Genomic DNA, 56,214 nt, shown 5'->3' with positions numbered 1-56,214 from the left:
GCGCTCAACATCACCGAGGCGACCGGCCTGCCGCACGCCTCGCGCAACGCGGGGAAGATGCATGCCTGCGGGCATGACGGGCACACGGCGATGCTGCTCGGCGCCGCCCGCCAGCTCGCCGCGGACCCGGACTTCGCCGGCACCGTCCATTTCGTGTTCCAGCCCGCCGAGGAGGGTCTCGGCGGCGGGCGCGAGATGCTGGAGGACGGGCTGTTCGAGCAGTTCCCCTGCGAGGCGGTGTACGGGCTGCACAACATGCCCGGCATCCCGGCCGGGCGGTTCGCGATGCGTCCCGGCCCCTTCATGGCGGCCTCGGACCGCTGGGTGGCGCGCTTCCACGGCACCGGCGGCCACGGCGCCGAGCCGCATCGCGGCACCGACCCCACCCTGCCCATGGCGCAGTTCGTGCTCGGCCTGCAGGGCATCGTCGGCCGCAACGTGTCGGCGCTGGAGAGCGCGGTGCTGAGCGTCGGCCATGTCGGCGGCGGCGACCTGCGCTCGACCAACGTGATCCCGGCCGATGTCCGCGTCGCCGGCACGGCGCGCTCCTACACCGAGCCGGTGCGGTCGCTGCTGGAGCACCGGCTGCGCGCGCTGGCCCTCGGGGTCTCGATGGCCGCCGGCTGCACCGCCGAGGTGGAATACGAGCGCCGCTATCCGCCCCTGGTGAACGACCCCGCGGCGACCGCCGCCGCCGCCGCGGCCGCCACGGAGACGGTCGGCGCCGGCGCCGTGGACGCGGCGTCGGTGCCGATCATGGCCTCCGAGGACTTCGCCTTCATGCTCCAGCGCCGCCCCGGCGCGATGGTGTTCCTGGGCAACGGCGCCGGCCCCGAGTCGCACGGCCTGCACACGCCGCGCTACGACTTCAACGACGCGATCCTGACCACCGGCGTCGCCTACTGGGTGAACCTGGTGCGGCAGGAACTGGGCTGAACCGGCGCTCTGCTCCCCGGATCCGCCTTGCCACCGGGGAGGGCGCCGCCCTCCCTGGGGATCCATCCGCCGGGGCCCGGATCCGGACGGGGTTGCCGAAGGGGCCTCGCCCTCCGGCGGGGCTGCAAGGGGCACGGCCCCTTGCCGGGGCCCGGAGCGGCGCCCCGGCCCTGGTCAGCCCGTCGTGCAGCACCCCCAGCTCGCATGCGAGACGCCCGGCAGGGCGCGCAGCCCGGCGATCACGCCTTCCAGCTCGCGCGGCTGCACCGCCGTGTTGACCAGCGTCGCGACGATCTCCGACTCGTCCCCGCCGCGCTCCTCCACCTCGACGTCGCTGGCCTGGTACCGGGCGCGCCTGAGCAGCGCCACCATCCGGTCGCGCGTCTCCTCCAGCCGCTCCTCCGTCACGGTGGCGCGCACCTCGTAGTTCACCTCGGCGTAGCGCTCGTCGAGCGGGATGCGGTTGATCGCGTTCACCAGCGGCCGCAGCGCCGTGTTGCCGGCCAGCACGAAGACGGTGAGCAGCACGCCCTCGGCCACCATGTCGGCGCCCGCGCAGGCGCCGACGGCGGCCGAGCACCAGAGGGTCGCGGCGGTGTTGAGGCCGCGCACGTTCATCCCCTCCTTCATGATGACGCCGGCGCCGAGGAAGCCGATGCCGGACACCACGTAGGAGATCACCCGCGTCGCCTCGACCGCGCCCGCGACGCGCACGGCGAGGTCGACGAAGGCCGCGGCGCCGAGCGCCACCAGCGCGTTGGTGCGCAGCCCCGCCGTGCGCTGCCGGTACTGCCGCTCCGCGCCGATCAGCGTGCCGCAGAGGAAGGCGGCGAGCAGGCTGACCGCGCTGTCGAGGTAGGACCAGAGGGAGAAGGTCTCGATGAAGCGCATGTCGTTCCCGGGCGCGGCGGCGTGGAGGGGGCGGCCCCGCATCGCCCGCGAATCCGCGGGGCCGGCGCAGGATAGCGCCCCGCGCGGAGCCCGGCCCGGGCGGCGTCGGGCAGGGGACCGGAGCAGGGGCTGGCGCACGCGGCCGTCACGGCGGCCCGGCCGTCCCGCCAGCGGCCGCGGGCCGGCCCGGCCTCGCGCGGCTTTCCGGGGTGACGGCGAGGCGGCGCGGCGCGAGGCTGCTGTAGCGGGCGCGGACCGGGCGCGCATGTGATGATTCCGCGACAGCCGGCCGGCGCGGCCGGACGGGGGGGCAGATGGCCGACGACGCAACGATCATGCCGGCCAAGGACGCGCAGGCGGGATCGGCGGCATCGGGATCGGCGGCATCGGGATCGGCGGCACCGGGATCGGTCGCGGCCGGCGACGCGCCGCCCGACCTGCCGCGCATCGTGCCGCCCGTCCGCCCGCCGGACGGGCCGCGCCTGCTGCGGACCCTGGTGCGCAACCCGATCGAGGCCTGGCCCGCCGAGGTCTACGAGAAGGAGCTGGTCCGCATCGCCACGCTGGGGCGGGAGCGGGTCTTCGTGCTCTCGCCGCCGCTGGTGCAGCAGGTGCTGCTGGACGAGGCGGACGCCTTCGTGAAGTCCGAGGCGATGCTGCGCGCGCTGCGCCCGGCGCTGGGCGAGGCGCTGCTGACCGCCGACGGCGAGCGCTGGCGCTGGCAGCGGCGCGCCGTGGCGCCGGTGTTCCGCCCCGACCGGCTGCGCGGCTTCGTGCCCGCCATGCTGGCCGCGGCCGGGGCCGCCGCCGCGCGCTGGCGCGCCCTGCCGGATGGCACCGAGGTCGAGCTGACCGAGGAGATGGCACGGCTGACCTTCGCCATCATCGTCGAGACCATGCTCTCCGGCGAGGGGCTGGACGGCGCCGACCGGATCGACCCGGCGCGCGTCGCGGCGGGGCTGAAGGCGAGCCTCGATCCGGTGGGCTGGGTGGTGGCGCTCTCGCTGCTCGGCGCGCCGGAATGGACGCCCTATCCCGGCCGACTCCGCGCGCGCCGGGCGCGGCGGTACCTGCGCGGCGTGCTGGGGCGGCTGGTCGCGGCGCGCCGGGCGCGGGCCGAGGCAGGCGCGGGGGCGGGGCGGGACGACCTGCTCGGCCTGCTGCTGCGCGCGCGCGACCCGGAGACCGGGCGGGCGCTGGCCGACCGCGACGTGGTGGACAACCTCGTCACCTTCGTCACGGCCGGGCACGAGACCACGGCGCTGGCGCTGTGCTGGACGCTGTTCCTGCTCGCCCGCCATCCCGGGGCGGAGGCGCGCGTGCTGGCCGAGATCGCCGCCGTCACCGGCGGCGGCGCCCTGCTGCCGGAGCACCTCGACCGGCTGGCCTACACGCGGCAGGTGCTGCAGGAATCCATGCGCCTCTATCCGCCGGCGGCGGTGCTGACGCGCACGGCCGACCGGCCGGTGCGGATCGGCGGGGAGGCGGTCGCCCCCGGCACGCCGGTGTTCGTGCCGATCTACGCGCTGCACCGGCACCGCGCCCTCTGGGACGACCCCGACCGCTTCGACCCGGACCGTTTCGCGGCCGCGGCGGCGGCCGCGCGGCACCGCTTCGCCTACCTGCCCTTCGGCGGCGGGCCGCGCCTCTGCATCGGCGCCGGCTTCGCCATGCTGGAGGCCGTGGCGATCCTGGCGACGCTGCTGCCGGCGGCGCGCCTCTCGCCGCCGCCGGGGTTCTCGCCCGCGCTGCGCTTGCGCGTGACGCTGCGGCCGGCGCCGGGCCTGCCGATGCGCCTCTCCCGGCGGGAGGGGTGAGCAAGGCCGCCGCCCAGACGGGCACCATGACAACGAGCACCATGACAACTGGCACCATGACGACGGGCACCGCGACGACCGGCGCCGTGCCGGGGACGGGCCGCCATGCCGGCGGGCCGCGCGGGGACGGGGCCATCGCCGGGGGGCGTCCGCCCCGGCGTCAGCCGTCGCGCAGCCGGCCGAGCATGCCGGCGGCCGCCTCGCGCGGCAGGAAGGCGAAGGTGAAGACGTAGGGGTCGGACGCCGCGAAGGCCGAGGGGTCCGGCGAGGCGCGATGCATCGTCGCGCGGTCGAGCCCGGCCATGGGGCGCCAGGCACCGTGCAGCTCGAAGAAGCCGTCATAGCCCAGCGCGTCGAGATAGGCCGGCACCGCCCAGGTGCTGCCGGGGCGGTGGCGCTCCTCGATCTCCACGGAAAGCACGGGGCGGCAGCGCAGCAGCGTCTCGCGGGCGCCGCGCAGCACCTCGTACTCGGCACCCTCGGCATCGAGCTTGACCGCCGAGAGGTCGTCGAGGCCGAGCCCGTCCACGCGGCGCAGCGGCACCGTCTCGCGCGCCGTGCCGACGCCCGGCCAGCCCGCGTAGTCCTTCACGATCGAGGCCCACTGCTCCTGCGGCGCCGCGCCCAGCAGCGGCACGGCCAGCACCGCCTCGCCCTCGCGGTCGCCGAGCGCCGCGCGGTGCAGCGACACATGCGCCGGCACCGTGCCGAAGCGCGCGATCACCGCCGCGCGCAGGCGCGCATGGGCGGCGGCCAGCGGCTCGCAGGCCAGGACGCGCGTGCCGGGCAGCTCGGCGAAGGGCAGGGTGAAGGCGCCGTCATGGGCGCCGACATCGAGGATCGTGCCCGGCCGGTGCAGCGCGCGGTGGAAGCGGAGCTCGTCCAGGCGGCGCTACTTCCCGCCGACGCGGGCGATGAATTCGGCGAAGGCCTTGAGCTGCGTGCCGATGAACTCGCGCGTGCCGGCCTCGGTCAGCCGGCCGTCGGTCACCTTGGTCTGCGCCGCGCCCACGAACACCTCGGGCTTGTTCAGCGCCAGCGCGTCGAGGAAGACCAGCGTCTGGCGCAGGTGGTACTGCGCGCGCGAGCCGCCGAGCACGCCCATCGAGGCGGACTGGATCGCCACCGGCTTGCCCGCGAAGGGCGGCGGGGAGAGGCGCGAGAGCCAGTCGATGCCGTTCTTCAGCACGCCGGGGACGGAGTAGTTGTACTCGGGCGTGACGAAGATGACGCCGTCCGCCGCGCGCACCGCCTCGCCCATCGCGGTGACGGCGGCGGGGAAGCCCTCGGCCTGGAGGTCGGCATCGTAGAGCGGGAACTCGCCCAGCCCCTCCAGCGCGGTGATGCGCATCCCTTCGGGCGCCAGCTCCGGCAGGGTGCGGGCGATGGCGGCGTTGTAGGAGCCGCGGCGCAGGCTGCCGCAGAGGGTGACGACGTTCAGGGGCGTGGCCATGGCGGTGCTCCGGGCTGTGCCGGGAGAGTCTGGCGGTTCCGGGATGGGATGCAAGGTGCGCTGCCAGGACCGGGGCTTCGCCCCGGACTGCGCCCAAGGGATCCTTGGGGGCGCCGCCCCTTGTGATCCCCGCCGGGGGCGAAGCCCCCCGGCTCCTCCCGTTCGATGTTCGATCAGGATGGTTGAACCCGCGAGGCCCAACGCCGGCGGAGGTCCAGGAAGCTGAGGTTCCTGGTGGGTGGGGTCCGGGGAGGGCAACGCCCTCCCCGCCCCGCCTGCCTGCCGGTCAGTCCCCCTCCGGCGCCGGCGCCTTGCGGGTGACGAGGAGCTGGTTCACCCGGAAGCCCTCCACGTCCACCACCTCGAAGGTGAAGCCCGCCGCCTCCACCCTGTCCGCCTTGCGCGGCACGCGGCGAAGGCGGTGCATCACGAAGCCGCCGGCCGTCTCGTAGGGGCCGGCATCCTCGGCGAGGTCGATGCCCAGCACCTGCGCCACCTCGCCCATCGGCGCGATGCCGTCCACCAGCCAGGAATTGGCGTCGCGCTGGAGGATGGCGGGCTCCTCGAACGGGTCGGCGAGGCCGCCCACCAGCACCGCCATCACGTCCTTGTAGGTGATGACGCCGACCACCACGGCGTACTCGCTGACCACCACGGCGAAGCCGGCCTTCTGCGCCTCGAACTGGGCCAGCACCTCCCACAGGTCGAGCGAATCCGGCACCACCGGCGCGTCGCGGCGCAGCTTCGCCGGGTCGATGGCGCCGGGGCCGTCGTTCAGCACGGCGGCCAGCACGTCCTCGGCGCGGGCGAGGCCGAGCACGTGGTCGAGCCCGCCGTCGCAGACCGGGTAGCGGGAATAGGGATGGCGGCGGACCTTGTCCTGCCAGACCTCGGGCGGCTCCTTGAGGTCTAGGTAGACCACCTCGTCGCGCGGCGTCATCGCGGAACTGGCGCGCCGCTCGCGCAGCGCCAGCACGTTCTCGATCAGCCGGTGCTCGCCCTCGTCCAGCGCGCCGGAGGAGAGGCTGGCGGCCAGGGTGGCGCGCAGTTCCTCGGCCGTCACCAGCTCGGCCGGCGAGGTGGTGGGCTGGCCGAGGGCGCGCATCAGCCCGTCCGCCATCCAGCCGAAGACGCGCACCAGCGGCCGCAGCAGCCGTACCGCCAGCGCCGGGAACCAGCTCACCGCCAGCACCACCCGCTCGGGCGACTGCAGGGCGATGCGCTTCGGCACGAGGTCGGCCAGCAGCACGAACAGCACGGTGACGAGCAGGAAGGAGAGGACGGAACCGGCGGTGCCGGCGGTGCGCTCGCCGAGGCCGATCGCCATCAGCGCGGCGGTGAGGGGCGGGGCGAGCATGCCCTCGCCCACCACGCCGCCGAGCACGCCGACGGCGTTGAGGCAGATCTGGATCGCCGTCACCACGTCGGCGGACTGCCGCCGCAGCGCGATGACGCGGCCGACCCGCCCGTCGCCCTGCTCGGCCAGCGCCCGCAGGCGCGGCTCGCGCGCCGCCGCGAAGGAGATCTCGGTGAGCGAGATGACCACGCTGGCCACCACCAGCAGGAAGGTCAGGAACAGTCCGAAGGCGATGTCCACGCTGTCACCCTTCGCCGCGATGGCGGCGGCGTCAGCCCGGCCGCGCCGCCGCGATCGCCGCGTTCATGGCGCGGACGCCGGCCGCCGGCCCGTCCGGGTGGTTCCATACCGCGCCCACCACGGCGAGGAAATCGGCGCCGGCCTGCACCAGCGGCGCGCAATTGGCGGCCGTGATGCCGCCGATCGCGACGCAGGGCAGCTCGAACAGCGCCGACCACCAGCGCAGCAGCTCGGGGTCGGCGCGGAAGGCCGCCTCCTTGGTGGCGGTGGGGAAGAAGGCGCCGAAGGCGACGTAGTCGGCGCCCAGCTCGCCGGCTTCCATGGCGAGGTGGCGGCTGTCGTGGCAGGTGATGCCGAGGGTGCGTTCCGGCCCGAGCAGCCGGCGCGCCGCGGCATGGTCGCCGTCGCCCTGGCCGAGATGCGCACCGTCGCAGCCCAGCTCGGCGGCGAGGTCGGCGCGGTCGTTGAGCAGGAAGGCGACGCCGCGCGACTGCGCGACCGGCAGCAGCGAATCGACGGCGCGCCGGATCGCGTCGTCCGGCGCGTCCTTCAGCCGCAATTGCAGCGCGGCGACGTCGCCCGCGTCCAGCGCCGACGCGAGCAGCGGCGCGAAGGCGGCTGGGTCGAGCGCCGGCGGGGTGACGAGGTAGAGGCGGCAGCCCCCCTCCTCCTCCCGCCCGGCCTCGGGGCGCGCGCCCCCGGAACGACCGGCCATGCGCGCGCCGCCCCTTCCCGGACCCTGCCGGCTCAGGCCTTGTAGACGCCGATGATGCTCTCGAGCAGCGCCAGCGCCTCGGCCTTGGGGCGCTGGAAGGTGTTGCGGCCGATGATCGAGCCGTTGCCGCCGCCCTCGTGGATGCCCTTGGCCATGTCGATCATGCTCTCGGTGGTGCCGGCCTCGCCGCCCGAGAAGACGACGAGGCGGCGGCCGCCGAAGCAGGCCTGCACCACGTGCTTGATGCGGCCCGACAGCGTGTCGATGCCCGGCACCGGGTACTTCTCGTAGGTCTTCTTCGCGGCGTCGAGCGAGATCGCGGCGGTCGGCGGCTTCACCTTGATGATGTGGGCGCCGAGCAGCGCCGCCATGTGCGCGGCGTAGGCGCAGATGTCGAGCGCGGTCTCGCCGGTCTTGTCCAGCATCGGGCCGCGCGGGTAGCTCCACACCACCACGGCGAGGCCGGCCGCCTTGGCCTCCTCGGCGAGGTCGCGCAGCTCCTCCATCAGCTCGAAGCCGTACTCGGAGGCCGGGTAGATGGTGAAGCCGATCGCCGAGCAGCCGAGCCGCAGCGCGTCCTGGACCGAGCCGGTGACGGCCTGGTCCTTGGTGGTGGCGAGGCTGTTCGAGCTGTTGACCTTGAGGATGGTCGGGATGGCGCCGGCGAAGGTCGCGGCGCCCGCCTCGATCATGCCGAGCGGCGCGGCGTAGGCGGAAAGCCCGGCCTCGATCGCCAGCTCGAAGTGGTAGCGCGGGTCATAGGCGGCGGGGTTCGGCGCGAAGGAGCGGGCCGGGCCGTGCTCGAAGCCCTGGTCCACGGGCAGGATCACCAGCCGGCCGGTGCCGCCGAGCTTGCCCTCCATCAGGATGCGGGCGAGATTCGCCTTGGTGCCGGGATTGTCGCTTTCGTACCAGGAGAGGATCTCCTTCACGCGCGGCGTCAACTGCATGGATCGGCACCTCTGATGTCGGTGGGCGTTACTGGTCCGACGTCTTAGCCGAGAGTGACGTTGCTGTCACTCTTCGCTGCTGCGAAGGATCGTTTCGGTTTCGCTGCGAAATGGCGCCGGGCCACGCGGCGTCCGCCCAGGCCGCGAGCCGAGCCTGCCCGCCCGGCCGCGCCAGGTCCAGCCCGCCGAGGTCGAGCGCCGGCGGCGGCGCCGTCCAGAGCACGGCCCCCGCCGCCCGCGCCGCCGCCGCCACCGCCGGGAATGCCGCGCAGGCCGGGTCCAGCACCAGCGCGTCGGCCCCGGCCGCCAGCGCCGCCAGCGCGTCGCCGGGGGCATCGCCGCAATCGAGCACCGGGCGCACCGTCACGCGGCCCGGGTCCGCCGAGGGCCAGAGGCAGGCATGCCGCTCCGCCGCTGCCGCCAGCGCCGCGAGGCGCAGGAACCAGCGGCCACCGGCGTAGCCGGCGGCACCCGGCGCGGAAAGCAGGACCAGCATCGCCGGCGGCGGCACGGCGTTCGCCCCGGCCCCCCCTGCGCCGGCCTCCCCTGCGCCGGCCTTCTCTCCGCCGGCCTCCCCGCCAGCCGGCGCCGCGCCGGTCCCTGCCCGGGCATGCATCCCCGCCGCCATGCCGGCCGCCGGCCGGCGCGCCAGCAGCGCCGCGAGCGCCGCGCGCGCCTGGCCGAGCCCGTGCACCCTGATGGCAGGCGTGCGCACCGTTGACCCTTCCACCCCTTGCGTGCAAAGGGTTCCAGCACGCCCGGGCAGGGTTACGCAATGCGCCTTGCAGCGCGCGCCGCTGCCCGGGCCGCCAGGCCGCGAAGGGTGTTCGACGGGACGATGAGTGAGAGCGGTACGGACCCCCTCAGCCTGGCGGCGGCGAGGCTGGAAGCGGCCGTGGAGCGCCTCGCCCGGCTGGCCTCGGACCGGCTGCGGGAGCTCTCGGAAGCGCGCCAGGATGCCGCCATGGGCGCGGTCTCCTCGCATGCCGCGATCACGGCCCTAGCCGAGCGGCTGGACGCCACCATCGGCAAGCTGCGCAACGTGCTGGGCGAGGCGGCGCTGACCGACGAGGCCGCCATGGCGCGGCCGGCCGGCGGCGCGCCGGACGACATGGCGTCCCCGGTGGCGCCCCCGGTGGCGGAGCCGGAAGGACCGGGCCCCGGCGAGGCGCCGCACGCCGCGCTGCCGCGCTTCGACACGGGCGATGAGCCGTCGCCGTCCGATCCGCCGCCAGCGGGACCAGGACCGGACGATGCGCCGCAGCAGCCCGGCAGCTGGCCGGTGCAGGGATACCCGCCCTACCGCTCGTCCGACGGCGGGCCGGACGGCGGCGCTTCCGGCGGCGGGGCGCCCGACACCGCCTATGGCGGCAGCGGCTTCCACGACGAGAGGCGATAGGGGGGCCGCATGGGTCAGGTCACGGTCCGCGTCAACGGCTACAGCCATCCGGTGAGCTGCGAGGACGGGCAGGAGCAGCACCTGCTCCAGCTCGCCGCCGAGGTCGAGATCAAGGTCGGCAAGGTCAAGGCGATGGGCGGGCAGTTCGGCGAGGCGCGGCTGCTGCTGCTCGCCGCCCTGCTGCTGGCCGACGACGTGCACGACCTGCGCGTGGACGTGGAGCGCGCCCGTGCCGGCCAGCCGCCGCTGCCGCGCCCGGCCGCCGATGCCGGCCTCGCCGACCGGCTGTCGCGAATCGCCGAACGCATCGAGGGCATTGCCCAGACGCTCGAGCATCCCTAGCTTTGCAGGGCGGAGCTGCCAGGTGCGTCAGGCATCGTATCCCCAGGGCCAATAAGCGTCCTCCGGGAGCTGGCGCTGCCCGGATCGTGGTCCGGGTATCCGGCGCCCACCTGCGTTAGCAGGCCTTGGGAGGATAGAACGCCAACGGCCATGGCGGCTCCGCACCCCTTTCCCGGCAGCGCCGCCGGCCCGCCGGCCGACGCGCCCAGTATCCCGGATCCCGGCATTCCGGATCCCGGCATTCCGGATCTCCACTCGCTGAAGGCCGGGGCGCGCCGCGCCGCGCTCGCCGCCCGTGCCGCCGCGGCGGACCCGGCGCACGGCGCGCGCCTCGCCGCCCACGTGCTGCGCGAGGCCCCGCCACCGGCCGGCGCCGTGATCGGCGGCTTCTGGCCGATGGGCGACGAGATCGACCCGCGGCCCCTGCTGGAGGTGCTGGCGGCGCGCGGCTACGCGATCGCCCTGCCGGTGACGCCGCCGCGCGGCCAGCCGCTCGGCTTCCGCCGCTGGCGCCCCGGCGAGGCGCTGGCGCGCGGCCCGCTCGGCACGCGCCAGCCGGCGGCGGGCGAGGCGATGCGGCCGGACTGGCTGCTGGTGCCGCTGCTGGCCTTCGACCGCGCGGGCCGGCGGCTCGGCTACGGCGGCGGCTACTACGACCGCACGCTGCCGCTGCTGCCCGGCGCCGTGCCGCTCGGCGTCGCGCATGCGGGGCAGGAGATGGCGGAGGTGCCGGCGGGGCCGGAGGATTTCCGCCTGCCGCGCATCGCCACCGAGCGTGGCATCGTGACCTGCGGGGAAATCGGGTGAAGCTGCTGTTCCTGGGCGACGTGGTGGGCCGTTCCGGCCGTGACGCGGTGATGGCGCGGCTGCCGGCGCTGCGCGCGGCGCTGGCGCCGGACCTCGTGGTGGTGAACGCCGAGAACGCCAGCCACGGCTTCGGCCTCGCGCCCGACATGGCGCGCGGCTTCCTGGCGGCGGGCGCCGACGCGCTGACGCTCGGCAACCATGCCTGGGACCGCCGGGAGATCATCCCCTACCTGGACCAGGAGCCGCGCCTGCTGCGGCCGATCAACTTCCCGCCCGGCACGCCGGGGCGCGGCGCCACGGTGCTCGACCTGCCGGGCGGCCGGCGCGCCCTGGTGGTCAACGCCATGGGGCGGCTGTTCATGGATCCGCTCGACGATCCGTTCCGCGCCGTCCAGGCCGAGCTGGCGCGCCACCGCATGGGCGCGGGCGGCACCATCCACGCCGCGCTGGTGGATTTCCATGCCGAGGCCAGCAGCGAGAAGATGGCCTTCGGCCACAGCTTCGACGGCAAGGTGAGCCTGGTGGTGGGCACCCATACCCACACCCCCTCGGCCGACCACCAGATCCTGCCCGACGGCACCGCCTACATGACCGATGCCGGCATGTGCGGCGACTACGACAGCGTGATCGGCATGCAGAAGGGCGGGGCCGCGCTGCGCTTCTGGCGCAAGATGCCGGGCGAGCGGCTCGCCCCCGCCGAGGGCGAGGCCACGGTGTGCGGCGTGCTGGTGGAGACGGACGACGCCACCGGCCTCGCCCGCCGCATCGAGCCGCTGCGGGTGGGCGGGCGGCTGTCCCAGGCGATGCCGGCGGCCTGACGGGCCGCCGTTGCGGGAGGGCGGCGGGGGCCGGCCTTTGGGGGCGGCCTTCGCGGTCGCCCGCGCCGGCCCCGCCCTCAGGCGGCCTGCCAGCCGGACGCCGCGGACCCCGCCGACGACACCTGCAGGGGCCGGCGCAGCGCCTCGACGTAGAAGTCGTCCCAGAAGCGGCTGGCCGCATCCGCGTCGAACAGGCGGGTGGAGGTCTCGCGCGCCGCGCGCCGCATGGCGTGCAGGCGTGGCTGGTCCTCCCAGAGCGGCAGCAGCCTGGCCAGCGAAGCCTCGGCCAGCCGCGTCACCTCGTCGCGGAACATGCGCTCGAAGGCGGCGGTGCCGCGCTCGCGCGAGGAGGAGTGGACCCATTCGTCGAGGTGGTCGAGCGGCAGGTCGAGCAGCAGGCCGTTCTCGCCGTCGGTGATGAATTCCGGCAGCGCGCCCTGCCGCGTCCCGAGCACGGGGGCGAAGTTCATCATCGCCTCGATCGCGCTGAAGCCGAAGGTGTCGCTGAAGGTCGGCAGCAGCGAGAAGTGCGAGCGCTGCAGCGCCTGCAGCACCGCCGCGTTGGGCAGCCCCTGGTGGAAGACGACGTTGGGCGCCTTCAGCAGTTCGAAGTAGGGCTTGTAGAAGTCCTGGTTCGTGGGGTCGGTCCAGCTGCAGGCGCCGACCTCGAGCTTCGAGATCACCGTCACCTCGATCGGCAGCCCGCGCTCCCGCGCCATCTCGGCGATCCGGACGGCGACGCAGCCGCCCTTGCGCGCGAAGTGGCTGCCGACGAAGAGCAGCCGCATCGTCTCCGGCTGCTCTCCTGGTCGCTCCCCTGGCTGCTCCCCGGCCAGCCGGTCCTCGATGGCCGGGACGGGCATGTTCGGATAGCGGACGATCAGCTTCGCGCGCAGCGCCTCCAGGCGCGGATCGTCGCGGTGCTGGTCGAGGAAGACCCGGCGTGCGCGTTCCGAGATCGCGACGATGGCGCGGCACTGCGGCGAGGCGAGGCGGTCCACCAGCCGGTTCCAGTAGCCGCTTCCCTCCATCCCGAAGGCGCGGGGCAGGTGGGATTCGAAGCCGAGGATGAAGGGCAGGCGGGTGAGGGGGATGCGGTTGAAGCCGTGCAGCAGGTCGAAGCGCCGCGGCGGCCACGGGTTCAGCATCGTCACGCCCTCGTAGCGAGTCGAGAGCTTGTTCACCGGCACGAACAGGCGGTTGTCGATCCGGTGCCGGGAGCGGCGCGGCCCGTTGAACTGCCAGGGGTAGCCGACCGGGGCCAGCACGGAGAGGACCGGCGACGCCGCGTCCCGCCCCGACCCCGGCGCGCCCATGCCGTTCGCGGCGCCGGCGGCCGGCGCGTGGCCCGAGGGATCAGCCACGGAAGCGTTCGCCGCCGGTACCGGTTCGCGTCCGGGACGGGTGGTGGCCTGGGCCAGCCGGCATCGGATCTTCTCCTGCGCGCAGGTTTCTGGACGTCGGGGCCATGCGGCAATGGCACCGGGGGCGAGGGGGGCGGACATCGACCCGGCTGTCGGTGGCCGGGGTCGCGGGCGGGAGCGGGGAGGGCAATCCGGGATCGAGCCCCTCTCTCGAATGCCCCGGGTCCGAGGGCGCGGCGCTGCCCCGGTCCGCGGATCGGCCGTGGCGGGTCGCGGCGGCGGTTCCGGCCGGGACCGCCGGAGCCCCGGCACCGGCGTGCCCGCGACGCGGACCCTTCTATCACGCAGTTGCGAGGAATGGCCATCACGCAACTGCGAAACGGAGCGGCGCCAGCCCGGCGTGGCAAACCGGGCCTCCCCTGCCGGACCGCGAGGCGTTCTCCGCCTCCGCTTCCGCCACGGCCCGGATCTCGGCCCCGGTCGCGGTGCCCGGCCGGGGGCGAATCCGCCGGTGGGCCGGGGGCGCCGGCCATGGAAGCGCGCCGCGCGGCCCGGCGGACCGGGCAGGGCCGCCAGGTCGCGTGGCGTGGCGGTGCCCGCCGGACCGGCCGGGGCCGCAGCCCCGGCGCGCCGTTCCCGTCCGGCCATGCAGACCGGGGAGCGGAGATCCGGTGGCGGGGAACGGGAGAAGGACGCCCCGGCATGGCCTTCCCGCGCCGGTTGGAGTTGAAGCGGCGTCGCCGCTGGGGCATGTCGCTGACCTGAAACACCCGCTTCCCGGAGCAGCAGACCCCATGGCTGGGCACTCGCACGCCAAGAACATCATGCACCGCAAGGGTGCGCAGAGCGTCAAGAAGGCGCGTGCCTTCGGCAAGCTGATCCGCGAGATCACGGTCTCGGCCAAGCTCGGCCTGCCGGACCCCGCCCACAACCCGCGCCTGCGCGCCGCCGTGAAGGCGGCCCTCGTCGCCAACATGCCGCGCGACACGGTGGACCGCGCCATCAAGCGCGCCGCCGCCGGCGCCGAGGGCGAGAATTACGAGGAGGTGCGCTACGAGGGCTACGGCCCCGCCGGCGTCGCCGTCATCGTCGAGAGCCTGACCGACAACCGCAACCGCACCGCCTCCGATCTGCGCTCGGCCTTCGCCAAGCACGGGGGGGCGCTGGGCGAGACCGGCTCGGTGGCGTTCCAGTTCGAGCGGCAGGGCGTGATCCGCTACCCCTTCGCCGTCGCCGGCGAGGACGCCATGCTGGAGGCCGCGATCGAGGCCGGCGCCGCCGACGTGGAGAGCGACGACGAGGACGGGCACGAGATCCGCACCGCCGTGGAGGACCTGTTCGCCGTGCGCGACGCGCTGGAGGAGAAATTCGGCGCGGCCGAGAGCGCGAGGCTCGAATGGCGCCCCAACGCCACCGTGGCGCTCGACGAGGAGCAGGCCAAGGGCGTGCTGAAGCTGCTCGACATCCTCGACGACCACGACGACGTGCAGAACGTCTACGCCAATTTCGAGGTCTCGGAGGCCGTGGCCGAGCGGCTCTCGGCCTGAGCCGCGTGCGCGCCGTCCCGCCCGGTGCCATGGCGCCTCCCGGCTCCCTGCCGGGCGTGGCGGCGCGGCCGGTGCGCATCCTCGGCCTCGATCCCGGCCTGCAGCACACGGGCTGGGGCGTGCTGGAGAGCGCCGGCAGCCGGCTGCGCCACCTCGCCGACGGGGTGGTCTCCACCGAGGCCGACCTGCCCCTCTCCACCCGGCTGACGCAGCTCCACCGGGCGCTGGCGACGCTGCTGGAGGCGTGGCGGCCGGACGAGGCGGCGGTGGAGCACACCTACGTCAACAAGAACCCGGCCGCCGCGCTCAAGCTCGGCCAGGCGCGCGGCGTGGTGATGCTCGCGCCCGCCCTGTTCGGCATCGAGGTCGCCGAGTACCAGGCGATGGAGGTCAAGCGCGCCGTGGTTGGCAACGGCCATGCCGAGAAGGTGCAGGTGGCGGCCATGGTGCGCCACCTGCTGCCGGGCGCCCGCCTCCTGCGTGCCGACGCGGCGGACGCGCTGGCGGTGGCGATCTGCCACGCCAACCACCGCTCGACCCGGATGGGCTGGGCGGCCGCCCGGCAGCGCGCCGCGGCGCGCTGAGGCCGCGGCGCCGCGGCGTGCGCCGCCCGGGGATCGGCGCCAGGGATCGGCGCGGCGGGGATCGGCGCGCCAGGGATCGGCGCGACAAAGAGGCACGCCGGCGGTCGATGCCGCGCCGCGCCGGGAAGGCCGGCGCCGGCCGCCCGGCGGTCGCGCCCTTCCGCCTCGCGGCGGCGGCCGCCGGCGGCGCTCGCGGGATCGACGGGTGGCGCGTCGGGAGAGACGTGCGCCGGGGAGCGGCGTATACAGGCAACCTGCGCCGGGCCGGGAATCCGGTCCTCACCGCGCGCCGGACACCAAGCGAGCTGCATGATCGGCAAACTGACGGGCCGCCTCGTCGAGCACGGGGATGGCTGCCTCCTCGACGTCAACGGCGTCGGCTACCTGCTCTCCTGCTCCCAGAAGACCCTCGACCGGCTCGCCGCCACGGAAGGCGTGGTCTCGGTGCTGGTGGAGACGCAGGTGCGGCAGGACGCCATCACCCTCTACGGCTTCGCCCAGCGCGCCGAGCGGGACTGCTTCCGCAGGCTCACCGCCATCCAGGGCGTCGGCCCCAAGGTGGCGCTCGACATCCTCTCCGCCCTGACCCCCGAGCAGCTCGCCGGCGCGGTGCGCGGCGGCGACAAGGCGGCGCTGCGCCAGGCCAACGGCGTCGGCGCCCGCCTCGCCGAGCGGCTGGTGACGGAGCTGCGCGAATGGGCCGGCGCCATGCCCGCCCTGGCCGCCACCGCCGTCTCCGGTGCCGCCGCCGCGGCCGCGCCGCCGCTGCCGGCCGGCGTCGAGGCGGACGCGGTCTCGGCCCTGCTCAACCTCGGCATGAAGCGGCCGGAGGCGGCGGGCGCCGTCTCGCGCGTCATGGCCCGCCTCGGCGCCGGGGCGCGGCTCGACGCGGTGATCCGCGACAGCCTGAAGGAGCTGGCCCGATGAGCGGCACCGGCAAGGCCAGGGGTGGGGGAAGGGGCCCCCGCGGCCGCCCGCAGGCCGCGCCGCCGGAGACGGCGTTCGAGCCCGAGGACCGCCTCACCGCCCCGGAGCGGCAGGAGGAGGACACGGGCGAGAACGCGCTGCGCCCACAGACCCTCGACGACTTCACCGGCCAGCGGTCGCTGCGCGAGAACCTCAAGGTGTTCGTCGCCGCCGCCCGCGGGCGCGACGAGGCGATGGACCACGTGCTGTTCCACGGCCCGCCGGGCCTCGGCAAGACCACGCTGGCGCAGATCGTGGCGCGCGAGTTGGGCGTCGGCTTCCGCGCCACCTCCGGCCCGGTGCTGCAACGCGCCGGCGACCTCGCCGCGATCCTGACCAACCTGCAGCCGCGCGACGTGCTGTTCGTGGACGAGATCCACCGCCTCCAGCCGGCGATCGAGGAAACCCTCTACCCGGCCATGGAGGACTTCCAGCTCGACCTCATCATCGGCGAGGGGCCGGCGGCGCGCACCGTGCGCATCGACCTGCCGCCCTTCACCCTGGTCGGCGCCACCACCCGCTCGGGCCTGCTGACGCAGCCGCTGCGCGACCGCTTCGGCATCCCGCTGCGGCTGGTGTTCTACACGCCCGACGAATTGTTGCAGATCGTCGCGCGCGGTGCCCGAAAGCTCGGCTTCTCGCTGACCGAGGACGGGGCGCGGGAGATCGCGACGCGCTCGCGCGGCACGCCGCGCATCGCCGGGCGGCTGCTGCGCCGGGTACGCGACTTCGCCGCCGTCGCCGGCCGCCCCGCCGACCGGGCGCTGGCCGACGACGCGCTGGCCCGGCTGGAGGTGGACCGGATGGGCCTCGACGCGATGGACCGCCGCTACCTCCGCCGCATCGCCGAGCACCACAACGGTGGCCCGGTCGGCATCGAGACCCTGGCGGCGGCGCTCTCCGAGAGCCGCGACACGCTGGAGGAGGTGATCGAGCCCTACCTGATCCAGGAGGGGTTGGTGCTGCGCACCCCGCGCGGCCGGGTGCTGGGCGAGCCGGGCTGGCGGCACCTCAACATGGCGCCGCCGGCCGCCGCCGGGCTCCAGCTCGACCTGCTGGCGCGCGGCGTGCTGCCGGTGGAGCGGGAGGAGTTCTGAGGCGGATCGCCGGCGGGCCGGGCAGCCCGCCGGCCGCGCGCCGCCGCGGCGCCCCGGCGGGGCGGGGGCCGGCCCCGGCCGGAACTCGCCTGTCCTGGCAAGCCTGTTTCATTTCCAGTTGCTTGCGCGAAGCCGTTTAGGTCTGGTGTGAAGCCGGCGCCCGCGCTACCACCGGGCCATGCAGGCGCACCGCTTCCCGCTCCGCGTCTATTTCGAGGACACCGATGCGGGCGGGGTGGTCTACCACGCCAACTACCTGCGCTTCGCCGAGCGGGCGCGGACGGAGTGCCTGCGGGCCCTCGGCCTGCCGCATCAGGCGATGATCGACCGTCACGCTTCGATACTCGTGGTGCAGCGTCTGGAAGTGGAGTATCTGCGCCCCGCCCGTCTGGACGACGCCCTGGTGGTGGAAACGACGCTGACCCGCGTCCGCGGCGCTTCCCTCAGCCTCAGGCAGGCGATACGGCGCGTCCCGGACGAGGGGGATGCGCCGGACTCGGCGGCCGGGCCGCCGGCGGCGGTGCTGCGGGTGGACCTGGCCTGCATCGGCCGCGACAGCCTGCGCCCGGTGCCGTTGCCCGAGCCCTGGCGCTCCGCGCTGCGGGCGCTGGTGGTGCCGGCGTGAGGCTGGCCGGGCTGCCCCGAGGAAACCGACCTGGGACAGCCTCCGGGGGTGCCGGAGGCGGCGCGGCCGGGGAAGGCCGCGGGAGACGCCCGGGGCCGTTCCGGGGGGATGACGGGACGGCCGCCCGACCGGGCGCGCGGGTTCCGGGGGATTGCCGAGCCCGGCCGGCCGCGACGCGGCGCCGGGTGGCTGAGGGGGAGTTGCTGGCTTGGACCGCACCGTGAACACGACCGACCTTGCCGCGCAGGCGGCCTCGGCGGCGCACGACCTGTCGCTGTGGGGCCTGTTCATGCAGGCCGACTGGATCGTGAAGCTCGTGATGCTGCTGCTGATCGCGGCCAGCATCTGGGTCTGGGCGATCGTCTTCGAGAAGTGGACCACGCTGCGCCGGATCAACCGCGCGGCGGACGCCTTCGAGGACCGGTTCTGGTCCGGCGGCAGCCTGGACGCGCTGCAGGACAGCGAGGGCGAGCGCCCGACCCACCCGATGGCCGCCGTGTTCGGCGCCGCCATGAAGGAGTGGCGCCGCTCCGCCAGCCGCGGCATCGGCTCGGACGTCTCGCTCGCCGGCGTGCAGGACCGCACCGAGCGCGCCATGAACGTGACGATCCAGCGCGAGATGGACGTGCTGGAGCGCTGGATGGTGTTCCTCGCCTCGGTCGGCTCGGTGGCGCCCTTCGTCGGCCTGTTCGGCACGGTGTGGGGCATCATGAACAGCTTCGCGGCGATCGCGGGCATGAACAACACCAACCTCGCCGTGGTGGCGCCGGGCATCGCCGAGGCGCTGTTCGCGACGGCCATGGGCCTCGTCGCCGCCATCCCGGCGGTGCTCGCCTACAACAAGATCTCCACCGACCTCGGCCGCTTCGCCGCGCGCATGGAGGGCTTCGCCTCGGAATTCGGGGCGATCCTCTCGCGCCAGGGCGAGGACCGGGCGGCGGCGTAGGGCAGGGCCAGGGAAAGAGGACAGAGGGGAAGCCGGGCCATGGCCGCTTCGCTGCAGGGGCGCACGCGCGGGAGCGGTCGCGGCCGCTACCGGCCGCTCGCCGAGATCAACGTCACGCCCATGGTGGACGTGATGCTGGTGCTGCTCATCATCTTCATGGTGGCGGCGCCGCTGATGACCTCGGGCGTGCCGGTCGACCTGCCGCGCACCTCGGCGCAGCCGCTCAACCAGGACAACGAGCCGATCACCGTCACGGTGAACCCCGAGGGCAACCTCTTCATCGGCGACACCGAGGTGCCGGAGGCCGAGCTGGTGCCGCGCCTGCAGGCCATCGCCGGGGCGCAGAACCAGTCCGCCGCCGCCGGCCAGGGGGCGCCCGCCGAGCAGCGGCGGATCTTCGTGCGCGGCGACCGCGCCATCTCCTACGGCCGCGTGATGGAGGTGATGGGCATGATCTCCTCGGCCGGCTTCAACCGCGTGGCGCTGCTGGCCGAGCAGCCGGCCGCCCGCCCCGGCGGCGCGCCCGCCGCCGGCCCGGCCCGCCCCGGCGCGCCCCCGGCCGGCACCCGGCCCGCCACCCCGGGCCCGGCGCCCCAAAGCGCTCCCCAGAACGCTCCCCAGAACCCTCCGGGCGGTCGTCCCGGCGCGGCGCCGCGCGGCTGAGGCGCGGAGGCGGCCACGGTGCAGCTCCAGCCCGTCCCCGGCATCGGCCCGTCCTGGCTGCGGCCGCCGCGCGACCTGCGCGGCTGGGGCTACGTCTCGGGCGGGCTGCACCTGCTGGCGCTGCTGCTGCTGCTGCTCAACCTGACGCCGCGCAAGGTGGAGGAGCCGGAGGAGCAGGGGATCAGCGTCGAGCTGGTCTCGCCCGAGCAGGCGCAGGAGGCGCGCGGCGAGCGCCCGGCGCCGACGCCGGAGCGCGCCGACACCTCGCGCCCCGCCGCCCCGACGCAGCAGGAGCAGCTGCCCCTGCCGCCCGCGCCGAGCCCGCCCCCCCCGCCGCCCCCGCCCGCGCACGCGGCGCCGCCCGCGCCGCCCACCCCCGCGCCGCCCGCGCCGACGCCGCCGGTGCCGAGCCCGCCGCTGCCGGTGCCGCCGGTGCAGCCGCCGCCGCCCGAGCCGGCGCCGCCCCAGCCTGCCCCGCCCCAGCCTGCCCCGCCCCAGCCTGCCCCGCCTCGGCCGACGCCGCCGCAGCCCGCCCCGCCGCGCCCCGCGCCGCCCCCGCCGGCCCCCACGCCGACGCCGGTGCCGCCGCGTCCGGTGGCGCCGCCCGCGCCCACGCCGCCGCGGCCGACCCCGGTGCCGCCGCGGCCGACGCCCGCGCCGCCGCAGCCCCATACGCCGCCGCAGCCGCAGGCGCGCCCGACGCCGCCGAGCCCGCCGCAGCCCCAGGCGCGCCACGCCCCGACGCCGCCCGCGGCGCAGCCGGCGACCCAGCCTCCCTCGGCGCGCCCGGCACCGAACCCGATCCCGCACCCGCCGCCGCCGGTGCAGAACCCGAACCCGGCGCAGACGCCGGGCACCGGGCAGACCCCCGCCGTGGCCCGGCCGCAGGAACGCTCCTCCTCCGTGCTCAACACGCTGGAGCGGCTGCGCCAGGCGCAGCAGGGCGAGGCGCCGCGCCGCGCCGGGGCGCCGGCCGGCGGCGCGCCGCAGGCCAGCGGCGGCACGCCCACCGGCACGGCGGCGCTGACCGCCGGCGAGATACGCGGCATCGCCGACCAGATCTCCGAGTGCTGGAGCATCGATTCCGGCGCGCTCGGCATCGACCAGGTGACGGTGGAGATGCGTGCCGACATCGACGCCAACGGCGTGGTGCGCGCGGTGCGCCCGGTGGGCGGCTACCCCAGCAGCCCGCTGGCGCGCGCCGTGTTCGACCGCGCCCGCGCCGCCCTGCTCTCGCCGCAATGCAATCCGCTGCGGGTGCCGCGCGAGAAGCTGGAGACGCTTCGCAACGCCACCTTCCGCTTCAGCCCGAGAGGTCTGATCCGATAATGCCAGCCCGATCCAACAACGAAAACCTCACCTCCCGCCGCGCGGCGCTGCTCGGCCTCGGCGCAGGGCTCGTCGTGCCCGGCATCCTGGCCCGCCCGCTCCCCGCCTTCGCGCAGGCCGCCGCCGGCTCCGGGCCGGTGATCGACATCAACCGCGCCCGCACCAACCCGATCCCGGTCGCCATCCCCGACTTCGCCGGCGGCGGCATGGGCGCGCAGATCGCCGAGGTGGTGACCAACAACCTGCGCAATTCCGGCCTGTTCCGCCCGGTGGACCGCGCCGCCTTCATCCAGACCGCCGAGGCCGCGGCGCAGACGCCGCGCTTCGAGGACTGGCGCCCGCTCGGCGCGCAGGGGCTGACCACCGGCCGCGTGGAGCAGTCCGGCGGCAACCTGCGCGTCGAGTTCCGGCTCTGGGACGTGCTCTCCGGCCAGCAGCTCCAGGGCACCGCCTTCACCGCCCCCGCCGCCAACTGGCGCCGCATCGGCCACCTGATCTCGGACGTGATCTACGAGCGCATGCTCGGCGAGAAGGGCTACTTCGACACGCGCGTCGTCTACGTCGCCGAGAGCGGCCCGCGCGACCGCCGCACCCGGCGGCTGGCCATCATGGACCAGGACGGCGCCAACAACCGCATGCTGACCGACGGCCGCAACGCCGCGCTGACGCCGCGCTTCCACCCGACGGCCAACCGCGTCGTGTTCATGAGCTACCAGCAGAACGCGCAGCCGCAGGTCTACATCCTCGACATCGACAGCGGCCGGCAGGAGGTGCTCGGCTCCTTCCCCGGCATGACGCTCTCGCCGCGCTTCTCGCCGGACGGCTCCTCGGTGGTGCTCTCCTCCACGCGCGGCGGCTCGGCCAACATCTACTCCGTCGGCATCGGCTCGCGCTCGATGCGCCAGCTCACCTCGGGCAGCTCGATCGACGTCTCGCCCTGCTACAGCCCGGACGGCTCGCAGATCGTGTTCAACTCGGACCGCTCCGGCGACCAGCAGCTCTACGTGATGAGCGCCTCGGGCGGCGCCGCCAACCGCATCTCCTTCGGCCGTGGCCGCTACGCGACGCCGGTCTGGTCGCCGCGCGGCGACCTGATCGCCTTCACCCGCATGTCCGGCTCCTCCTTCGCGATCGGCGTGATGCGTCCCGACGGCGGCGGCGAGCGCATCCTGACGGAAGGCTGGAGCATGGAGGGCCCGACCTTCGCGCCCAACGGCCGCGTGCTGATGTTCTTCCGCGAGAGCCAGGCGCGGGATTCGCGCGGCAGCGGCTACTCCTCGCGCATCTCCTCGATCGACATCGCCGGCTTCAACGAGCGGCCGGTGCCGACGCCGGGGGACGCCTCCGATCCCGCCTGGTCGCCGCTGCTGTCCTGAGGCGACGGGGAGGGGCGCCGTCCCTCGCGGATGCCCGCCCGCCGCGCGGTGCCGTGGCGGAACGAGGCTCGCCGGGCCCGCTTCCCGGTGCCGGACGGACCGGCGCGTCCCGGCGGCCGGGCCGGCCCGGTCCGTGCCGGGGCTTCGGGGGCCGCGCCCGCCGGCTGGTCGCCGGGACGGGATGAGTGGGGTCGGGGCGGAAGCCCCGATGCCCGGAAGGGAGGGACGTCGCCGCGTTGGCGCGTGCGTGCACGGCTCGGGCCACGGCCATCGCCGGACACGGATGCGCCGCATGGCGGTCTTGCATGCAACGCCTTCAACTTGACCCTGTCCGGGGGCGGCTGTAACGCGCCCGGCGCCATTCCTTGCGGACCGCCGACCGGCGCTCCCCCCACTCGGAAGGATCAGTAGATGTCCAGCAAGTTCCTGGTCGCGTCGCGCGCCGCCGTGATCGGTGCGGCCGCGCTGCTCGCCGCCTGCAGCAGCAACGACACCGACGGCAGCGCCGCCGCCACCGGTGCCGGCGCGGCGGGCGGTGCCGGCAGCGTCGCGGGGCCGCGGCCGGGCAGCCAGGAGGACCTCGTCGCCAATGTCGGCGACCGCGTCTTCTTCGACTTCGACAGTTCCTCGGTGCGCGGCGACCAGCGCCCGGTGCTGGAGCGGCAGGCCGGCTGGCTCGGCCGCTACCCGCAGGTGACGGTGACGGTCGAGGGCCATACCGACGAGCGCGGCACGCGCGAGTACAACCTCGCCCTCGGCCAGCGCCGCGCCAACGCCGCGCGCGACGTGCTGGTGGCCTCGGGCGCCGCCGGCTCGCGCATCAGCACCATCTCCTACGGCAAGGACCGCCCGGCGGCGCTGGGCTCCACCGAGGAGGACTACGCGCAGAACCGCCGCGCGGTGACGGTGGTCCGCTGATCCGCCGGGCGGGCGGCGGGAGTTCCGCCGGCCGCCACGTGGACGGCCTGCCGCGACGGCCGTGAGGGCCGCCCCGGCCCCGCCTTCCCGGCTGCCGCCGCCCTCCCGGCCGCGGCGGCCGGGCCGTGCCCCGCGGGACGGCCTCCCGCGCGGCACCGTTCCCCGGCGGGACCTGCCCCGGGGATACGCCGTGCGCCGGGACGCCTCGGCGGGGTGCCCGCCCCCCGGGTGCCCCCGTCGCGAATTCCCGCCGGTGCGCGCCCGCCGCCCCCGGCCCGACCGCCGGAGAACGACGCGCCCGATGCCGACCGACCGAACCCCGCCCCACGCGCCGACCCGCCCGCCGGCCGGCGCGCCCCGAGCCCCGGCGCAGCCGCCCGTGCGCCCGCCCGCCCGTTCCCTGGCCGTCGCCCTGGCCCTGGCCGCGTCGCTGGCCGTGGCGCCGGCGGCGCGGGCGCAGATGGAATCGCGCGAGGGCATCGCGCTGCAGAACCAGCTCCTGCAGCTCCGCCAGGAGATGGAGCAGCTCCGCCGCAGCGGCGGTGGCGGCGGCGCGCCGATGCCGGCGCCCGGCTACCGTCCCGCCCCCGGCGGCAATGCCGGCGAGATCGTCGGCCAGCTGCTGGAGCGGGTCGGGCAGTTGGAGGAGGAGGTGCGGCGCCTGCGCGGCCGCGCCGAGGAGGCCGAGTACCGCAACCGGCAATTGCAGCAGGCGGTCGAGAAGCTGCAGGGCGACATGGACTACCGCCTCGGCCAGATCGAGGGCCGGGGTGGCGATGCCCGCCCGGATGCTCGCCCGCCGGCCGCGCCGCCGCGCGAGGCCCCGCCCGCCGCGCCGCCCGCGGCCGCTGCTTCCCCCGGCACCTCTCTCGGCGCGCCCCCGCCCCGCACGCCCGAGCGCGCGATCGCCGATGGCCGCGCGGCGCTCGGACGCGGCGACTACACGGCGGCCGAGGCGGCGGCGCGCGAGGCGATGAGCCGCGGCCCGCGCAGCGCCGACGCGCAGCTGCTGCTCGCCGAGGCGCAGTTCGGCCAGCGCAACTACCAGGCGGCCGCCGTCTCCTTCGACGACGCCTATCGCCGCAACCGGCAGGGCTCGCGGGCGCCGGACGCGCTGCTCGGGCTGGCCAATTCCTTCATCGGCCTCGGCGCCCGGCGCGAGGCGTGCGACACGCTCGACCAGCTCCGGACCGAATTCCCGCGCCTCGGCGGGGCGCAGGCGCAGCAGGCCAATGCCGCCAGGCAGCGGGCGAGCTGCCGCTGACCCGACCGGCGCCGGCCCGTCCGACGGGCCAGTGGGCGGGCCGTTGGGCGGGCCGTTGGGCGCGGCCGAATTCGCCGCGCTGATGCGGGGCTGCGCGCCGACGCCCTGGCCGGACGCGACGGCGGCCTGGACGCCGCGCCTCGCCGCCGGGGTGTCGGGTGGGCCGGACAGCCTGGCCCTGGCGCTGCTGGCGCATGACTGGGTTCGGTCGCGCGGCGGGACGCTGCTGGCGCTGGTCGCGGACCACGGGCTGCGGCCGGAAAGCGCCGCCGAGGCGGCCGGCGTGGTCGCGGCCCTGGCCGGACGCGGCATCGCGTCGCGCCTGCTGCGCCTCGGCCTGCCGCCCGGCCCGGCATTGCAGGAGCGGGCGCGGGCGGCGCGGCACGCGGCGCTGCTCGAAGCCTGCCGGGAGGCGGGGATCCCCTGGCTGCTGCTGGGCCACCAGCGCGACGACCAGGCGGAGACGGTGCTGTTCCGGGCCCTGCGCGGCAGCGGCGGGACCGGCCTCGCCGGCATGGCGCCCTGGCGGTCGGCGGGGGCGGCGCTGGTGCTGCGGCCGCTGCTCGGCGTGCCTCGGACGCGGCTGGAAGCGACGGTCGCCGCCGCCGGGCTGCTGCCGGTGCGCGACCCTTCCAACGACGATCCGCGCTTCGCCCGCGCCCGGCTGCGTGCCGCCCTGGCCGGGGGCGGCGGCACGGCGCTGGCCGAGGCGGCGCTCGCCTTCGCCCGGCGGCGCGGGCGCACCGAGGCGGCGCTGGCCGAGCGGCTGGCGCTGGCCGCGGAGATCCGGCCGGAAGGCTTCTGCCGGCTCGATCCCGCGGCGCTCGGGACGGATCCGGTGGCGGTGGCGGCGCTGCGGGCGCTGCTGCGCACCGTGGCCGGCGCGGCGCACGCCCCGGCCGTGACGGCGGTGCGGGACCTGCTCGCGCGCGCGCGGATGGGGCAGGGCGGGACGCTCGGCGGCGCCCTGCTGCGCCCGGCCGGCGGCGTCTGGCTGCTGCTGCGCGAGGCGGCGGCGATCGGGCCCGACGTGCCGGCGGTGGCCGGCGCATGCTGGGACGGGCGCTTCCGCCAGTCCGGTCCGGGCGATCCGGCCTGCCGGCTGGCGCCGCTGGGGACGGCCCACCGGCGGCTCGGCCGCGTCGCCGGCGGCCTGCCGCCCGCCGTGCTGCGCACCCTGCCGGCGGTCTGGCGAGACGCGGCGCTGGTGGCGGTGCCGTTGCTGGACCATCCCACGGCGCGGCTCGGCGCGGCGTTCCGCCTGCGCTTCGCCCCCGCGGCGGGGCCCGCGGCCTAGAGCGGATCGCCGGAGGGCGGCTACGCCCGGAGGCGTGAATCCGCTCGGAAAACAATGGGATGGGGTGGCACGCAGTCCCAACCGGTCTGCGTGCCGCTCCAGAGCCGTTCCGGCCTGACCGTATCAAGCCGGAACGGCTCCAGCCTTCTGGTTCTTCGCATTTTCCGAATCGCCGGGTGAGTGCGCCCGGCCTGAAAACGCTCCGGAGCCGGTCCAGCCTGGCCGCATCGGGCCGGGACGGCACGGGCCGGCGCCGCTCCCGCCCGCCCGCCCGCCGCCCCGGGCCGGATCCGGCCGGGACGTTTTCCGCAGAGAATGCGCCCGGACCGCACCATCGGGCATTCAAGGAACGTGCGTCCCGCCCTATCTTGTTCCTGCCGGTCCGGGAGAGCCCGCGAGGGTGCTGGCGCCACGACCGACCGCCGGCCGGCAAGCAGACGGGATACCGACGTGAACAATTTCGGCCGCAATCTGGCGCTGTGGGTGATCGTGGCGCTGCTTCTGGTGGCGCTGTTCAACCTGTTCCAGCCGACCAATTCGCGCTCCAGCGCCCAGCAGGTCGCCTATTCCGATTTCCTCAACGAGGTCGGCGCCGGCCATGTGCGGGACGTGATCATCCAGGGCCGCACCGTGCAGGGGCAGCTCTCGGACGGGCGCACCTTCACCACCTACACCCCCGAGGACCCCGCCCTGGTCTCGACCCTGACCCAGAAGGGCGTCCGGGTGGTGGCCAAGCCCGAGGACAGCGACGTCAATCCGCTGTTCCACTACCTGCTCTCGTGGTTCCCGATGCTGCTGCTGATCGGCGTCTGGGTGTTCTTCATGCGCCAGATGCAGTCGGGCGGCGGCCGCGCCATGGGCTTCGGCAAGTCCCGCGCCCGGCTGCTGACCGAGAAGACCGGTCGCGTCACCTTCGAGGACGTCGCCGGCATCGACGAGGCCAAGGGGGAGCTGGAGGAGATCGTGGAATTCCTGCGCGACCCGCAGAAGTTCCAGCGCCTCGGCGGCAAGATCCCGAAGGGCGTGCTGCTGGTCGGCCCCCCCGGCACCGGCAAGACCCTGCTCGCCCGCGCCATCGCCGGCGAGGCCAACGTGCCCTTCTTCACCATCTCCGGCTCCGACTTCGTGGAGATGTTCGTGGGCGTCGGCGCCAGCCGCGTGCGCGACATGTTCGAACAGGGCAAGAAGAACGCTCCCTGCATCATCTTCATCGACGAGATCGACGCGGTGGGCCGCCACCGCGGCGCCGGCCTCGGCGGCGGCAACGACGAGCGCGAGCAGACCCTGAACCAGATGCTCGTCGAGATGGACGGCTTCGAGTCCAACGAGGGCGTCATCCTGATCGCCGCCACCAACCGCCCGGACGTGCTGGACCCCGCCCTGCTGCGCCCCGGCCGCTTCGACCGGCAGGTGGTGGTGCCGAACCCGGACGTGAACGGCCGCGAGAAGATCCTCCGGGTCCACATGCGCAAGGTGCCGCTGGCCTCGGACGTCGATCCGAAGGTGATCGCGCGCGGCACGCCGGGCTTCTCGGGCGCCGACCTCGCCAACCTCGTCAACGAGGGCGCGCTGCTGGCCGCCCGCGCCGGGCGGCGCACCGTCGGCATGCACGAGTTCGAGATGGCCAAGGACAAGGTGATGATGGGGGCCGAGCGCCGCTCCCTCGTCATGTCCGAGGACGAGAAGCGCATGACCGCCTATCACGAGGCCGGCCATGCCCTCTCCGCCATGCACCTGCCGGAGTGCGACCCGGTCCACAAGGCGACCATCATCCCGCGCGGCCGGGCGCTCGGACTCGTCATGTCGCTGCCCGAGGGCGACCGCTACAGCAAGCACAAGAGCAAGCTGCTCTCGGAGCTGGCCATGGCCATGGGCGGCCGCGTCGCCGAGGAGCTGATCTTCGGCCTCGACAAGGTCTCCAACGGCGCCTCGGGCGACATCAAGATGGCGACCGACCAGGCGCGGCGCATGGTCACCGAGTGGGGCATGTCCGAGAAGCTCGGCATGATCGCCTACGGCTCGAACGACCAGGAGGTGTTCCTGGGCCATTCGGTGACGCAGTCGAAGAACCTCTCGGAGGCGACGGCCCAGGCGATCGACGGCGAGATCCGCGCGATCATCGACGGCGCCTATGCCCGCTGCCGGCAGATCCTCTCCGAGAACATCGACGAGCTGCACCTGCTGGCCAAGGGCCTGCTGGAGTGGGAGACCCTCTCGGGCGACGAGATCCGGCACGTGATCCGCGGCGAGCCGGTGGTGCGCGACCGGCCGGACGAGCCGGTGCCGGCCGGGCGCGGCAGCGTGCCGACCTCGGGCCGGGCGCCGCGCCCGGGTCCCGGGCCCGGCGGGCTGAGCCCGGCCCCGGCGCCGGGGGCCTGACGGGGCTCCGCCCCAGGGGAGAGCCTGACGGGGCTTCGCCCCAGGGGAGAGCCTGACGGGGCTTCGCCCCGGGGCCCGCCAGGGAAGGCGCCGCTTTCCCTGGACCCATCCGCCGGGGCCGGACGGCCCCGGACCCCGTTCGTTTTGGGCCTCGCCGGTTGAACCGGCGAGGCCCAAATCGTAATGGGGGGTTCCAGGGGGGCTTCGCCCCCTGGTGGGATACCCAAGGGGCAACGCCCCTTGGCCGGGGGCGCAGGGGGCGAAGCCCCCGCGCCGCGCCGATCGCGGGAGGCAACATGCGCTGGGTCGAGCCCCTTGGTCTGATCGACGGCCCCGCCGCCTTCCACGCCGCGCGCACCGGCGCCGGCCTGCCGCTCGCCGGCGGCCCCGGCGCCTTCACCCTGGTCCGGCTGATCGAGAACGGCCATACGCTGGGCGTGCTGCCCGTCCAGTCGGTCCCGGCCGAGTGGGACGAGGCGTTGCACCGCCTCACCCGCTCCCTGCCGCCCTTCGCCGAGCTGCCGATGGACCGGCCGCAGGTGATGGGCATCGTCAACGTCACCCCGGACAGCTTCTCCGATGGCGGCCGCGACGCCGCCGCCGCGATCGAGGCCGGCCACGCCATGCTGGAGGCCGGCGCCGACCTGCTCGACGTCGGCGGCGAATCCACCCGCCCCGGCGCCGCCCCGGTGACGCCGGAGGAGGAGGCCGCCCGCATCGTGCCGGTGGTGCGCGAGCTGGCCCGGGCCACCACCGTCAGCATCGACACGCGCAACGCCCTGGTGATGCGCGCGGCGCTGGAGGCGGGCGCCGAGATCGTCAACGACATCTCGGCCCTGCGTCACGACCCGGAGGCGGTGCGCCTGGTCGCGCAGTCGCGCGCCCCGGTCATCCTGATGCACATGCTGGGCGATGATCCGCGCACCATGCAGCGCGACCCGCACTACGACGACGTGGTGCTGGAGGTGGCCCGCTTCCTGCGCGACCGCGTCGCCACCTGCGAGGCGCTGGGCATCCCGCGCGGGCGCATCATGGTCGATCCGGGGATCGGCTTCGGCAAGACGCTGGCGCACAACCTGGAGCTGATCGAGCGGCTGCCGATCCTGCACGGCATCGGCTGCCGGGTGCTGATGGGGGTCTCGCGCAAGGGGTTCCTGGGGCGGCTCACGGGCGAGACGGTGCCGGCGCGGCGCGTGGCGGCGAGCGTCGCGGCGGCGCTGGCGGCGGCGGCGCGGGGGGCGGCGATCCTGCGCGTGCACGACGTGGCGGAGACGGTGCAGGCGCTGACCGTGTGGCGTTCCTGCATGCGCGGCGAGGCGCCGGGGTGAGGGCGGGAGCCGCGGGGCGAAGGCAGCCGCGGCGCCGCCCTGCCTTCAGGCCCCCTCCTTATCAGGCCAGCGCCACCCGAGGCGGCCGCGCCACGAAATTCGCCACCGCCGCCATCAGCCCCACCATCACCATGACCGGCCAGAACAGCGCGTAGCTGCCGGTCGCGTTCACCAGCACCGCCGCCGAGCCGGCGCCGAGGAAGCCGCCGATCTGGTGGCTCATGAAGCACACGCCGAACAGCGCGCCGATGTCGGCGACGCCGAAGCGGCGCGCGATCGCGGCGTTGGTCAGCGGCACGGTGCCGAGCCAGGTGGCGCCCATCACGGCGGCGAAGACCAGCGTGCCGGCGCTGCTCGGCGGCGCCAGGGCGAACAGGGCGACGGCGGTGGTGCGGATCAGGTAGAGCAGGCCGAGCACCAGCTCCGGCCGCACCCGGCCGGCGAGCCAGCCGCAGAACCAGCTGCCGGGGATGTTGAACAGCCCGACCAGCATCAGCGCCGTGGCGCCGAGCCCGGCCGGCAGGCCGCAGAGCGCGAGATGCGCCGGCAGGTGCGTGACCAGGAAGGCGAGCTGGAAGCCGCAGGCGAAGAAGCCGAGCGTCAGCAGCGCGAAGTCGCGGTCGGCGAGCGCGTTGCGGGCCAGGGCGGGCAGGCCGGCGAGGCCGACGGGGCGCGGGCCCCCCGGCGGGCGCGGCGCCGGCCGCCATTCGAGGCAGCGCCCGACCGGCAGCACGAGCAGGGAGGCCAGCGCCAGCATGCCGATGGCGCCCACCGCGCCCCAGCCCAGGATCGCCGCCTGTACCGCCGGCACCATCAGCGCCTGCCCGACCGAGCCGCCGGCGCTGGCCAGGCCCAGCATCTCGCCCCGCTTCTCCGGCGGCGCGGCGCGGGCCACGGCGGAATTCGCCGTGCCGCTGCCGGCGCAGGCGACGCCGAGGCCGGTGAGCAGGCCGATGCCGACGACGGCGCTCGCCTCGCCCGGCCAGAGCGCCATCATGCCGAGCCCGGCAACGTAGAGAAACCCGCCGCAGGCGATGACGCGGCCGGCGCCGAAGCGGTCCGCCATGGCGCCGCTGACCGGCTGCGCGAAGCCCCAGACGAGGTTGTGCAGCGCCACCGCCGCGCCGAACACGGCGGGCGCGATGGCCGCCTCCTGCGCCAGCGGCAGCAGGAACAGGCCGAAGGTCTGGCGTATCCCGAAGCTGAGGCTGACGGCGGCCGAGGCGGCGAGGATCACCGTGAGGAGCGCGGCTGGCATGCCGATAGCAGAGCCCGCGCCATGCCGGGCGACAAACGCCCGCTCCGCATGGCCGGGCATGCGCCTGGCGCGGGGCTGTCCTACGGACGACGCGCGCTCATCGCCAGGAGTGCAATCCGGCGCCACCCGGCGCCGGGCCGGTTCAGCGCGGCAGCCGGCCCGCCGCGCGTCGCTGCTCGTAGCTCTTGCCGTGGACGTAGGCCGCCTCGTGCAGCGTGGGATCGACGCCGGCGGCGCGCACCGCCTCCAGCAGCGTGCCGACGACGTGGTCCACCTCGATGCGGCCGCCCGCCTCCAGGTCGCGCAGCATGGAGGCGTTGGCGCCGGAGCCGGGGTCGGCGAACATCTTCCGGTAGCTGTCGAGGGCGGCGGGCTTGAGGGGGTAGCCGGCGGCCTCGGCGGCGGTGGCGCTGCCTTCCAGCATGCGCTGCAGCAGCGCCGTGCCGCCGCCGCGCACGATCTCGCCCAGCGTCGCGCGCATCAGCACCGAGGCGGCGGCGAGCGTGCCGAGGAAGACCAGCTTGTCCCACATCTGCGCGCGGATGTCGGGCACGGCGCGGGCCTGCACGGAATCGTTCGGCGCGGCGCGGAACGCGGCCTGCAACGCCTCGACGCGCGGCGACATGGTGCCGTCCAGCTCGCCGAAGGTGATGGCGCGGAACTGGTCGAAGTGGCGGATCGTGCCGTCCGGCGTCAGCGTCGCGTTGATGCGGGCGAGACCGCCGAGGACGCGGCCCTGGCCGAAGGCGGCTTCCAGCGCCTGGATGTGCGTCAGCCCGTTCAGCACCGGCAGGATCGCGGTGCGCCCATCCACGGCGGGGCGGATCGCGGCGATGGAATCCTCGAGGTCGTAGGCCTTGCAGCTCAGCAGCACCACGTCCCAGCCCGGGCCGACCGTCTCGGCGGTGACGGTCTCGACGGGGCGGCGGAGGGCGCCGAACGGGCTCTCGATCACGAGCCCGTCCCGCGCGAGCTGCTCCCGGCGGCGCGGCCGCACCAGGAACACCGGCGAGGCGCCGCCCTCCAGCAGCCGGCCGCCGAAATAGCCGCCGAGCGCGCCCGCGCCCAGGATCAGGATGCGCATGCCGGGAACCTCATCATGCTGCGTTGTCTTGTCGTGCCGAGGGTAGTCGGCGGCGGCGGGGGTGCCTACAGCGAACCGCAGTCTGGTTGGGACTGCGTTTCGCTGTCGCTCGTTGTTCTCGGCGCGGATTCACGCCGCCGGGCGTGTCCGCCCGCCGGCGATCCGCTCTAGAGCCGATCCAGCCTGACCGTATCAGGCCGGAACGGCTCTAGCCTTTTGATTTTTCGCATTTTCCGAGCCGCTGAGCGAGGACGCTCAGCTTGAAAATGCTCCAGACGCCGGGGCCGTGGCTGGGCTGTCCGGCGCGCGAGAGGGAGTTGCCGCCATGCGTAGCGTGAATCTGGCCGACGGCACCGCGGTCCCGGTGATCGGGCAGGGAACCTGGTACATGGGCGAGCGCCGCGACGCGGCGGCGCGAGAGGCGGAGGCGCTGCGCCTCGGCCTCGACCTCGGCATGACGCTGATCGACACGGCCGAGATGTACGCCGAGGGCGGCGCCGAGACGGTGGTGGGCGAGGCGATCGCGGGGCGGCGCGACGAGGTGTTCCTCGTCTCCAAGGTCTACCCGCACAATGCGAGCCGGCGCGGCGTGGCGGCGGCCTGCGAGCGCAGCCTGAAGCGGCTGCGGACCGACCGGATCGACCTCTACCTGCTGCACTGGCGCGGCGGCGTGCCGCTCGCCGAGACGGTGGCGGGGTTCGAGGCGCTGCGCGCGGCGGGCAAGATACGCCGCTGGGGCGTCTCCAACCTCGACGTGGACGATCTGGAGGAGCTGGGGGCGGCGGCGCCAGGGGCGTCGGGCGACTGCGCCACCGACCAGGTGCTCTACAACCTGGAGCATCGCGGCCCGGAATTCGACCTGCTGCCCTGGTGCCGGGCGCGCGGCATGCCGGTGATGGCCTATTCGCCGGTGGGGCAGGGGGGCGCGCTGCTGCGGCACCCGGCGCTGGCGGCGGTGGCGAAGCGGCACGGCGTGACGCCGGCGCAGGCGGCGCTGGCCTGGGCGGTGCGCGGCGATGGCGTGGTGGCGATCCCGAAGGCGTCGGACCCGGCGCATGTGCGGCAGAACGCGGCGGCGGCGGGGATCGTGCTCCCGGCGGAGGATCTGGCGGCGCTGGACGCGGCCTTCCCGCCGCCGAAGCGCAAGCGGGCGCTGGCGATGCTGTAGCGCGCCACGCCCGGCGGCCGGCCGGACAGGGCCCGGAATTGGCCGGGGCGCGCCGGCTGCCGCCGGCGCGCCCCGTTGCCGTCTCCGCGACGTTCCTTCCGGAAGCGGGCCTCCCGGAAGCGGGCCTCCTGGAAGCGGGCCTACTGGAAGCTGGGCGGCGGCAGGTCCTCCGGCTGGTCCTGCATCGGGATCTCGATGCGCACCGTGGAGGGATCGACGCCGGTGCCCTTGTCGATCCAGTAGGTCACGCTCTCCGGCCAGATGATGACGATCGCCACCAGCGCGAGCTGGAGGAACACCCAGGGGATGGCGCCCCAGTAGATGTCGGACGAGCGGACCTCCTTCGGCGCGATGCCGCGCAGGTAGAACAGCGCGAAGCCGAAGGGCGGGTGCATGAAGCTGGTCTGCATGTTCACGCAGAGCAGCACGCCGAACCAGACGAGGTCGATGCCGAGCTTGGCCGCCACGGGCGCCAGCAGCGGGATGATGATGAAGGCGATCTCGAAGAAGTCGAGGAAGAAGGCCAGGAAGAAGACGAAGATGTTGACGACGACGAGGAAGCCGATCTGGCCGCCCGGCAGGTGCGACAGGATGTGCTCGATCCAGAGGCCGCCGTCCACGCCCTGGAACACCAGGCTGAACACGGTGGAGCCGACCAGGATGAAGATCACCATCGCCGTGATGCGCATGGTGTTCTCGGTGGCCTGGCGGATCAGCGGCCAGGTCAGGCGGCGGTTGATCGCGGCCAGGACCACGGCACCGACCGCGCCCATGGCGCCCGCCTCGGTCGGCGTCGCGAGGCCCATGAAGATGGTGCCGAGCACGAGGAAGATCAGCACCACCGAAGGGACCATGCCCTTCAGCACCTTCCAGATCAGGGGCCATCCCATCTCGCCGCGCGCCTCCGGCGGCAGCGGCGGCACCTTGTGCGGCTGGACGATCGAGACGACGACGATGTAGCCGATGAAGAGCAGGATCTGCAGGATGGAGGGGCCGATCGCGCCCGCGTACATGTCGCCGACCGACTTGCCGAGCTGGTCGCCCAGCACGATCAGCACGAGGCTGGGCGGGATCACCTGCGTGATGGTGCCCGAGGCCGCGATCACGCCCGTGGCCAGGCGCATGTCGTAGCCGTAGCGCATCATGATCGGCAGGCTGATCATGCCCATCGCGATCACCGAGGCGGCGACGGTGCCGGTGATGGCGCCGAGCACGGCGCCCACCAGGATCACCGCGTAGGCGAGGCCGCCGGGGATCTTGCCGAAGAGCTGGCCGGTGCCCTCCAGCAGGTCCTCGGCCAGGCCGCAGCGCTCCAGGATCGCCCCCATCAGGGTGAAGAAGGGGATCGAGAGCAGCAGGTCGTTCGACATGATGCCGAAGACGCGCAGCGGCAGGTTGCCGAGATAGGCCTCCGTGAAGAAGCCCTGCTCGATCGAGACGAAGCCGAAGAACAGCCCGGTCGCGGCGAGGGAGAAGGCGACCGGGAAGCCGATCAGCAGGAACAGCACGAGGCCGCCGAACATCAGCGGCGGCATGATCTCAAGCGTCAGCATCGCGCGGGGTGACCTGGATTCGGGGAGCGGGGAGGGCGAGGCGGCGGTGTTCGTCGTGCCGTCGCATCACTGCTCCGGCCGCACGTATTCGGTGACCACCTCGATCTCCGGCTTGTCGCCGCGCAGCAGCGCGATGCGCTTGACCAGCTCCGACAGGCCCTGGAGGGAGAGCAGGAAGAAGCCCACCGGCAGCACCAGCTTGACCGGCCAGCGCAGCAGGCCGCCGGCGTTGGGCGAGCCCTCCATGCGCACGAAGCTGTCGAGGAAGAAGGGCCAGGTCATCCAGGTGAGCAGGATGGTCGCCGGCAGCAGGAAGACGATGATGCCGAACACGTCCACCCAGAGCCGCGCCCGCTGCGGCAGGTTGCCGTAGACGAGGTCGACGCGCACGTGCTCGTTGCGGAACAGCGTGTAGGGCGCGCCGAACATCACGATCACGGCGAACAGGTACCATTGCACCTCGAGCCAGGCGTTCGAGCTGTAGCTGATGCCGTAGCGGACGAAGGCGTTGCCCGCGCTGATCGCGCAGGAGGCCAGGACCGCGAAGTCGGCGAGCTTGCCGACGGCGGCGTTCAGCCCATCCACGGCACGGCTGAAGGCGAGAAAGGGACCCATCCCGGGCGGACTCCTTGCGATCGGCGGCGGGGCGCGGGCACGATGCCCGGCCTCGCCAACGCCCGGCACGGCAGCGGCCACCGAGGCGCCGTCACCGTGCCGCTCTGCGGTCTCCCCGCCGCCCGCTCCTGGCTTCCGGGCGGCGGCGGCTCAGGGCCGGCGCTGCTCCTGCGCCTGCATCGAGAAGACGAAATTGTCGAAGGTGTTCTCGGCCACGCGGAACCACTGGTACTGCGTGTCGCGGAAGGCCTTGAAGTGGTCGTAGATCTTCCTGAAGCCGGGGTTCTGCGCGGAGATCTCGCCGAACAGCTCGCCGGAGGCGCGGTAGCAGGCCTGCATCACCTCGCGCGGGTAGGGGCGCAGCAGCGTGCCGCCCGCGACCAGCCGGCGCAGCGCGGCCGGGTTCTGCACGTCGTACTTGGCCATGGTGACGATGGTGGCGTCCCGGCAGGCGCTTTCCAGCGCCTCGCGGTAGAGCGGCGGCAGCTCCGCGTGCTTCTGCTTGTTCACGTAGAAGGAGAGGTTGAGGTTCCCCTCCCACCAGCCCGGATAGTAGTAGTACTGCGCCACGCGCTGGAAGCCGAGCTTCTCGTCGTCGTAGGGGCCGACCCACTCGGCGCCGTCGATCGTGCCCTTCTCCAGCGCCGGGTAGATGTCGCCGCCCGCGATCTGCTGCGGCACCACGCCGAGCTTCTGCATCACGTTGCCCGCCAGCCCGGCGATGCGCATCTTGAGGCCGTTGAGGTCCTGCACGGACTTGATCTCGCGCCGGAACCAGCCGCCCATCTGCGCGCCCGTGTTGCCGGCGGGGATGGAGACGATGCCGTAGCCGTCGAAGAACTCGCGCAGCTGCTCGCGCCCGCCGCCCTCCTGCAGCCAGGCGTTCATCTGCCGCATGTTGAAGCCGAACGGCACCACGGCATCGAGCGCGAAGGTCGGGTCCTTGCCGACGAAGTAGTAGGAGGCGGTGTGGCCGCAATCCACCGTGCCGGCCTGCACGGCGTTGGCGACCTCGAGGCCCGGCACCAGCTCGCCGGCGGCGAAGACGCGGATCTGGAATTTGTTGTCGGTGAGGGCCGCGACCCGCCGCGCGACGTGCTCGCCCGCGCCGAAGATGGTGTCGAGCGACTTCGGGAAGGAGCTGGCGCAGCGCCAGCGGACCTCGGGGGCGCTCTGGGCGACGGCCGGTGCGGCGAGGGCCGCCGTGCCGGCCAGGGCACCTCCTGCGACGAACCGGCGGCGATCCATGGAGCGTCTCCTTGCTGGGCGGCGCGGCACGGCCGGCGCGCATAGGGCCGGTTCCTTAGCGGCTGGCGCAAGAATTGGAAAGCGTGTGCACGGCTGGCATCCGGTATGCTGCGATGCAGCGCGTGGTTGCGGCGCGTCGCGTGGTCGCCATACCGCAGGTTGATTCGATCCGGAAAGGAGCGGCCGGTGCGGCCCTGCCGGCGAAGGGCCGTGCTCCTGTCGAAGACGGGGGCGAAGACCGGGGCCGAAGATCGGGACGAGAACCGGGGGCGCCGGCGGCGCACGCGGCGTCTCGCCAGCACGTTCGCGCCTGCTATCCTGCGGCCGTGCCGCGATCCCCGGATGGCCCGTGCTGACCGCTTACGTGCTGCTGCTCGCCGTCCTGGTCGGCCTCGCCCTGGCGGCGCCGTTCCTGGCCGGGCGGCGGCACGGCAGCGTGGCGCTGCACGCGGGGGGCGGGCTCGTCGCGCTCGCCATGGCGGCGCTGGCGCTGGCCGCGCTGCTCGGCGTCGGCGCGCCGCATGCCGGGCTGACCCTGCCGCTCGGCCCGCCCGGCGGCGCCGCGTCGCGGCTCGCGCTCGACGGGCTCTCGGCCTGGTTCCTGCTGCTGCTGGGCCTGTCCGGCAGCGCCACCGCGCTCTTCGCCCTGGGCCATGCCCTGCCCCGGCCGAATCGTCGCCACCACGCGGCAGGCCCGGCCGACCGCGCGCCGGTGCTGGCGGCGCAGCCGCTGTTCCTGGCCGGCATGGCGCTGACCCTGCTGGCGGCCGATGCCTACACCCTGCTCGCCGGGTTCGAGCTGATGTCGCTCGCCTCCTGGGTGCTGGTGGCGGCGGATCACGAGGTGGCCGAGAACCGCGCCGCCGCGCGGCTCTACCTGATCGTCGCCGCCTGCGGCGCGGTGGCGCTGATCCTGGCCTTCGGCCTGCTCGGCGCGGGCGCCGCCACCGGAACGCCCGCTGGTGCGTCTGCCGGCACACCCCCCGGCACGCCCGGCGGCCTCGGCATGGATCTCGCCTTCGCCGCGCTGCGCGCGGCCCCGCCGGAGGGCTGGCGCGCCGTCGCGGTGCTGCTGCTGGTGCTGGCCGGCGCCGGTGCCAAGGCGGGGCTGGTGCCGCTGCATGTCTGGCTGCCGCTGGCGCACCCCGCCGCGCCCTCGCACGTCTCGGCGCTGATGTCGGGGGCGATGACCAAGGTCTCGCTCTACGTGCTGGCGCGCGTGGCGCTGGATCTCTGCGGCCCGGCGCAGCCGGTCTGGTGGGGCGTGCCGATCCTCGCCGCCGGCGTCGCCGCCGCCCTGCTCGGCGCCCTGCGCGCCACGCAGGAGAGCGACGCCAAGGTGCTGCTGGCCTGCTCGACCATCGAGAATGTCGGGCTGGTGGCGGCGGGCCTCGGCCTCGCCGCCGCCTTCCGGGGCGCCGATCTCGGGCCGCTCGCGGCGCTCGCCGCCGGCGCCGCGCTGCTGCACGCGCTGAACCACGGCGTGTTCAAGACCCTGCTCTTCCTCGCCGCCGGCGAGGTGCTGCACGGCGCGGCCACCCGCCGGCTGGACCGCATGGGCGGGCTGATCCGCACCATGCCCTGGACCGCCGCCTGCGCCCTGGTCGGCATCGCCGCCGCGGCCGCGCTGCCGCCGCTCTCGGGCTTCGCCTCGGAATGGCTGCTGCTGCAGGCGCTGCTGGCGGCGCCGCGTGTCGGCGACCTCGCCTTCCAGCTCGTCGCGGCGGCGGCGGCGGCCTGCATCGGGCTGGCCGTGGCGCTTGCCTCGGCGGCGATGGTGCGCCTGTTCGGCCTCGCCTTCCTCGGCCGCTTCCGCACCCCGCGCGCGGCCGGCGCCGAGGACGGCCCGCCGGTCGCGCGCTGGGCGCTGGCGCTGCCCGCCGCGCTGACCGTGCTGCTCGGCCTGATCCCGGGCCCGCTGCTCGACCTCGCCGTGCCGGCGCTGCGCCCGCTGGTGGGCGGCACCGGCCTGCCGGGCCCGCAGGCCTTCTCGCTGGCCGCCGCCGAGGGGCCGCGCTACCTGCCGCTGCCGCTGGCGCTGCTGCTGGGCCTTGCCGGCGGCGCGCTGGTGCTGCTGCTGCGTGCCCGCTCGCCGGCCGGCGTCGAGACCGGGCCGGCCTGGGATTGCGGCTTCATCCCGCCGCCGGCGCACCTGCCCTTCGGTGACCCGCTGACCCAGCCCGATGCCGCCGGCTTCGCGCAGCCGCTGCGCCGCATGCTGGCCGGCCCCCTGCTGCGCCGTGCCGACCGTGACGCACCGGACCGTTCCTCCCTGGACCGTCCCGGCCACGGCCCGCCCGCGTTGCGCGATCCGGCCTGGGTGCTGCTCTTCGTGCCCGCCGCCCGGCTGCGCGACGCGCTGGCGGCGCAGGCGGAGCGGCTGCGCGGCTTCACCATCCGCCGCTGCCTGACGCTCAGCTTCGCCACGCTGGTGCTGCTGCTGGCCGCCATCGCCTGGCTGGAGCGCGGCTGAGCATGGCCACGCCGCTTTCCCTGCTCGGCGCCGTCCTCGCGCAGATCCTGCACGTCGCGCTGGTGCTGGTGGCGGCGCCCTTCCTGCTCGGCGTGCTGGAATGGCTGCGGGCGCGGCTGCTCGGCTTCCGCGGCGCCTCGCCCCGGCAGCCCTGGCGCGACCTGCTGCGGCTGCTGCGCAAGCGCCCGGTGCTGGCCGAGAGCGCCTCCTGGATCTCGCGCGCCGCGCCCTACGCGGCGGTGGCGGCGACGGCGGTCGCGGCCGCGCTGGTGCCCGGCTTCGCGCGCGGCATGGCGCTGGCGCCGCTCTCGGACCTGCTCGTGGTCGCCGGGCTGCTGGGCGTCGCGCGCGTCGCGCTCGCGCTCGCCGGCATGGATGCGGGCACCGCCTTCGGCGGCCTCGGCGCGGCGCGCGAGATGGCCTTCGCCGCCTTCGCCGAGCCCGCCCTGCTGCTGGCGGCGATGAGCTTCGCCATCCTCACCGGCAGCACCAACATCGACTTCATCGCCACCGCCTTCGCCGGCGGGGCGCCGGGGCTGCGCGTCTCGCTCGCCCTGGCGCTGCTGGCGCTGCTGGCGGTGGCGCTGGCCGAGAACGGCCGCATCCCGGTGGACAACCCGGCGACGCACCTTGAGCTGACCATGGTGCACGAGGCGATGCTGCTGGAGGCCTCCGGTCGCCACCTCGCGCTCTGGCAGTACGCGGCCGCGCTGCGCCTGCTGCTCTGGCTCGCGCTGCTGAACGCGCTGTTCCTGCCCTACGGCACCGCGCCGGCCGCCGCCGGGCCGCTGGCCTGGGTGGTGGCGGCGGTGCTGTGGGCGGGCAGGATGCTGCTGCTCGCCGCCGCGCTCGCCGTGTTCGAGCGCGCCATCGCCAAGATGCGGGTGTTCCGGGTGCCGGAATTCCTCGGCGCGGCGCTGCTGCTCGGGCTGCTCGGGGCGGTGCTGCTGTTCGTCAGCACGGGGCTGACCTGAGGCGGGGCGCTTCGGGGAGGGCGCCGCCTGTCCCAGGCCCCGGCAAGGGGCGGGATCGCCTGCCGGGGTCCGGGGCGGCCGCCCCGGTCAGCTCCCCGGCCGCAGCACGTAGCCCCGGTGCCGCACCGTCTGCAGGAAGCGCGGCTCGCGCGGGTCGATCTCGATCTTGCGCCGCAGCCGCGTGACCTGCACGTCGATCGCGCGCTCGCCGGCCTCCGGCGTGCCGAGCGCCTGGGCGATGTCCTCGCGCGAGAGCACCTCGCCCGGCCGCAGCGCCAGGGCGCGCAGCAGCGCCGCCTCGCCGCCGGTCAGCCGCACCGTGCCCTCGGGGCCGCGCAGCTCGGCGCGCTCGGGGTCGAACCAGTGGGGGCCGAGCTGCACCACGCTCGGCGCGGGCGAGGCCGGCGGCGGCGCCACGCGCCGCAGGATGGCGCGGATGCGCTGCGCCAGCTCGCGCGGGTCGAAGGGCTTGGCGAGGTAGTCGTCGGCACCGTGCTCGAAGCCGGCCACCCGGTCGTCGGGCGCGCCGCGCGCGGTCAGCATCAGCACCGGCGTGTCGAGTCCGTCCCGGCGGATCGCCTCGGTGAGCTCCAGCCCCGATTCGCCGGGCATCATCACGTCCATCACGATCAGGTCGAAGGCCATCGCGCGCAGCGACTGGCGCGCCGCCGCCGAGTCGCCGGCCGCGGTGACGCGGAAGCCCTGCTCGCTGAGGAAGCGCTGCAACAGGCCGCGCAGCCGCGAATCGTCGTCCACCACCAGCAGGTGCGGCGGCTCGGCGGCCTCCGGTGGCGTGCTCATGCCCGCCGTGCCGGCCCGCCGGGCGGGGCCGTCTCCTCGATGCGGTCCATCCAGGCACGCGCCTCCCTGTTCATCAGCCCGCGCATCACCCGCCGGAACCCGTCCACCGCGGTCGGGCCGGCCTCCCGGTAGGCGGCGACCACCGTGTCGCGCTGGCGCTCGAACAGGCGCCGCTCCAGCGCGGTCCCCGGCGGGGCCAGCGAGAGCAGCCGCTGACGGCGGTCGCTGCGTCCCTGCGCCTGCAGGATGTAGCCCTGCTCGATCAGCGGCGTCAGCACCCGGTTGAGGGACTGCTTGGTGATGCCGAGGATGCCCAGCAGCTCCCCCACCGTGATGCCGGGCCGCCGGCCGACGAAGTGCAGCACGCGGTGGTGCGCCCGGCCCATCCCCAGCTCGGCCAGGATGGCGTCCGGGCCGGCGGTGAAGTCGCGGTAGCCGAAGAACAGCAGGTCCTGTGCCAGCCGCAGCTCCTCCTCCCGCAGGAACAGGTGCTGCAGCCCGGCGGCGGGCGGGGAGGCTGGTTCGGCGGCGCGCATCGTCTCGCGCCTCGTGTCCGGCGTTTGCGGCATGGCTGGGTCGCGTTCCATATAGGTCAGCTATATTGACTGAAAATTGGTTCCGATTTTACAGATTGGCCTCTGGAAGCAACAATATTGCTGAAAGCGGTGCCATGACGCTTGTTCCTTTCGACGACCGTGACGGCTGGATCTGGTTCGACGGCGCCCTCGTGCCCTGGCGCGAGGCGCGGCCGCACGTTCTCTCCCACGGGCTGCATTATGCCAGCGCCGTGTTCGAGGGCGAGCGTGCCTATGCGGGGCCCGGGGGAGGCCGGATCTTCGCGCTGCGGGCGCACACGGAGCGGCTGCTCGCCTCCGGCCGACTGCTGGGCTTCGGGATCCCCTGGGACGCGGCGGCGATCGACGCCGCCTGCGAGGCGGTGCTGGCGCGCAACGGGCTGCGGGACGCCTATCTGCGCCCGATCGCCTGGCGCGGCTCGGAGCAGATCGCGGTCTCGGCGCGGGCGACCCGGATCCACCTCGCCATCGCCGCCTGGGAATGGCCGAACCTGTTCGGCGCCGCCCGCGCGCGCGGCGTGCGGCTGGCCATGGCCGAATGGCGCCGCCCGCCGCCCGAGGCCGCGCCCACGGCGGCGAAGGCGGCCGGCCACTACATGACCGGCACCCTCTCGAAGCATGCCGCCGAGGAGGCGGGCTGCGACGACGCGCTGATGCTGGGCTGGCGCGGCCAGCTCGCGGAGGCGACCGGCGCCAACCTGTTCCTGGTGATCGACGGCGCCCTGCACACGCCCACGCCGGACTGCTTCCTCGACGGCATCACGCGGCGCGCCGTGATGGACCTCGCGCGGCGGCGGCGGATCCGGGTGGTGGAGCGCGCCATCATGCCCGGGGAGCTGGCCCTGGCGGACGAGGCGTTCCTCACCGGCACGGCGGCCGAGGTGACGCCGGTGCGCGAGATCGCCGGCCGCGCCTACGCGCCCGGCCGGATCACGGAGACGCTGATGGCCGACTACGCGGCGCTGGTGCGGGGTGCCGATGAAACCGACCGCGCGGATCAGCGCGTCGCCGCGGTCAGGCCGCCATCCACGACCAGCTCCGTGCCGGTGACGTAGCCGGCCTCGTCGGAGGCGAGGAACAGCACGGCGTGCGCCACGTCCCAGCCCGTGCCCATGCTGCCCTTCGGCACGCGGCCGTGGCGGCTGTTGACGAAGCCCTCCACGTCGCCGCCGGCGAACTGCTCGGCGAGCTTCGTCACCAGCGGCGTGTGCATCAGGCCCGGCAGCACGCAGTTGAAGCGGATGCCCTTGTCCGCGTAGCTGATCGCGGCGGTGCGGCTGAGCTGGATCACCCCCGCCTTGGCCGCCGCGTAGGCCGATTGCGGCTTGCCCGTGTAACGGATGCCCGCCGTGGAGGCGACGCTGACCACGGCGCCGCCGCCCTGCCGCAGCATCACCGGGATCACCGCGCGGCAGCACAGGAAGGCGGTCTTGAGGTTGATCTCGATCTGGTCGTCCCAGAGTTCCTCGGTCATCACGCCCGGATCGCCCGGCTCCGAGCGGCCGACATTGTTCACCAGGATGTCGACGCGGCCGAAGCGCGCCACGCAGTCGGCGACCATCGCCTCCACCTCGGCGCGGTCCGTGACGTCGGCGCGCGCGGTGTGGCAGCGCCCGCCCTCGGCCTCGATCAGGCGGCGCGTCTCGGCGGCGGCATCCTCGCTGATGTCCACGCCGTAGACCGTGGCGCCCTGGCGGGCGAACAGCACCGAGGTGGCCTTGCCGTTGCCCCAGCCCGGCGCCACCGAGCCGCAGCCGGTGACGATCGCCACCTTGCCTTCGAGGCTGAGCATGTTCTCGTGTTTCCTCCTGCCGAGGTGAGGGCATCGGGGCTCCGCCCCGGACCCCGGCAAAGAGGGCTTTGCCCTCTCTGCACTCTCCCACCAAAGGGCGAAGCCCCTTTGGAAACCCCGTTCGGGAAAAGACCGCCCGACCGTTTCAGTAACCGGCTCCGAACGAATAGAGGTCCAGGAGGGCTTCGCCCTCCTGGCGGATGGGGTTCGGGGAAGGCGGAGCCTTCCCCGGTTCCCGGATGCCCGCCGCCCTAGCGCGGGTCGTCCGCGTGGATGCGCATCGCCTCCAGGAAGCGCGACACCATGTTGTAGGCGCCGATCGTCGCGGTCAGCTCCACCAGCTCGCGCCGGTCGAACGTCTCGCGCACCGCGGCGAACACGGCGTCCGGCACGTGGATTTCGCGCGTCATCGAATCCGTGTAGGCGAGCACGGCGCGCTGGCGCGCGTCGAAGGCGTCCGAGGCCTGCCAGTTCTCCAGCGCGTCGAGCTGCGCCTGGGTGATGCCCTCGCGCAGCGCGATCGGCGCGTGCTGCGCCGCCTCGTAGGGGGCGCCGTTCAGCACCGCGACGCGCATGATGACCAGCTCGCGCAGGCTGCCGGGCAGGGTGCATTCGTGGCGGATGGCGGTGAGGTAGCGCAGCCAGCCCTCGGCGACGGGCGGGCTGTGCAGCAGCATCTGGTAGAGGTGCAGGATGCTGCCGCGCTCGCGCACGATGCGCCCGGCGATCTCCCTCACCTCGGGGGCCTCGGGATCGGCGTAGGGGATGCGGGCCATGGCGGTTTCCTCGTGTGGGTTCAGACGGGCGCGGCGGCGGCCATGCCGCCATCCACCACCAGCGCCTGGCCGGTGATGTAGGCCGCCTCGTCGGAGACCAGGAACAGCACGGCGTGGGCCACGTCCCAGCCCGTGCCCATCTTCCCCTTGGGCACCGCCGCGTCGCGCCGCGCGATCAGCGCGGCGGCGTCGTTGGCGCCGAGCTGGCGGACCAGCCGCTCCTCGACCAGCGGCGTGTGCATCAGCCCGGGCACCACCGCGTTGCAGCGGATTCCCTGCTTCGCGTAGGCCATGGCGACGGACTTCGTGAAGCCGATCACCCCGGCCTTGGCGGCGCTGTAGGCGATGTGCGCGCGCTCGCCGCTCATGCGCAGCCCGGCGATGGAGCCGAGGTTGACGATGGCGCCGCCGCCGCCGCGCAGCATCGGCGGGATGGCGTGCTTGCAGCCGAGGAAGGGCGTCTTGAGGTTGAAGTCGATCTGGCGGTCCCAGAGCGCCTCCGGCATCTCCACCGGGTTGCCGGGCGCCGAGCCGCCGACGTTGTTCACCAGGATGTCGAGCCGGCCGAAGCGTTCCGCGCAGAGCGCCATGGCGGCCTCGACCTCCTCGGCCACCAGCATGTCGCAGCGGTGCGTGACGCAGGTGCCGCCCGCCTCGGCGACCAGCCGGGCGGTCTCCGCCACCGCCGCCTCGTCGATGTCGAGCGCCAGCACCGTGGCGCCCTGGCGCGCCAGCAGCACGGCCGTCGCCTTGCCGTTGCCCCAGCCCGGCCCGACCGAGCCCGCCCCGGTGACCACGGCCACCTTGCCGGCGAGGCTCAGCACCGCGCCGCGCTCCCGGTCCGGTTCGGGGACCGCGCCGGAAGGCGGCGCGTGGCGTGCGGCGGCCGACCGGCGCCGTCATGCCCAAGGTCGTGCCCGATGCCGTACCCGATGTCGTTCCGGGCGACGGGCCGGCGGTGGGAATGGCCATGGAAGGTGGCGGCGGGGCCGTCCATGCGGCGTCTCCTCCTGGGGCCCGGCTCATGGGGCCGGGCGCTCGGCCCCTGCGCGGGGTCTCGTGCGCCGATGCTGGCAGCAAGGCGCGGGCGCGTCGATACCGGCGGCCACCGGCGGAGGCGCTACGGGAGAGCGGCCACCGCCGGTTGCCGGCCCGGCCGGTGCGCCGCCAGCCGCAGCACGAGGCGGACGCCCCCGCCGGGCAGCGCCGCCGCGCCGGCCGTCGCCGCCGCACGGGCGGGGTGGCGTGGGGTGCGGCCGGGCGGGGCGCGGCCGGTCACGCCGCGACCGGCCCCGCCGCCAGACCCGCGCTGCCTCAGCGCGGCAGGAAGCCGACCAGCGCCTCGGCCCTGCTCACGATCGGATCGGCGATGGCGTTCGCCCGCTCGGCGCCGCGGCGCAGCGCCGCGTCCACCGCGTCCGGTTCGGCCAGCAGGCGGCGCATCCGCTCGTTGATCGGATCGAGATGCGCGATCAGCGCCTCGGCCAGCACCTCCTTGAAGGCGCCGAAGCCCTTGCCGCCGTGCTCGCGGAGCACGGCCTCGGGTGCCGTGTCGGTGATCGCGGCCAGGATGCCGACGAGGTTGCGCGCCTCGGGGCGGCCCTCCAGCCCCTGGACCTCGGAAGGCAGCGGCTCGGCATCGGTGCGGGCGCGGCGGATCTTGAGCGCGATCGCCTCGGCGTCGTCGGTCAGGTTGATGCGCGACTGGTCCGAGGGATCGGACTTCGACATCTTCTTCGTGCCGTCGCGCAGCGACATCACCCGCGCGGCGACGCCCAGGATGTGCGGCTCGACATGCGGGAAGAAGTCCACGCCGTAGTCGTGGTTGAACTTCTCGGCGATGTCGTTGGCCAGCTCCAGGTGCTGCTTCTGGTCCTCGCCCACCGGCACGCGGGTCGCGTGGTAGGCGTGGATGTCGGCCGCCATCAGGTTCGGGTAGACGTAGAGGCCGCTGCTCGCGTTCTCGCGGTCCTTGCCGGCCTTGTCCTTGAACTGCGTCATGCGGTTCAGCCAGCCGAGCCGCGCCACGCAGTTGAAGATCCAGGCCAGCCGCACATGCGAGTGGACGTGGCTCTGCACGAACAGCACGCAGCGCTCGGGGTCGAGGCCGCAGGCGATCAGCGCCGCCGCCATCTCGCGGGTCTGGCGCAGCAGCTCCTTAGGGTCCTGCCAGACGGTGATGGCGTGCAGGTCGACGACGCAGAAGAGGCAGTCGTGGTCGTTCTGCATCGGCACCCAGTTGCGGATGGCGCCGAGGTAGTTGCCGAGGGTCGGGATGCCGGAGGGCTGGATGCCCGAGAGGACGCGCTGCATGTCTGGGACCGGGAAGCGAGGGAGGGGGTCGGGTATCCCTCCCGTCTCTTGCCCCGTCAACCCCGGCCGGCGGCGGAAGGGGGGCGGGCGGATGGAAGGACCGGGGTGGCCGGACCGGGTCGGGCTCCCGGTCCGGCCGCCACCCGCGCGGCGCGATGCCGCACGGGCGGACCGACGACGCGACGAGGCCGCACCGTCTTTCCCACGGAACATCGTGCCGCCCGATGGGGCAGGCGGCGCGACGTGCCATTGTAACAGGCGCCGCGGCGGTCGTGGTTCATTTGTGTGCGAAGTTTCATCCCCCGACCCGTGGCCGGGGACCAGGGGGGCCGGCCGCCCACCCCGCGCTTCCGTGGCCTGCCGGAGCGGGTTGCCCGGTCATCCGTCCGTGCGCGCACCTGCCGGGGTTCGCCCGGGGCAGGGTGCGGGGCCGGCGCCGGGCGCGGCATGGCGCCGTGCCGGCGCCGGACGCAGCATGACGCCGGGCCGCCGGACCGCATCCCCCGCCGCGTGGACGCCGAGGCGCCGGTGCCGCAAGTTGGGCGCATGTCGCCTCCGTCCTTCCCCCCGCACCCGTTCCGGCTGCTGCGCAACCCGCGGGCCGGCACGCCCGGGCTGGTGGTCCTGCCCGAGGGCGGCTTCCGCCGTGCCCGCGACGCGATCCGCGCCTGGCCCGGCTACGCGCCCACGCCGCTGCGCGACCTGCCGGACGTCGCCGCCGCCGCCGGGGTCGCCGCCGTCCACTACAAGGACGAGGGCGGTCGCTTCGGCCTCGGCTCCTTCAAGGCGCTGGGCGGCGCCTGGGCGGTGGCGCGGCTGCTGGGGGCGGAACTGGCGCGGCGCGGCGTGGCGCAGGCGGCCGACTCCGCGGCGCTGCTCGCCGGCAGCCACGCCGAGGCGACGCGCGACATCACCGTCACCTGCGCCACCGACGGCAACCACGGCCGTGCCGTGGCCTGGGGCGCGCGGCAATTCGGCTGCCGCTGCGTGATCTTCGTGCATCCCGGCGTCAGCCGGGGAAGGCGCGACGCGATGGCCGCGCTCGGCGCCGAGATCCGCGAGGCGGCGGGCAATTACGACGATGCCGTGCGCGCGGCGCAGGCGGAGGCGGAGCGGCGGGGCTGGTTCGTCGTCTCCGACACGGCCTATCCGGGCTATACCGAGGTGCCGCGCGACGTGATGCAGGGCTACCGCGTGATGGCCGACGAGGCGGCGGACCAGATCCCGGCGCCGCCCACGCACGTCTTCGTGCAGGCCGGCGTCGGCGGCGTCGCGGCCGCGGTCTCCGTGCAGATGCGGTCGCGCTACGGCCTGGATGGCCCGCTTCTCGTGGTCGCCGAGCCGGACCGCGCCGCCTGCATCCTGGCCAGCCTCTCGGCCGGCGCGCCCACCGTCGTGACCGGCGCGCTCGACACGCTGATGGCGGGGCTGGCCTGCGGCGAGCCCAGCCTGCTCGCCTGGCAGGAGCTGGAGCGCGCCGCCTTCGCCGCCATGGCGGTGCCGGACGCGGCCGCGGTGGACGCGATGCGCCTGCTCACCCGGCGCGATCCGCCGGTCACCGCCGGGGAGAGCGCCGTGGCCGGCCTCGCCGCCCTGCTGCTCGCCGCGGCCGAGGCGGAGTCGCGCGCCGCCCTCGGCCTCGGTCCCGACAGCCGGGTGCTGCTCTTCGGCACCGAGGGCGCCACCGATCCGGCGCTCTACGCGCGCCTCGTCGGCTGATCCCGGCCGCCGGCGCGCCCCGCCGTGCCGAAGGCCGGCATCGCAGGCCCGCCGTGCCGCAGGCTGGCATCGCAGACCCGCCGTGCCGAAGGCCGGCATCGCAGACCCGCCGTGCCGCAGGCCGGCATCGCAGACCCGTCACGCGACCGGCCGGCTCACCAAAGGGTGTTGCTGCGGCCGGCGCGCCGTGCGGCCGGCGACCCGCCGTGACCGCGCCGAGCCCGCTTCATCGAACCGACGCCGTCCTGTAATACCGCTGCAACGGCCGGCTCCTACCCGCACGGCCGATCCGTCCTCCGGGAGGCTTCCGCCGCCATGCCCCGTCGTCCCGCCAATGCCCTGCCGCTCGCGCGCCGCGCCGTGCTGGCAGCCGCCCCGGCGCTGCTCGCCACCCCCTCCATCGGCCGGGCGCAGGCCGCGCCGGTGGAACTGCACTTCTGGCATGGCCTGCCGCAGCCGCTCGGCGGGCTGCTGGAGGCGATGGTCGCCGCCTACAACGACAGCCAGCGCGGCGTGCGCATCGTGCCGAGCTTCCGCGGCTCCTACCCGGAGACGATGGTGGCCGCGATCGCCGCCTTCCGCGCCGGCACCGCGCCGCACATCGTGCAGATGTTCGAGGTCGGCACCGCCACCATGATGGCGGCCGGCCGCGCCGTGATCCCGGTGCACGAGCTGCTGGAGCGCACCGGCACGCGGATCGACTTCTCCGACTTCCTGCCCGCCGTTCGCGGCTACTACCAGACGGCGGACGGGAAGCAGGCCTCGATGCCGTTCAACAGCTCGACCTCGGTGATGTTCTGGAACAAGGACCATTTCCGCCAGGCCGGGCTCGACCCCGAGAAGCCGCCCACGACCTATGCCGAGCTGGAGGCGGCGATGCGCAGGCTGAAGGCCGCGAACACCGGCGCCGTGCCCTTCACCACCTCCTGGCCCACCTGGCTCAACATCGAGCAGGTCTCGGCGCTGCACGACATCCCGCTGGCGACGCTGGCCAACGGCTTCGCCGGCCTCGGCGCCGAGCTGCGCATCGACAACCCGCTGATCCGCCGCCACCTGGAGAACCTGGTGCGCTGGCAGTCCGAGGGCCTCTACCGCTACGGCGGCCGCGACAACGCCGCCGACGCGCTGCTGCCGGCCGGGCAGGCCTCGATCGTGCTCGCCTCCTCCGGCCTGCGCGCGCGCGTCGAGAAGGAGGCGCGCTTCGCCTGGGGCGAGGGCATGCTGCCCTACTACGACGACGTGCCCGGCGCGCCGATCAACTCGATCATCGGCGGCGCCTCCTTCTGGGTGATGCAGGGCGGGCCGCGCAACACGCGTTCCGAGGCCGAGATGCGCGGCATCGCCGAGTTCTTCCGCCACATCAGCCAGCCGGCGGCGCAGGCGAAGTGGCACACCGACACCGGCTACCTGCCGCTCACCCGCGCCGCCTTCGAGCAGGTGAAGGCCTCGGGCTTCTACGAGCGCAACCCCGGCGCCCAGGTCCCGATCGAGCAGCTCCTGCGCGGCGGCCGCATGACCGACAATTCGCGCGGCATCCGCCTCGGCGGCTTCGTCGAGATCCGCGTCATCATGCAGGAGGAGCTGGAGCGCGCCCTGCAGGGCCAGCAGCCGGTGGCGCAGGCGCTGGCCAACGCCACCACGCGCGGCAACCAGGTGCTGCGCAACTTCGAGCGCCAGAACCGGGCCTGAGCGCCGTGTCCGTGGATCGCGGCCGAACGGCCGCCTGACGTGCAACGCAAGGCGATCTTCGGCGGCCGCGCGCTGCCCTACGCGCTGCTGCTGCCGCAGCTCGCCGTCACGCTGGTCTTCTTCTTCTGGCCGGCGGGCATGGCGCTCTACCAGTCCGTGCTGCGCGAGGACCCGTTCGGCCTCGCCGCCGAATTCGTCTGGTTCGAGAATTTCGCCGAGGTCCTGTCGGATCCCGGCTACCTGCAATCGCTGCGCACCACGGCGGTGTTCGCCGCGTCCGTGACGCTGCTCTCGCTCTCGGCCGGGCTGTTCCTGGCGGTGCAGGCGGACAAGGTGCGCCGCGGCGCCGGGCTCTACCGCACCCTGCTGATCTGGCCCTACGCGGTGGCGCCGGCCGTCGCCGCCGTGCTGTGGCTGTTCCTGTTCCACCCCGAGATCGGCCTGCTCGGCCGCGCGCTGAACGCGGCCGGCATCCCGTGGGACTACCGGCTGAACGGCGGGCAGGCCATGGCGCTGGTGGTGCTGGCGGCGAGCTGGAAGCAGGTCTCCTACAACTTCCTGTTCTTCCTCGCCGGGCTGCACGCCATCCCGGCCAGCGTGCTGGAGGCGGCCGCGATCGACGGCGCGAAGCCCGTGCGGCGCTTCTGGACCGTGGTGTTCCCGCTGCTCTCGCCCACCACCTTCTTCCTGCTGGTGGTCAACCTCGTCTACGCCTTCTTCGACACCTTCGGCGTGATCCACGCGCTGACCCGCGGCGGGCCGGGCAATGCCACGGAGACGCTGATCTACCGCGTCTACGTGGACGGCGTGGACAACCTCGACCTCGGCGGCTCGGCGGCGCAATCGGTGATCCTGATGGCGATCGTGGTGGCGCTGACCGCGATCCAGTTCCGCTACATCGAGCGGCGGGTCCACTACTGATGCCCGAGGCGCCCGCGCCCGCGCCGGCGGCGGCCTCCCGCCGCTCCCGCCCGCCGCGCGACTGGAACCCGATCCACCGCGTCTCCTGGCGCACGCATCTGTGGCTGCTGCTCGGCGTCGCCGTGTTCTGCCTGCCGGTCTGGATCACCCTGGTCGGCTCGACGCACGACGCCTCCACCATCGGCCGCGGCGACGTGCCGCTGCTGCCGGGGGCGCAGGGGCCGGAGAATTACCGCGTCGCCTGGCTGGAGGGCGGCGGCCGCTTCCGCACCACCCCGGCCTGGCTGATGCTGAGGAACAGCATCGTCATGGCGGTGCTGATCGCCGCCGGCAAGATCGCCATCTCGCTGCTCTCGGCCTTCGCCGTGGTGTTCTTCCGCTTCCCCGGGCGGATGCTGGCCTTCTGGATGATCTTCGTCACGCTGATGCTGCCGGTGGAGGTGCGGATCATCCCCACCTTCCAGGTCATGGTCAGCCTCGGCCTCGTCAACACCATGGCCGGGCTCACCATCCCGCTGATCGCCTCGGCCACGGCGACGCTGCTGTTCCGCCAGTTCTTCCTCACCATTCCCGACGAGCTGGTGGAGGCCGCCAAGCTCGACGGCGCCGGCCCGCTGCGCTTCCTGCGCGACGTGGTGCTGCCGCTTTCCCGCACCAACATCGCGGCGCTGTTCGTGATCCTGTTCCTCTACGGCTGGAACCAGTACCTCTGGCCGCTGCTGGTGGTGAACGACCAGTCGCTGCAGACCGTCGTGCTCGGCCTCGCGCGCATGATCGGCAACGGCGATTCGCAGAACGAGTGGAACACCATCATGGCCACCGCCGTGCTCTCGCTGCTGCCGCCGGTCGCCGTGGTGGTGCTGATGCAGCGCTGGTTCGTGCGCGGCCTGACCGAGACGGAGAAGTAGCGCGTGGCCACGCTCGCCCTGGAGGGCATCCGCAAGAGCTTCGGCCCGGTCGAGGTGCTGCACGGCATCGACCTCGACGTGGCGGATGGCGAGATGATCGTGATGGTCGGCGCCTCGGGCTGCGGCAAGAGCACGCTGCTGCGCCTCGTCGCCGGGCTGGAGGTGCCGACCGAGGGCCGCATCCTGATCGGCGGCCGCGACGTCACCGCGCTGGAGCCGGCCGAGCGCGACATCGCCATGGTGTTCCAGAACTACGCGCTCTACCCGCACATGACCGTGTTCGGCAACATGGCCTACGGGCTGAAGATACGCGGCCTGCCGAGGGCCGAGATCGCGCGGCGGGTGCAGGAGGCGGCCGACCTGCTCGGCATCGGCGCGCTGCTCGACCGCCGGCCGCGCCAGCTCTCCGGCGGCCAGCGCCAGCGCGTCGCCATGGGGCGCGCCATCGTGCGCGAGCCGAAGCTGTTCCTGTTCGACGAGCCGCTCTCCAACCTCGACGCCAAGCTGCGCGTGCAGATGCGCGCCGAGATACGCCGGCTGCAGCGCCGTCTCGGCGTCACCTCGCTCTTCGTCACCCACGACCAGACCGAGGCGATGACGCTGGGCGACCGGCTGGTGGTGATGAACGCCGGCCGCGCCGCGCAGGTGGCGACGCCGATGCAGGTCTGGTCGCGCCCGGCCGACGTGTTCGTGGCCGGCTTCATCGGCAGCCCGGCCATGAACTTCCTCGACGCCACGCTGACCCATGGCGGCACCGCCGCCACGCTGCGCGCCGGCCCCGTGCTGCCCTTCGCCGATGGCCGCCGCGCCGGGCCGGAGGGCATGGGCCTCGTCCTCGGCATCCGGCCCGAGCACGTGCTGGCCGCCGCGCCGGGCGAGGCCGGGGAGTGGGAGGCCGCCGTCACCGTCGTGGTGGAACTGGCCGAGCCGCTGGGCTCGGAGACCGTGCTGCACGGCCGGCTGCCCGACGGCGAGGAGCTGACCGCCCGACTGCCGGCCGCCGAGGTGCCGGCCCTGGGGGGGGCGGCCCAGGTCTCGCTCGCCCTGCGCCTGCCGGCCGCGGCGCTGCACGTCTTCGAGGCGTCGGGCGGCCGGCGGCTCGATCCCGTTGCCTGAGCCGCAACCGCCCTGGTTGCGGCCGGTCGGTTGACGCCGCCGCCGGCTCGGGCCACCTACGTGACCGCCCTGTCATGCCGGCGCCGATGCGCCGCCCATGGCCGTTCCGTTGCGGTTGCGCGATACCGGTGCCCCGGTGGGCGCCGCCGCGCCCGAACTCAGACCGGCGCCGCCGCGCCTGAATCCAGACCGGCGCCGCCGCGCCAGGAGGAAACCATGTCCGTCCTCACCCGCCGCGATTCCCTGCGCCTCGCCGGTGCCGCCGCGCTGGCCGCGCCCCTGGTCGCCCCCCTGGTCGCCCCGGGCATCGCCCGCGCCCAGGGCAACTGGCCGAACCAGCCGATCAAGCTGGTCGTCCCCTTCGCCGCCGGCGGCCCCACCGACATCCCGGCCCGGCTGCTGGCCGAGGAGCTGGGCAAGATGCTCCCGCAGCGCGTGATCGTGGACAACCGCACCGGCTCGGGCGTGGTGGTCGGCACCGAGGTCGTGGCGAAGGCGCCGAAGGACGGCTACACCTTCCTCTACACCACGGTCGCGCACACCGTGCTGCGCGCCATGTTCGCGCGCCTGCCCTTCGACCCGGACAAGGATTTCCAGCCGGTCGCGCTGTGCGGCGTGATCCCGCTGATCCTGATGGCCTCGAAGGAACTGCCGGTGAACAACCTGCAGGATCTCATCAAGCTCTACCGCGACAACCCGGGCAAGTACGACTACGGCTCCTCGGGCAATGGCGGCGCCATGCACCTCGCGGCGGAGCTGTTCCTGAAGCAGGCGGGCGATCTGCGCGTCAACCACGTCCCCTATCGCGGCGCCGCGCCGGCCATGCCGGACCTGCTGAACGGCACGCTGTCGATGATCATGAACGTCGCCAACGACGCGCTGCCCTACGTGCAGCGCGGCCAGGTGAAGGGCCTCGGCATCAGCTCCAGCCACCGCCTGCCGCTGCTGCCGGACATGCCCACCATCGCCGAGGCGGTGCCGGGCTACGAGGCCTACACCTGGCACATGGTGATGGCGCCCGCCGGCACGCCCATGCCGATCGTCCTCGCCATGAACGAGGCGGTGAACAAGGTGATGGCGATGGACCGCGTGAAGACCCGCCTCGCCGAGCTGACCATGGAGACGCGCTCCGACACCACGCCGGAGACCGCCGCGAAGTGGCTGCGCGACGAGACCGCGAAGTGGGACCCGGTGGTGCGCGCGGCCGGCATCGTGGCGAACTGAGGCCGGGGGCGGCGCGGCCTTCCGGCCGCCCGCCTCAGGCAACCGCCATCGAGGTCGCCTCCTCGGCTTCCAGCGCCGGACGCGCCTCGTCGCGCAGGCCGAAGCGGGCCGCCACCGCCGGCGCGTAGCGCAGCAGGTCCGGCCGCAGCCGGATCAGCGCCAGGTCCTTCGCCTTGCTCTCCAGCATCACGTCGAATTCCAGCCCGTCGGCGAGGCGCATGAAGGTGATGAACTCGAACGGGTTGGCGAAGTCGGCATGGCCGGTCCAGACCGGCGCCAGCAGCGCGGTGGTGGCCTTGCCGGTCGTCCGGTCCCTGCGCCTCACCTCCCGCATCTCCGTGCGCGGCGAGGAGAAGTGCACCTTCGGCCGCACCCCGTCCGGCCAGGTGCGCAGCATGCGCGCCAGCGTGTCGCGCATGTCGAGCCCGGCCGGATTGAGGCACCAGAAGTGCTGGTGGTCGAAGATCAGCCGCACGCCGGTGTGCCCGTGGATCCAGAGTGTGTCGGCGGCCGAGAAGCGCAGGTCGTCGTGCTCCAGCACCAGGCGTCGCCGCACGGGCGCGGGCAGCCGCTTCCAGGTCTCCACCCAGCGCGCATTGCCGGCCGCCACGTCGCCGTAGGTGCCGCCGACATGGATCACCACCACCGCTTCCGGCCCCATCTCCATGCGGTCCAGCATCTCGGCCTGCGAGGCGAGGTCGCGGATGCTGCGTTCCACCAGCGCCGGGTCGGGGCTGTTCAGCACCACGAATTGCGAGGGGTGGAAGCTCAGCCGGATGTCCAGCGCCCTTGCCTTGCGGCCGACGGCGCGCAGCTCCGCATCGCTCTCGGCCACCATGCCGTGGAATTGCGGCATGTCGGGGTGGGTGGCGTAGGGGGCGAGGTCGGAGGACATCCGGTACATGCGGATGTCGTGGCGGGCGAGGTGGTCCAGCGTCGCGTCCAGGTATTCCAGCGACACCCTGAGGTGCGGGCCGCTCTGCCAGCGCCGCGTGTCGTTGCTCCGGATCTCCGGCGCGCCCAGCAGCTTGACGGGGAAGCCGAGGCGGAGCGGCGCCGTGTCGGCGGGGGCAGGGGGCATGCGTCCTCCGGGCCGGCGCGACGCCGGCCGCATGCAAGCACGCGGCGGGAGGAGGAGTTCCGCCCCCGTCGCCCGCGCTCGTCGGTCTCGGGACACGCGGGGGCGCGCGTCGGTCCCGGAACGCGCGGAGGCGCGCGTCGGTCCCGGAACGTGCGGGGCGCGCCCGTCCGGTGGGGTGGGGACCCTTCGCGGCCAGACGCGGCGCCTTCGTCCGGGACCGATCGGCCTCCGCCCCGGGCCGACGGGTTGAACCGGCGCCGCCGCGCCGCTACGCCGTGCGGGGCCGGGGCACATGCCGCCCCCGGTGCCCGCCTGGGCGCCCGTCTGGACGCCCGCTTGGGCGCCACCTGGGTGCCCGCCTGCCGCCGCGCGGCGCCCGCCGAGGAGGACCCCGACGCTGCACCCGTTCCCGACCCTCGCCCGCCTGCTGGCCGGCCTCGGCCTCGTCCTGCTCGTGGCCTGCGACGACAAGTCCGACCAGGGCCACCCGGCGGCACCCGATCTCGCCGCGCGGGCACGCCAGGCGGCGGAGGAGAAGCTGCGCTCGGGCGCGCCCGAGCCGGGCGCGGTTCGCTTCCGGGCGGTGCAGTCCTGGCCGCAGGCCATCGCGCGCACCGTCGCGGTGTGCGGGCAGGCCAACCTGACGGGCGCGGCGGACGACGCCTTCATCCCCTTCGTCTCGGTGGTGAGCTTCGAGGGCGATGCGGCGAGGGTGGACCAGCACTTCGCCACCAGCAGCCCCGAGGCGACGCGCGTCTACATCGACATCGTCACCCGGTGCTTCGAGGGCGGCGGCCCGCAATCGGCCCGGCAGATCGCCTCCTCGCCGCTGCCGCCGCTGCCCAACGATCCGCCGCGCAACTTCCAGCCGCCCGCCGCGGCGCCCCCCGCGCCGCCCCCCGGGACCGCCCGGCCCGCCGCGCCGCCGGCGGCCGCCGCGCCGTCCGTCGCGCCCGCCCCCATGCCGCCCGGCGGCGCGCAGCGCGTCACGCTGCGGCAGAACGGCAACCTGCGCAGCGCGCCGGTCGGCGGCAGCACGGTGCTGCAGGTGGTGCAGCGCGGCACGACGCTGCGCGTCTTCGGCCAGGCGCCGGGCGGCTGGTACCAAGTCGGCGGCAGCGAGCCGATCGGCTGGATCCACGGCAGCCTGCTCGACGAGGGGCAGTAGCCGCGGCGCCGGCCCGCCGGCCGGAAAAGCCGGCGCGAGGCCGCCCGTGGCGAGCCGCACTCCGGCCGCGGGACCGCAATCCGCCACAGGTCCCTGGCTTCGGAGCGGCTTCGCGCCGTCGGCCGTTTCCGCCCGCCGGCGATCCGCTCTGGAGCCGTTCGGAAAACAATGGGATGGGGCGGCACGCAGTCCCAACCGATCTGCGTTCCGCTCTGGTAGCGGCAGGCCCAGGCCGGGCGCCAGGGCGAGGCGGGCGCGGCCGCCCCCGCTCCCGGCGCGCCGCTCCGGCGCCGCCCCTTCCCGTCAGAGCATTTTCAAGCTGAGCGTACTCGCTCAGCGGCCCGGAAAAT

At 74.6% G+C, this 56,214-nt stretch carries 50 protein-coding genes, 1 other RNA gene and 1 pseudogene (1 of these 52 only partly in view); 32 read left to right on the top strand and 20 right to left on the bottom strand.

All coding sequences use genetic code 11. The features are described from left to right. A protein-coding gene (locus tag M0638_RS13600; RefSeq protein WP_248667538.1) for a M20 aminoacylase family protein crosses the window boundary here: on the top strand, window positions 1-936 show its 3' portion. Its footprint begins 273 nt before the window's first position; the window shows 936 of its 1,209 coding nt (coding positions 274-1,209); its start codon lies off the left edge, out of view; it ends in the stop codon at window positions 934-936. Window positions 937-1,110: 174 nt separating this feature from the next. Here M0638_RS13600 and M0638_RS13595 read toward each other — a convergent pair whose 3' ends face one another. Beyond that, window positions 1,111-1,869: an MgtC/SapB family protein gene (locus M0638_RS13595; RefSeq protein WP_248667537.1), complete on the bottom strand. Its 759-nt coding sequence runs from the start codon at window positions 1,867-1,869 to the stop codon at window positions 1,111-1,113. 272 nt (window positions 1,870-2,141) lie between these two features. On the opposite strand from M0638_RS13595, the gene M0638_RS13590 reads away from it, so the two are divergent. Then, window positions 2,142-3,644, top strand: coding sequence for a cytochrome P450 (locus tag M0638_RS13590; RefSeq protein ID WP_248667536.1), 1,503 nt, complete (start codon window positions 2,142-2,144; stop codon window positions 3,642-3,644). A 160-nt stretch (window positions 3,645-3,804) separates the two neighbouring features. On the opposite strand, the gene M0638_RS13585 is transcribed toward M0638_RS13590, so the two are convergent. The 6 genes from M0638_RS13585 to M0638_RS13560 all read right to left on the bottom strand — a co-directional run bounded on the left by M0638_RS13585 (window position 3,805) and on the right by M0638_RS13560 (window position 9,074). Continuing rightward, a complete protein-coding gene (locus M0638_RS13585; RefSeq protein ID WP_345893028.1) occupies window positions 3,805-4,485 on the bottom strand; it encodes an FkbM family methyltransferase in 681 nt (226 codons plus the stop codon). A 51-nt stretch (window positions 4,486-4,536) separates the two neighbouring features. Continuing rightward, on the bottom strand, window positions 4,537-5,097 hold the full coding sequence (locus tag M0638_RS13580) for an NADPH-dependent FMN reductase (RefSeq protein ID WP_248667535.1): 561 nt from the start codon (window positions 5,095-5,097) through the stop codon (window positions 4,537-4,539). A 286-nt stretch (window positions 5,098-5,383) separates the two neighbouring features. After that, window positions 5,384-6,694, bottom strand: coding sequence for a hemolysin family protein (locus M0638_RS13575; RefSeq protein ID WP_248667534.1), 1,311 nt, complete (start codon window positions 6,692-6,694; stop codon window positions 5,384-5,386). Window positions 6,695-6,725: 31 nt separating this feature from the next. After that, window positions 6,726-7,409, bottom strand: a complete 684-nt coding sequence (gene thiE, locus M0638_RS13570) for a thiamine phosphate synthase (RefSeq protein ID WP_248667533.1) — start codon at window positions 7,407-7,409, stop codon at window positions 6,726-6,728. 32 nt (window positions 7,410-7,441) lie between these two features. After that, a complete protein-coding gene (locus tag M0638_RS13565; protein WP_248667532.1) occupies window positions 7,442-8,359 on the bottom strand; it encodes a class I fructose-bisphosphate aldolase in 918 nt (305 codons plus the stop codon). A 28-nt stretch (window positions 8,360-8,387) separates the two neighbouring features. Beyond that, entirely contained in the window at window positions 8,388-9,074 is a 687-nt protein-coding gene (locus tag M0638_RS13560; RefSeq protein ID WP_248667531.1) for a hypothetical protein, read from the bottom strand. 123 nt (window positions 9,075-9,197) lie between these two features. Between M0638_RS13560 and M0638_RS13555 the strand changes: the two genes are divergently transcribed. The 5 genes from M0638_RS13555 to M0638_RS13535 all read left to right on the top strand — a co-directional run bounded on the left by M0638_RS13555 (window position 9,198) and on the right by M0638_RS13535 (window position 11,725). Next, window positions 9,198-9,758 carry a hypothetical protein gene (locus M0638_RS13555; protein ID WP_248667530.1) on the top strand — a complete coding sequence of 187 codons (561 nt, stop codon included), beginning with the start codon at window positions 9,198-9,200 and terminating at the stop codon, window positions 9,756-9,758. 9 nt (window positions 9,759-9,767) lie between these two features. After that, window positions 9,768-10,100: a cell division protein ZapA gene (locus M0638_RS13550; RefSeq protein ID WP_248667529.1), complete on the top strand. Its 333-nt coding sequence runs from the start codon at window positions 9,768-9,770 to the stop codon at window positions 10,098-10,100. A 9-nt stretch (window positions 10,101-10,109) separates the two neighbouring features. Beyond that, window positions 10,110-10,264, top strand: a non-coding RNA gene (gene ssrS, locus M0638_RS13545) — 6S RNA. Then, complete coding sequence (locus tag M0638_RS13540) at window positions 10,251-10,907, top strand: 5-formyltetrahydrofolate cyclo-ligase (protein ID WP_248667528.1); 657 nt, start codon at window positions 10,251-10,253, stop codon at window positions 10,905-10,907. Before ssrS ends, M0638_RS13540 begins: the two co-directional genes overlap by 14 nt. Beyond that, window positions 10,904-11,725, top strand: coding sequence for a TIGR00282 family metallophosphoesterase (locus M0638_RS13535; protein WP_248667527.1), 822 nt, complete (start codon window positions 10,904-10,906; stop codon window positions 11,723-11,725). The genes M0638_RS13540 and M0638_RS13535 overlap by 4 nt, the downstream gene beginning before the upstream one ends. A gap of 77 nt (window positions 11,726-11,802) precedes the next feature. Here the strand turns inward: M0638_RS13535 and M0638_RS29100 are convergent, their stop codons facing one another. Continuing rightward, the gene (locus tag M0638_RS29100) at window positions 11,803-13,089 is read right to left on the bottom strand and encodes a glycosyltransferase family 4 protein (RefSeq protein WP_248667526.1); all 1,287 of its coding nucleotides are present in this window, start codon (window positions 13,087-13,089) and stop codon (window positions 11,803-11,805) included. 794 nt (window positions 13,090-13,883) lie between these two features. Here M0638_RS29100 and M0638_RS13525 point away from each other — a divergent pair. The 14 genes and pseudogenes from M0638_RS13525 (at window position 13,884) to folP (ending at window position 29,408) form a co-directional block, all read left to right on the top strand. Beyond that, a complete protein-coding gene (locus M0638_RS13525) occupies window positions 13,884-14,636 on the top strand; it encodes a YebC/PmpR family DNA-binding transcriptional regulator (protein WP_248667525.1) in 753 nt (250 codons plus the stop codon). Window positions 14,637-14,665: 29 nt separating this feature from the next. Continuing rightward, complete coding sequence (ruvC, locus tag M0638_RS13520; RefSeq protein WP_282572001.1) at window positions 14,666-15,220, top strand: crossover junction endodeoxyribonuclease RuvC; 555 nt, start codon at window positions 14,666-14,668, stop codon at window positions 15,218-15,220. Window positions 15,221-15,529: 309 nt separating this feature from the next. Beyond that, window positions 15,530-16,147 (top strand): Holliday junction branch migration protein RuvA, encoded by a 618-nt coding sequence (gene ruvA / locus M0638_RS13515; RefSeq protein WP_248667524.1) that lies wholly within the window; start codon window positions 15,530-15,532, stop codon window positions 16,145-16,147. After that, a complete protein-coding gene (gene ruvB, locus M0638_RS13510; protein WP_248667523.1) occupies window positions 16,144-17,283 on the top strand; it encodes a Holliday junction branch migration DNA helicase RuvB in 1,140 nt (379 codons plus the stop codon). The genes ruvA and ruvB overlap by 4 nt, the downstream gene beginning before the upstream one ends. Window positions 17,284-17,461: 178 nt before the next feature. Then, window positions 17,462-17,908, top strand: a complete 447-nt coding sequence (locus M0638_RS13505) for a YbgC/FadM family acyl-CoA thioesterase (RefSeq protein ID WP_248667522.1) — start codon at window positions 17,462-17,464, stop codon at window positions 17,906-17,908. A gap of 208 nt (window positions 17,909-18,116) precedes the next feature. Then, complete coding sequence (gene tolQ / locus M0638_RS13500) at window positions 18,117-18,854, top strand: protein TolQ (RefSeq protein WP_248667521.1); 738 nt, start codon at window positions 18,117-18,119, stop codon at window positions 18,852-18,854. A 39-nt stretch (window positions 18,855-18,893) separates the two neighbouring features. After that, a pseudogene (tolR, locus tag M0638_RS13495) lies at window positions 18,894-19,370 on the top strand (protein TolR); the annotation flags it as partial. A gap of 165 nt (window positions 19,371-19,535) precedes the next feature. Next, the gene (locus tag M0638_RS13490) at window positions 19,536-20,846 is read left to right on the top strand and encodes a hypothetical protein (protein WP_248667609.1); all 1,311 of its coding nucleotides are present in this window, start codon (window positions 19,536-19,538) and stop codon (window positions 20,844-20,846) included. Next, the gene (gene tolB / locus M0638_RS13485; protein WP_248667519.1) at window positions 20,846-22,222 is read left to right on the top strand and encodes a Tol-Pal system beta propeller repeat protein TolB; all 1,377 of its coding nucleotides are present in this window, start codon (window positions 20,846-20,848) and stop codon (window positions 22,220-22,222) included. Before M0638_RS13490 ends, tolB begins: the two co-directional genes overlap by 1 nt. A gap of 411 nt (window positions 22,223-22,633) precedes the next feature. Further along, on the top strand, window positions 22,634-23,140 hold the full coding sequence (pal, locus tag M0638_RS13480) for a peptidoglycan-associated lipoprotein Pal (RefSeq protein WP_248667518.1): 507 nt from the start codon (window positions 22,634-22,636) through the stop codon (window positions 23,138-23,140). Window positions 23,141-23,441: 301 nt separating this feature from the next. Continuing rightward, window positions 23,442-24,404, top strand: coding sequence for a tol-pal system YbgF family protein (locus M0638_RS13475; protein WP_248667517.1), 963 nt, complete (start codon window positions 23,442-23,444; stop codon window positions 24,402-24,404). A gap of 55 nt (window positions 24,405-24,459) precedes the next feature. Beyond that, window positions 24,460-25,701, top strand: coding sequence for a tRNA lysidine(34) synthetase TilS (gene tilS / locus M0638_RS13470; protein WP_248667516.1), 1,242 nt, complete (start codon window positions 24,460-24,462; stop codon window positions 25,699-25,701). A gap of 450 nt (window positions 25,702-26,151) precedes the next feature. After that, window positions 26,152-28,080: an ATP-dependent zinc metalloprotease FtsH gene (gene ftsH, locus M0638_RS13465; RefSeq protein ID WP_248667515.1), complete on the top strand. Its 1,929-nt coding sequence runs from the start codon at window positions 26,152-26,154 to the stop codon at window positions 28,078-28,080. A 296-nt stretch (window positions 28,081-28,376) separates the two neighbouring features. After that, complete coding sequence (gene folP, locus M0638_RS13460) at window positions 28,377-29,408, top strand: dihydropteroate synthase (RefSeq protein ID WP_248667514.1); 1,032 nt, start codon at window positions 28,377-28,379, stop codon at window positions 29,406-29,408. Window positions 29,409-29,469: 61 nt separating this feature from the next. Here folP and M0638_RS13455 read toward each other — a convergent pair whose 3' ends face one another. Continuing rightward, window positions 29,470-30,666 (bottom strand): MFS transporter, encoded by a 1,197-nt coding sequence (locus M0638_RS13455; protein ID WP_248667513.1) that lies wholly within the window; start codon window positions 30,664-30,666, stop codon window positions 29,470-29,472. A 142-nt stretch (window positions 30,667-30,808) separates the two neighbouring features. Next, window positions 30,809-31,750, bottom strand: coding sequence for a ketopantoate reductase family protein (locus M0638_RS13450; protein ID WP_248667512.1), 942 nt, complete (start codon window positions 31,748-31,750; stop codon window positions 30,809-30,811). A 325-nt stretch (window positions 31,751-32,075) separates the two neighbouring features. On the opposite strand from M0638_RS13450, the gene M0638_RS13445 reads away from it, so the two are divergent. Beyond that, a complete protein-coding gene (locus M0638_RS13445) occupies window positions 32,076-32,918 on the top strand; it encodes an aldo/keto reductase (RefSeq protein WP_248667511.1) in 843 nt (280 codons plus the stop codon). 140 nt (window positions 32,919-33,058) lie between these two features. Here the strand turns inward: M0638_RS13445 and M0638_RS13440 are convergent, their stop codons facing one another. From M0638_RS13440 to M0638_RS13430, 3 genes are all read right to left on the bottom strand, one after another. After that, window positions 33,059-34,471: a TRAP transporter large permease gene (locus tag M0638_RS13440; protein ID WP_248667510.1), complete on the bottom strand. Its 1,413-nt coding sequence runs from the start codon at window positions 34,469-34,471 to the stop codon at window positions 33,059-33,061. Between the two features lie 66 nt (window positions 34,472-34,537). Continuing rightward, window positions 34,538-35,086: a TRAP transporter small permease subunit gene (locus tag M0638_RS13435; RefSeq protein WP_248667509.1), complete on the bottom strand. Its 549-nt coding sequence runs from the start codon at window positions 35,084-35,086 to the stop codon at window positions 34,538-34,540. A 150-nt stretch (window positions 35,087-35,236) separates the two neighbouring features. Continuing rightward, window positions 35,237-36,334 carry a TRAP transporter substrate-binding protein gene (locus M0638_RS13430; protein ID WP_248667508.1) on the bottom strand — a complete coding sequence of 366 codons (1,098 nt, stop codon included), beginning with the start codon at window positions 36,332-36,334 and terminating at the stop codon, window positions 35,237-35,239. A gap of 349 nt (window positions 36,335-36,683) precedes the next feature. On the opposite strand from M0638_RS13430, the gene M0638_RS13425 reads away from it, so the two are divergent. Beyond that, window positions 36,684-38,807 carry a proton-conducting transporter transmembrane domain-containing protein gene (locus M0638_RS13425; protein ID WP_248667507.1) on the top strand — a complete coding sequence of 708 codons (2,124 nt, stop codon included), beginning with the start codon at window positions 36,684-36,686 and terminating at the stop codon, window positions 38,805-38,807. 2 nt (window positions 38,808-38,809) lie between these two features. After that, complete coding sequence (locus M0638_RS13420; protein ID WP_248667506.1) at window positions 38,810-39,781, top strand: respiratory chain complex I subunit 1 family protein; 972 nt, start codon at window positions 38,810-38,812, stop codon at window positions 39,779-39,781. An 87-nt stretch (window positions 39,782-39,868) separates the two neighbouring features. On the opposite strand, the gene M0638_RS13415 is transcribed toward M0638_RS13420, so the two are convergent. After that, the gene (locus M0638_RS13415; RefSeq protein WP_248667505.1) at window positions 39,869-40,582 is read right to left on the bottom strand and encodes a response regulator transcription factor; all 714 of its coding nucleotides are present in this window, start codon (window positions 40,580-40,582) and stop codon (window positions 39,869-39,871) included. Next, window positions 40,579-41,151 (bottom strand): MarR family winged helix-turn-helix transcriptional regulator, encoded by a 573-nt coding sequence (locus tag M0638_RS13410; RefSeq protein ID WP_456316040.1) that lies wholly within the window; start codon window positions 41,149-41,151, stop codon window positions 40,579-40,581. The genes M0638_RS13415 and M0638_RS13410 overlap by 4 nt, the downstream gene beginning before the upstream one ends. 101 nt (window positions 41,152-41,252) lie before the next feature. Between M0638_RS13410 and M0638_RS13405 the strand changes: the two genes are divergently transcribed. After that, window positions 41,253-42,212, top strand: a complete 960-nt coding sequence (locus tag M0638_RS13405) for a branched-chain amino acid aminotransferase (protein ID WP_248667504.1) — start codon at window positions 41,253-41,255, stop codon at window positions 42,210-42,212. Here M0638_RS13405 and M0638_RS13400 read toward each other — a convergent pair. From M0638_RS13400 to trpS, 4 genes are all read right to left on the bottom strand, one after another. Further along, window positions 42,155-42,949 carry an SDR family NAD(P)-dependent oxidoreductase gene (locus M0638_RS13400; protein WP_248667503.1) on the bottom strand — a complete coding sequence of 265 codons (795 nt, stop codon included), beginning with the start codon at window positions 42,947-42,949 and terminating at the stop codon, window positions 42,155-42,157. The two genes, M0638_RS13405 and M0638_RS13400, sit on opposite strands and share 58 nt — an antisense overlap. Before the next feature lie 251 nt (window positions 42,950-43,200). Further along, the gene (locus M0638_RS13395; protein WP_248667502.1) at window positions 43,201-43,725 is read right to left on the bottom strand and encodes a carboxymuconolactone decarboxylase family protein; all 525 of its coding nucleotides are present in this window, start codon (window positions 43,723-43,725) and stop codon (window positions 43,201-43,203) included. 20 nt (window positions 43,726-43,745) lie between these two features. Continuing rightward, window positions 43,746-44,549, bottom strand: a complete 804-nt coding sequence (locus tag M0638_RS13390; RefSeq protein WP_248667501.1) for an SDR family NAD(P)-dependent oxidoreductase — start codon at window positions 44,547-44,549, stop codon at window positions 43,746-43,748. A 490-nt stretch (window positions 44,550-45,039) separates the two neighbouring features. Beyond that, window positions 45,040-46,038 (bottom strand): tryptophan--tRNA ligase, encoded by a 999-nt coding sequence (gene trpS, locus M0638_RS13385; protein ID WP_248667500.1) that lies wholly within the window; start codon window positions 46,036-46,038, stop codon window positions 45,040-45,042. A gap of 546 nt (window positions 46,039-46,584) precedes the next feature. Between trpS and M0638_RS13380 the strand changes: the two genes are divergently transcribed. From M0638_RS13380 to M0638_RS13355, 6 genes are all read left to right on the top strand, one after another. Beyond that, window positions 46,585-47,757, top strand: coding sequence for a diaminopropionate ammonia-lyase (locus M0638_RS13380; RefSeq protein ID WP_248667499.1), 1,173 nt, complete (start codon window positions 46,585-46,587; stop codon window positions 47,755-47,757). 315 nt (window positions 47,758-48,072) lie between these two features. After that, a complete protein-coding gene (ugpB, locus tag M0638_RS13375; protein ID WP_248667498.1) occupies window positions 48,073-49,446 on the top strand; it encodes a sn-glycerol-3-phosphate ABC transporter substrate-binding protein UgpB in 1,374 nt (457 codons plus the stop codon). A gap of 39 nt (window positions 49,447-49,485) precedes the next feature. Next, on the top strand, window positions 49,486-50,367 hold the full coding sequence (gene ugpA, locus M0638_RS13370; RefSeq protein WP_248667497.1) for a sn-glycerol-3-phosphate ABC transporter permease UgpA: 882 nt from the start codon (window positions 49,486-49,488) through the stop codon (window positions 50,365-50,367). Then, entirely contained in the window at window positions 50,367-51,275 is a 909-nt protein-coding gene (gene ugpE, locus M0638_RS13365; protein ID WP_248667496.1) for a sn-glycerol-3-phosphate ABC transporter permease UgpE, read from the top strand. The genes ugpA and ugpE overlap by 1 nt, the downstream gene beginning before the upstream one ends. Before the next feature lie 3 nt (window positions 51,276-51,278). Next, window positions 51,279-52,391 (top strand): sn-glycerol-3-phosphate ABC transporter ATP-binding protein UgpC, encoded by a 1,113-nt coding sequence (gene ugpC / locus M0638_RS13360; protein ID WP_345893026.1) that lies wholly within the window; start codon window positions 51,279-51,281, stop codon window positions 52,389-52,391. Window positions 52,392-52,607: 216 nt separating this feature from the next. Further along, window positions 52,608-53,615, top strand: a complete 1,008-nt coding sequence (locus M0638_RS13355; RefSeq protein WP_248667495.1) for a Bug family tripartite tricarboxylate transporter substrate binding protein — start codon at window positions 52,608-52,610, stop codon at window positions 53,613-53,615. A 34-nt stretch (window positions 53,616-53,649) separates the two neighbouring features. Here M0638_RS13355 and uvsE read toward each other — a convergent pair whose 3' ends face one another. Further along, complete coding sequence (gene uvsE / locus M0638_RS13350; protein WP_248667494.1) at window positions 53,650-54,696, bottom strand: UV DNA damage repair endonuclease UvsE; 1,047 nt, start codon at window positions 54,694-54,696, stop codon at window positions 53,650-53,652. A gap of 292 nt (window positions 54,697-54,988) precedes the next feature. Between uvsE and M0638_RS13345 the strand changes: the two genes are divergently transcribed. After that, the gene (locus M0638_RS13345; protein ID WP_248667493.1) at window positions 54,989-55,864 is read left to right on the top strand and encodes an SH3 domain-containing protein; all 876 of its coding nucleotides are present in this window, start codon (window positions 54,989-54,991) and stop codon (window positions 55,862-55,864) included. Window positions 55,865-56,214: the final 350 nt, after the last annotated feature.

The sequence above is a fragment of the Roseomonas acroporae genome (assembly GCF_023223525.1).
Lineage (GTDB): Bacteria > Pseudomonadota > Alphaproteobacteria > Acetobacterales > Acetobacteraceae > Roseomonas_E > Roseomonas_E acroporae.
Note: the sequence above shows the minus strand (reverse complement) of the source record. Positions and strands in the feature narration are given on the sequence as shown.

Coding starts and splice junctions, on each gene's coding strand:
- M0638_RS13595 (WP_248667537.1), bottom strand. CDS start 1,869: ATGCGGGGCCGCCCCCTCCACGCCGCCGCGCCCGGGAACGACATGCGC.
- M0638_RS13590 (WP_248667536.1), top strand. CDS start 2,142: ATGGCCGACGACGCAACGATCATGCCGGCCAAGGACGCGCAGGCGGGA.
- M0638_RS13580 (WP_248667535.1), bottom strand. CDS start 5,097: ATGGCCACGCCCCTGAACGTCGTCACCCTCTGCGGCAGCCTGCGCCGC.
- thiE (WP_248667533.1), bottom strand. CDS start 7,409: ATGGCCGGTCGTTCCGGGGGCGCGCGCCCCGAGGCCGGGCGGGAGGAG.
- M0638_RS13565 (WP_248667532.1), bottom strand. CDS start 8,359: ATGCAGTTGACGCCGCGCGTGAAGGAGATCCTCTCCTGGTACGAAAGC.
- M0638_RS13555 (WP_248667530.1), top strand. CDS start 9,198: ATGAGTGAGAGCGGTACGGACCCCCTCAGCCTGGCGGCGGCGAGGCTG.
- M0638_RS13550 (WP_248667529.1), top strand. CDS start 9,768: ATGGGTCAGGTCACGGTCCGCGTCAACGGCTACAGCCATCCGGTGAGC.
- M0638_RS13540 (WP_248667528.1), top strand. CDS start 10,251: ATGGCGGCTCCGCACCCCTTTCCCGGCAGCGCCGCCGGCCCGCCGGCC.
- M0638_RS13525 (WP_248667525.1), top strand. CDS start 13,884: ATGGCTGGGCACTCGCACGCCAAGAACATCATGCACCGCAAGGGTGCG.
- ruvC (WP_282572001.1), top strand. CDS start 14,666: ATGGCGCCTCCCGGCTCCCTGCCGGGCGTGGCGGCGCGGCCGGTGCGC.
- ruvA (WP_248667524.1), top strand. CDS start 15,530: ATGATCGGCAAACTGACGGGCCGCCTCGTCGAGCACGGGGATGGCTGC.
- ruvB (WP_248667523.1), top strand. CDS start 16,144: ATGAGCGGCACCGGCAAGGCCAGGGGTGGGGGAAGGGGCCCCCGCGGC.
- M0638_RS13505 (WP_248667522.1), top strand. CDS start 17,462: ATGCAGGCGCACCGCTTCCCGCTCCGCGTCTATTTCGAGGACACCGAT.
- tolB (WP_248667519.1), top strand. CDS start 20,846: ATGCCAGCCCGATCCAACAACGAAAACCTCACCTCCCGCCGCGCGGCG.
- pal (WP_248667518.1), top strand. CDS start 22,634: ATGTCCAGCAAGTTCCTGGTCGCGTCGCGCGCCGCCGTGATCGGTGCG.
- M0638_RS13475 (WP_248667517.1), top strand. CDS start 23,442: ATGCCGACCGACCGAACCCCGCCCCACGCGCCGACCCGCCCGCCGGCC.
- folP (WP_248667514.1), top strand. CDS start 28,377: ATGCGCTGGGTCGAGCCCCTTGGTCTGATCGACGGCCCCGCCGCCTTC.
- M0638_RS13455 (WP_248667513.1), bottom strand. CDS start 30,666: ATGCCAGCCGCGCTCCTCACGGTGATCCTCGCCGCCTCGGCCGCCGTC.
- M0638_RS13450 (WP_248667512.1), bottom strand. CDS start 31,750: ATGCGCATCCTGATCCTGGGCGCGGGCGCGCTCGGCGGCTATTTCGGC.
- M0638_RS13445 (WP_248667511.1), top strand. CDS start 32,076: ATGCGTAGCGTGAATCTGGCCGACGGCACCGCGGTCCCGGTGATCGGG.
- M0638_RS13440 (WP_248667510.1), bottom strand. CDS start 34,471: ATGCTGACGCTTGAGATCATGCCGCCGCTGATGTTCGGCGGCCTCGTG.
- M0638_RS13435 (WP_248667509.1), bottom strand. CDS start 35,086: ATGGGTCCCTTTCTCGCCTTCAGCCGTGCCGTGGATGGGCTGAACGCC.
- M0638_RS13430 (WP_248667508.1), bottom strand. CDS start 36,334: ATGGATCGCCGCCGGTTCGTCGCAGGAGGTGCCCTGGCCGGCACGGCG.
- M0638_RS13420 (WP_248667506.1), top strand. CDS start 38,810: ATGGCCACGCCGCTTTCCCTGCTCGGCGCCGTCCTCGCGCAGATCCTG.
- M0638_RS13415 (WP_248667505.1), bottom strand. CDS start 40,582: ATGAGCACGCCACCGGAGGCCGCCGAGCCGCCGCACCTGCTGGTGGTG.
- M0638_RS13410 (WP_456316040.1), bottom strand. CDS start 41,151: ATGCCGCAAACGCCGGACACGAGGCGCGAGACGATGCGCGCCGCCGAA.
- M0638_RS13405 (WP_248667504.1), top strand. CDS start 41,253: ATGACGCTTGTTCCTTTCGACGACCGTGACGGCTGGATCTGGTTCGAC.
- M0638_RS13400 (WP_248667503.1), bottom strand. CDS start 42,949: ATGCTCAGCCTCGAAGGCAAGGTGGCGATCGTCACCGGCTGCGGCTCG.
- M0638_RS13395 (WP_248667502.1), bottom strand. CDS start 43,725: ATGGCCCGCATCCCCTACGCCGATCCCGAGGCCCCCGAGGTGAGGGAG.
- trpS (WP_248667500.1), bottom strand. CDS start 46,038: ATGCAGCGCGTCCTCTCGGGCATCCAGCCCTCCGGCATCCCGACCCTC.
- M0638_RS13380 (WP_248667499.1), top strand. CDS start 46,585: ATGTCGCCTCCGTCCTTCCCCCCGCACCCGTTCCGGCTGCTGCGCAAC.
- ugpB (WP_248667498.1), top strand. CDS start 48,073: ATGCCCCGTCGTCCCGCCAATGCCCTGCCGCTCGCGCGCCGCGCCGTG.
- ugpE (WP_248667496.1), top strand. CDS start 50,367: ATGCCCGAGGCGCCCGCGCCCGCGCCGGCGGCGGCCTCCCGCCGCTCC.
- M0638_RS13355 (WP_248667495.1), top strand. CDS start 52,608: ATGTCCGTCCTCACCCGCCGCGATTCCCTGCGCCTCGCCGGTGCCGCC.
- uvsE (WP_248667494.1), bottom strand. CDS start 54,696: ATGCCCCCTGCCCCCGCCGACACGGCGCCGCTCCGCCTCGGCTTCCCC.
- M0638_RS13345 (WP_248667493.1), top strand. CDS start 54,989: ATGCCGCCCCCGGTGCCCGCCTGGGCGCCCGTCTGGACGCCCGCTTGG.